The 56,263-nt window shown below is 65.5% G+C and carries 58 protein-coding genes (1 of these 58 cut by a window edge); 20 read left to right on the forward strand and 38 right to left on the reverse strand.

Annotation, left to right across the window (positions count from 1 at the left end):
* Positions 1-629: methyltransferase domain-containing protein (locus QQK25_RS05925; RefSeq protein ID WP_284187104.1), on the forward strand; the 629-nt coding region annotated here is incomplete at its 5' end.
* A 9-nt stretch (positions 630-638) separates the two neighbouring features.
* The gene (gene bioD, locus QQK25_RS05930) at positions 639-1,313 is read left to right on the forward strand and encodes a dethiobiotin synthase (RefSeq protein WP_284187105.1); all 675 of its coding nucleotides are present in this window, start codon (positions 639-641) and stop codon (positions 1,311-1,313) included.
* On the opposite strand, the gene QQK25_RS05935 is transcribed toward bioD, so the two are convergent.
* The 17 genes from QQK25_RS05935 to rpsB all read right to left on the reverse strand — a co-directional run bounded on the left by QQK25_RS05935 (position 1,302) and on the right by rpsB (position 16,677).
* Positions 1,302-2,090: a TrmH family RNA methyltransferase gene (locus QQK25_RS05935; RefSeq protein ID WP_284187106.1), complete on the reverse strand. Its 789-nt coding sequence runs from the start codon at positions 2,088-2,090 to the stop codon at positions 1,302-1,304. The genes bioD and QQK25_RS05935 overlap by 12 nt on opposite strands.
* A gap of 3 nt (positions 2,091-2,093) precedes the next feature.
* A complete protein-coding gene (locus QQK25_RS05940) occupies positions 2,094-2,549 on the reverse strand; it encodes a CopD family protein (protein ID WP_284187107.1) in 456 nt (151 codons plus the stop codon).
* Positions 2,546-3,142 (reverse strand): ribonuclease HII, encoded by a 597-nt coding sequence (gene rnhB / locus QQK25_RS05945; protein ID WP_284187108.1) that lies wholly within the window; start codon positions 3,140-3,142, stop codon positions 2,546-2,548. Before rnhB ends, QQK25_RS05940 begins: the two co-directional genes overlap by 4 nt.
* The gene (gene lpxB / locus QQK25_RS05950; protein WP_284187109.1) at positions 3,142-4,290 is read right to left on the reverse strand and encodes a lipid-A-disaccharide synthase; all 1,149 of its coding nucleotides are present in this window, start codon (positions 4,288-4,290) and stop codon (positions 3,142-3,144) included. The genes rnhB and lpxB overlap by 1 nt, the downstream gene beginning before the upstream one ends.
* Positions 4,291-4,293: 3 nt before the next feature.
* Positions 4,294-5,067, reverse strand: a complete 774-nt coding sequence (gene lpxA, locus QQK25_RS05955) for an acyl-ACP--UDP-N-acetylglucosamine O-acyltransferase (protein ID WP_284187110.1) — start codon at positions 5,065-5,067, stop codon at positions 4,294-4,296.
* A complete protein-coding gene (gene fabZ / locus QQK25_RS05960; RefSeq protein ID WP_153159875.1) occupies positions 5,064-5,495 on the reverse strand; it encodes a 3-hydroxyacyl-ACP dehydratase FabZ in 432 nt (143 codons plus the stop codon). Before fabZ ends, lpxA begins: the two co-directional genes overlap by 4 nt.
* 22 nt (positions 5,496-5,517) lie before the next feature.
* Complete coding sequence (gene lpxD / locus QQK25_RS05965) at positions 5,518-6,540, reverse strand: UDP-3-O-(3-hydroxymyristoyl)glucosamine N-acyltransferase (RefSeq protein ID WP_284187111.1); 1,023 nt, start codon at positions 6,538-6,540, stop codon at positions 5,518-5,520.
* A 10-nt stretch (positions 6,541-6,550) separates the two neighbouring features.
* Positions 6,551-7,045 (reverse strand): OmpH/Skp family outer membrane protein, encoded by a 495-nt coding sequence (locus QQK25_RS05970; protein ID WP_153159876.1) that lies wholly within the window; start codon positions 7,043-7,045, stop codon positions 6,551-6,553.
* A 43-nt stretch (positions 7,046-7,088) separates the two neighbouring features.
* Positions 7,089-9,380, reverse strand: a complete 2,292-nt coding sequence (gene bamA / locus QQK25_RS05975) for an outer membrane protein assembly factor BamA (protein ID WP_284187112.1) — start codon at positions 9,378-9,380, stop codon at positions 7,089-7,091.
* 6 nt (positions 9,381-9,386) lie between these two features.
* Positions 9,387-10,751: an RIP metalloprotease RseP gene (gene rseP, locus QQK25_RS05980; protein WP_284187113.1), complete on the reverse strand. Its 1,365-nt coding sequence runs from the start codon at positions 10,749-10,751 to the stop codon at positions 9,387-9,389.
* Between the two features lie 46 nt (positions 10,752-10,797).
* Entirely contained in the window at positions 10,798-11,991 is a 1,194-nt protein-coding gene (ispC, locus tag QQK25_RS05985) for a 1-deoxy-D-xylulose-5-phosphate reductoisomerase (RefSeq protein WP_284187114.1), read from the reverse strand.
* 3 nt (positions 11,992-11,994) lie between these two features.
* Entirely contained in the window at positions 11,995-12,822 is an 828-nt protein-coding gene (locus QQK25_RS05990; protein ID WP_284187115.1) for a phosphatidate cytidylyltransferase, read from the reverse strand.
* The gene (uppS, locus tag QQK25_RS05995; protein WP_284187116.1) at positions 12,815-13,603 is read right to left on the reverse strand and encodes a polyprenyl diphosphate synthase; all 789 of its coding nucleotides are present in this window, start codon (positions 13,601-13,603) and stop codon (positions 12,815-12,817) included. The genes QQK25_RS05990 and uppS overlap by 8 nt, the downstream gene beginning before the upstream one ends.
* Positions 13,604-13,651: 48 nt before the next feature.
* Entirely contained in the window at positions 13,652-14,209 is a 558-nt protein-coding gene (gene frr, locus QQK25_RS06000; RefSeq protein WP_153159521.1) for a ribosome recycling factor, read from the reverse strand.
* A gap of 10 nt (positions 14,210-14,219) precedes the next feature.
* Entirely contained in the window at positions 14,220-14,936 is a 717-nt protein-coding gene (gene pyrH / locus QQK25_RS06005) for a UMP kinase (protein WP_153159522.1), read from the reverse strand.
* A gap of 15 nt (positions 14,937-14,951) precedes the next feature.
* A complete protein-coding gene (gene tsf / locus QQK25_RS06010; protein WP_284187117.1) occupies positions 14,952-15,848 on the reverse strand; it encodes a translation elongation factor Ts in 897 nt (298 codons plus the stop codon).
* Between the two features lie 76 nt (positions 15,849-15,924).
* The gene (gene rpsB, locus QQK25_RS06015; protein ID WP_153159524.1) at positions 15,925-16,677 is read right to left on the reverse strand and encodes a 30S ribosomal protein S2; all 753 of its coding nucleotides are present in this window, start codon (positions 16,675-16,677) and stop codon (positions 15,925-15,927) included.
* Between the two features lie 298 nt (positions 16,678-16,975).
* Here rpsB and map point away from each other — a divergent pair, with 298 nt between their 5' ends.
* Positions 16,976-17,803: a type I methionyl aminopeptidase gene (gene map, locus QQK25_RS06020; protein WP_284187118.1), complete on the forward strand. Its 828-nt coding sequence runs from the start codon at positions 16,976-16,978 to the stop codon at positions 17,801-17,803.
* A gap of 10 nt (positions 17,804-17,813) precedes the next feature.
* Positions 17,814-20,411, forward strand: coding sequence for a [protein-PII] uridylyltransferase (locus tag QQK25_RS06025; protein WP_284187119.1), 2,598 nt, complete (start codon positions 17,814-17,816; stop codon positions 20,409-20,411).
* A gap of 3 nt (positions 20,412-20,414) precedes the next feature.
* Here the strand turns inward: QQK25_RS06025 and def are convergent, their stop codons facing one another.
* Complete coding sequence (gene def, locus QQK25_RS06030; RefSeq protein ID WP_284187120.1) at positions 20,415-20,948, reverse strand: peptide deformylase; 534 nt, start codon at positions 20,946-20,948, stop codon at positions 20,415-20,417.
* Positions 20,945-21,691, reverse strand: a complete 747-nt coding sequence (locus QQK25_RS06035) for an S-methyl-5'-thioinosine phosphorylase (RefSeq protein ID WP_284187121.1) — start codon at positions 21,689-21,691, stop codon at positions 20,945-20,947. Before QQK25_RS06035 ends, def begins: the two co-directional genes overlap by 4 nt.
* 139 nt (positions 21,692-21,830) lie before the next feature.
* Between QQK25_RS06035 and typA the strand changes: the two genes are divergently transcribed.
* Positions 21,831-23,645, forward strand: a complete 1,815-nt coding sequence (gene typA, locus QQK25_RS06040) for a translational GTPase TypA (protein ID WP_153159528.1) — start codon at positions 21,831-21,833, stop codon at positions 23,643-23,645.
* 96 nt (positions 23,646-23,741) lie between these two features.
* On the opposite strand, the gene galU is transcribed toward typA, so the two are convergent.
* Genes galU through smc form a run of 4 tightly spaced genes read right to left on the reverse strand, consistent with a single transcriptional unit; the run spans position 23,742 to position 31,379 of the window.
* Positions 23,742-24,629, reverse strand: coding sequence for a UTP--glucose-1-phosphate uridylyltransferase GalU (galU, locus tag QQK25_RS06045; protein ID WP_284187122.1), 888 nt, complete (start codon positions 24,627-24,629; stop codon positions 23,742-23,744).
* Positions 24,626-26,728 (reverse strand): NAD-dependent DNA ligase LigA, encoded by a 2,103-nt coding sequence (ligA, locus tag QQK25_RS06050; RefSeq protein ID WP_284187123.1) that lies wholly within the window; start codon positions 26,726-26,728, stop codon positions 24,626-24,628. The genes galU and ligA overlap by 4 nt, the downstream gene beginning before the upstream one ends.
* A gap of 13 nt (positions 26,729-26,741) precedes the next feature.
* The gene (locus tag QQK25_RS06055) at positions 26,742-27,833 is read right to left on the reverse strand and encodes a cell division protein ZipA C-terminal FtsZ-binding domain-containing protein (RefSeq protein ID WP_284187124.1); all 1,092 of its coding nucleotides are present in this window, start codon (positions 27,831-27,833) and stop codon (positions 26,742-26,744) included.
* A 21-nt stretch (positions 27,834-27,854) separates the two neighbouring features.
* Positions 27,855-31,379 carry a chromosome segregation protein SMC gene (smc, locus tag QQK25_RS06060; protein WP_284187125.1) on the reverse strand — a complete coding sequence of 1,175 codons (3,525 nt, stop codon included), beginning with the start codon at positions 31,377-31,379 and terminating at the stop codon, positions 27,855-27,857.
* 224 nt (positions 31,380-31,603) lie between these two features.
* Here smc and dapC point away from each other — a divergent pair, with 224 nt between their 5' ends.
* The 6 genes from dapC to QQK25_RS06090 all read left to right on the forward strand — a co-directional run bounded on the left by dapC (position 31,604) and on the right by QQK25_RS06090 (position 37,668).
* Positions 31,604-32,818, forward strand: a complete 1,215-nt coding sequence (dapC, locus tag QQK25_RS06065; RefSeq protein WP_284187126.1) for a succinyldiaminopimelate transaminase — start codon at positions 31,604-31,606, stop codon at positions 32,816-32,818.
* Between the two features lie 17 nt (positions 32,819-32,835).
* Positions 32,836-33,666 (forward strand): 2,3,4,5-tetrahydropyridine-2,6-dicarboxylate N-succinyltransferase, encoded by an 831-nt coding sequence (dapD, locus tag QQK25_RS06070; RefSeq protein WP_284187127.1) that lies wholly within the window; start codon positions 32,836-32,838, stop codon positions 33,664-33,666.
* A gap of 72 nt (positions 33,667-33,738) precedes the next feature.
* Positions 33,739-34,908 (forward strand): PilT/PilU family type 4a pilus ATPase, encoded by a 1,170-nt coding sequence (locus QQK25_RS06075; protein ID WP_284187128.1) that lies wholly within the window; start codon positions 33,739-33,741, stop codon positions 34,906-34,908.
* Between the two features lie 89 nt (positions 34,909-34,997).
* On the forward strand, positions 34,998-36,140 hold the full coding sequence (gene dapE / locus QQK25_RS06080) for a succinyl-diaminopimelate desuccinylase (RefSeq protein ID WP_284187129.1): 1,143 nt from the start codon (positions 34,998-35,000) through the stop codon (positions 36,138-36,140).
* Complete coding sequence (gene prmB, locus QQK25_RS06085) at positions 36,137-37,081, forward strand: 50S ribosomal protein L3 N(5)-glutamine methyltransferase (RefSeq protein ID WP_284187130.1); 945 nt, start codon at positions 36,137-36,139, stop codon at positions 37,079-37,081. Before dapE ends, prmB begins: the two co-directional genes overlap by 4 nt.
* Before the next feature lie 137 nt (positions 37,082-37,218).
* The gene (locus QQK25_RS06090; RefSeq protein ID WP_153159538.1) at positions 37,219-37,668 is read left to right on the forward strand and encodes a response regulator; all 450 of its coding nucleotides are present in this window, start codon (positions 37,219-37,221) and stop codon (positions 37,666-37,668) included.
* A gap of 9 nt (positions 37,669-37,677) precedes the next feature.
* Here the strand turns inward: QQK25_RS06090 and QQK25_RS06095 are convergent, their stop codons facing one another.
* The 12 genes from QQK25_RS06095 to QQK25_RS06150 all read right to left on the reverse strand — a co-directional run bounded on the left by QQK25_RS06095 (position 37,678) and on the right by QQK25_RS06150 (position 46,457).
* Complete coding sequence (locus tag QQK25_RS06095) at positions 37,678-38,157, reverse strand: glutathione peroxidase (RefSeq protein WP_284187131.1); 480 nt, start codon at positions 38,155-38,157, stop codon at positions 37,678-37,680.
* Positions 38,158-38,174: 17 nt separating this feature from the next.
* Positions 38,175-38,369, reverse strand: a complete 195-nt coding sequence (iscX, locus tag QQK25_RS06100) for a Fe-S cluster assembly protein IscX (RefSeq protein ID WP_284187132.1) — start codon at positions 38,367-38,369, stop codon at positions 38,175-38,177.
* Positions 38,369-38,710 (reverse strand): ISC system 2Fe-2S type ferredoxin, encoded by a 342-nt coding sequence (gene fdx, locus QQK25_RS06105; protein WP_153159541.1) that lies wholly within the window; start codon positions 38,708-38,710, stop codon positions 38,369-38,371. Before fdx ends, iscX begins: the two co-directional genes overlap by 1 nt.
* Positions 38,711-38,718: 8 nt before the next feature.
* On the reverse strand, positions 38,719-40,587 hold the full coding sequence (gene hscA, locus QQK25_RS06110) for a Fe-S protein assembly chaperone HscA (protein WP_284187133.1): 1,869 nt from the start codon (positions 40,585-40,587) through the stop codon (positions 38,719-38,721).
* Positions 40,587-41,117, reverse strand: a complete 531-nt coding sequence (gene hscB, locus QQK25_RS06115; protein ID WP_284187134.1) for a Fe-S protein assembly co-chaperone HscB — start codon at positions 41,115-41,117, stop codon at positions 40,587-40,589. The genes hscA and hscB overlap by 1 nt, the downstream gene beginning before the upstream one ends.
* Before the next feature lie 16 nt (positions 41,118-41,133).
* On the reverse strand, positions 41,134-41,457 hold the full coding sequence (gene iscA, locus QQK25_RS06120; RefSeq protein ID WP_153159544.1) for an iron-sulfur cluster assembly protein IscA: 324 nt from the start codon (positions 41,455-41,457) through the stop codon (positions 41,134-41,136).
* Between the two features lie 14 nt (positions 41,458-41,471).
* Complete coding sequence (gene iscU, locus QQK25_RS06125; protein ID WP_153159545.1) at positions 41,472-41,855, reverse strand: Fe-S cluster assembly scaffold IscU; 384 nt, start codon at positions 41,853-41,855, stop codon at positions 41,472-41,474.
* A gap of 13 nt (positions 41,856-41,868) precedes the next feature.
* Entirely contained in the window at positions 41,869-43,080 is a 1,212-nt protein-coding gene (locus QQK25_RS06130; protein ID WP_284187168.1) for an IscS subfamily cysteine desulfurase, read from the reverse strand.
* Positions 43,081-43,124: 44 nt separating this feature from the next.
* Complete coding sequence (locus QQK25_RS06135) at positions 43,125-44,273, reverse strand: cysteine desulfurase family protein (RefSeq protein ID WP_284187135.1); 1,149 nt, start codon at positions 44,271-44,273, stop codon at positions 43,125-43,127.
* A gap of 17 nt (positions 44,274-44,290) precedes the next feature.
* Positions 44,291-44,773 (reverse strand): Fe-S cluster assembly transcriptional regulator IscR, encoded by a 483-nt coding sequence (gene iscR / locus QQK25_RS06140; RefSeq protein WP_284187136.1) that lies wholly within the window; start codon positions 44,771-44,773, stop codon positions 44,291-44,293.
* A gap of 102 nt (positions 44,774-44,875) precedes the next feature.
* The gene (gene cysE, locus QQK25_RS06145; RefSeq protein WP_153159549.1) at positions 44,876-45,640 is read right to left on the reverse strand and encodes a serine O-acetyltransferase; all 765 of its coding nucleotides are present in this window, start codon (positions 45,638-45,640) and stop codon (positions 44,876-44,878) included.
* 94 nt (positions 45,641-45,734) lie between these two features.
* Complete coding sequence (locus QQK25_RS06150; protein WP_284187137.1) at positions 45,735-46,457, reverse strand: RNA methyltransferase; 723 nt, start codon at positions 46,455-46,457, stop codon at positions 45,735-45,737.
* A 79-nt stretch (positions 46,458-46,536) separates the two neighbouring features.
* Between QQK25_RS06150 and QQK25_RS06155 the strand changes: the two genes are divergently transcribed.
* Both QQK25_RS06155 and QQK25_RS06160 read left to right on the forward strand, forming a co-directional pair.
* Positions 46,537-47,343 carry an inositol monophosphatase family protein gene (locus QQK25_RS06155; RefSeq protein WP_153159551.1) on the forward strand — a complete coding sequence of 269 codons (807 nt, stop codon included), beginning with the start codon at positions 46,537-46,539 and terminating at the stop codon, positions 47,341-47,343.
* Positions 47,343-47,957 (forward strand): arylesterase, encoded by a 615-nt coding sequence (locus tag QQK25_RS06160; RefSeq protein WP_284187138.1) that lies wholly within the window; start codon positions 47,343-47,345, stop codon positions 47,955-47,957. Before QQK25_RS06155 ends, QQK25_RS06160 begins: the two co-directional genes overlap by 1 nt.
* A gap of 15 nt (positions 47,958-47,972) precedes the next feature.
* Here the strand turns inward: QQK25_RS06160 and QQK25_RS06165 are convergent, their stop codons facing one another.
* Positions 47,973-48,518, reverse strand: a complete 546-nt coding sequence (locus tag QQK25_RS06165) for a class I SAM-dependent methyltransferase (protein ID WP_284187139.1) — start codon at positions 48,516-48,518, stop codon at positions 47,973-47,975.
* 166 nt (positions 48,519-48,684) lie between these two features.
* Between QQK25_RS06165 and QQK25_RS06170 the strand changes: the two genes are divergently transcribed.
* Positions 48,685-49,284: a c-type cytochrome gene (locus QQK25_RS06170; RefSeq protein WP_284187140.1), complete on the forward strand. Its 600-nt coding sequence runs from the start codon at positions 48,685-48,687 to the stop codon at positions 49,282-49,284.
* 189 nt (positions 49,285-49,473) lie between these two features.
* The gene (locus QQK25_RS06175; RefSeq protein WP_284187141.1) at positions 49,474-50,595 is read left to right on the forward strand and encodes a rhodanese-like domain-containing protein; all 1,122 of its coding nucleotides are present in this window, start codon (positions 49,474-49,476) and stop codon (positions 50,593-50,595) included.
* A gap of 77 nt (positions 50,596-50,672) precedes the next feature.
* Here the strand turns inward: QQK25_RS06175 and QQK25_RS06180 are convergent, their stop codons facing one another.
* The gene (locus QQK25_RS06180; RefSeq protein ID WP_284187142.1) at positions 50,673-51,953 is read right to left on the reverse strand and encodes an NAD(P)/FAD-dependent oxidoreductase; all 1,281 of its coding nucleotides are present in this window, start codon (positions 51,951-51,953) and stop codon (positions 50,673-50,675) included.
* Positions 51,954-51,967: 14 nt separating this feature from the next.
* Positions 51,968-52,282: a c-type cytochrome gene (locus QQK25_RS06185; protein ID WP_284187143.1), complete on the reverse strand. Its 315-nt coding sequence runs from the start codon at positions 52,280-52,282 to the stop codon at positions 51,968-51,970.
* 282 nt (positions 52,283-52,564) lie between these two features.
* On the opposite strand from QQK25_RS06185, the gene soxC reads away from it, so the two are divergent.
* From soxC to soxA, 5 genes are all read left to right on the forward strand, one after another.
* On the forward strand, positions 52,565-53,911 hold the full coding sequence (gene soxC, locus QQK25_RS06190; protein ID WP_284187144.1) for a sulfite dehydrogenase: 1,347 nt from the start codon (positions 52,565-52,567) through the stop codon (positions 53,909-53,911).
* Positions 53,895-54,971 (forward strand): c-type cytochrome, encoded by a 1,077-nt coding sequence (locus QQK25_RS06195; protein WP_284187145.1) that lies wholly within the window; start codon positions 53,895-53,897, stop codon positions 54,969-54,971. Before soxC ends, QQK25_RS06195 begins: the two co-directional genes overlap by 17 nt.
* A gap of 27 nt (positions 54,972-54,998) precedes the next feature.
* Entirely contained in the window at positions 54,999-55,466 is a 468-nt protein-coding gene (gene soxY, locus QQK25_RS06200; protein ID WP_284187146.1) for a thiosulfate oxidation carrier protein SoxY, read from the forward strand.
* Between the two features lie 33 nt (positions 55,467-55,499).
* Entirely contained in the window at positions 55,500-55,811 is a 312-nt protein-coding gene (gene soxZ, locus QQK25_RS06205; RefSeq protein ID WP_284187147.1) for a thiosulfate oxidation carrier complex protein SoxZ, read from the forward strand.
* Between the two features lie 106 nt (positions 55,812-55,917).
* Positions 55,918-56,263, forward strand: partial view of a sulfur oxidation c-type cytochrome SoxA gene (gene soxA, locus QQK25_RS06210; protein WP_284187148.1) — the start only. It continues 461 nt past the right edge of the window; 346 of the gene's 807 nt are visible here — the first part of the coding sequence; the start codon lies at positions 55,918-55,920; the stop codon falls past the right edge of the window.

Genomic DNA, 56,263 nt, shown 5'->3' on the forward strand with positions numbered 1-56,263 from the left:
TCGACGCCGGCTGCGGCACCGGCTACGCCCTCGCCGGCCTTGCCCGCGCCTATCCGGCCGCCACGCTGTTCGCCCTCGACTTCGCCCCGGCCATGCTGCGCCGCCACCCGCCCGGCGCGGCCCTGCCGGTGTGCGCCGACATCGAACACCTGCCCGTCGCCGCCGAAAGCCTCGACGCCCTGTGGTCCAGCTACGCGCTGCAATGGTGTAACCCGCGCCGCGCCCTGCCCGAACTCGCCCGCGCCCTCGCCCCCGGCGGCCAGCTGTGGATCGCCACCCTCGGTCCAGGCACCCTCACCGAACTCCGCGACGCCTTCCGCCACGTGGACAACGACGAGCACGTGCTGCGCTTCCAGCCGCCCGAAGTCGTCATCGACGCCGCCGAATGTGCCGGCCTGCGCGTGCTCGACAGCGACCGCGACACCCTCCACGCCTGGGCGCCCGATCTGCGCAGCCTGCTCTCCGACATCAAGACCCTCGGCGCCCACCAGACCGGCGCCCCGCGCCGCCGAGCGCCCCTGGGCAAGACCGCCTGGGCCCGGCTCTCCGCCGCCTACGAAGCCCACCGGGGCCCGGACGGGCTGCCCGCGTCCTACGACACCTTCTGGCTCGTCGCCGAAAAGACCTGAAAACCTGAAATGAGCGCCTTCTTCATCACCGGCACCGACACCGAGATCGGCAAGACCTTCGTCACTTGCACCCTGCTCCACGCCGCCCGCGCCCGCGGCCTCACCGCCCTTGGCATGAAGCCCATCGCCGCCGGCGCCGAGATGGTGAACGGGGAATTCCTCAATGAAGACGCCGCCCGCATCCGCGCCGCCTGCAGCTTCGATCCGGGCCTCGCCCTGCTCAACCCCTACTGCCTCGCCAGCCCCATCGCGCCACACATTGCCGCGACCGAAGAAGGCGTGACGCTCGAAACGGGCCGCATCCTCGACGCGTTTGCCGCGCTCAAGGGCAAGGCTGATCTGGTGCTGGTGGAAGGCGTGGGCGGTTTTCGCGTGCCGCTGTCGGACGACTACGACACCGCCGATCTGGCGCGGGATCTGGCCCTGCCGGTGATCATCGTGGTGGGCATGCGCCTGGGCTGCATCAATCACGCCCTGCTCACCGCCGAGGCGGTGGCCGCCCGCGGCCTGAAGATTGTCGGCTGGGTGGCCAATCAGGTCGATCCGGCGATGCTGCGGTTTGACCAGAACCTCGAGGCACTCAAGGCTCGCATGCCGGCGCCACTGCTTGGGGTGGTGCGCTTCCAGGCAGACGGCAACGCCGCCGCAGCTGCGGCCGATCTGCGCCTGCCCTTACCGGCCTGAGGCGCGCCGCTGGCGCAGCTGCTCGAACAAGCACACGCCCGCCGCAACACCCACATTGAGGGATTCCATGCCGCCAGGCATCGGGATCAGCACCCGCTTGGTCGCCAGCGCAGCCACGGCTTTAGAGAGGCCCTGGCCTTCCGAACCGAACAGCCAGGCCACCGGCCCGCGCAGATCCAGGTCGTAGAGTTCAACCGAATCCCGAAGATCCGCCGCCAGAATCTCGCCCGGATATCCGGCAAGGGCAGCCGAGGCATCCACACCCTCGCGGATGCGCAGCCCGAAATGCGCCCCCATCGCCGCCCGCAAGACGCGCGGCGACCAGGCCTGTGCGCAGCCCGGCGTGAGCAGCACATCCGCCACGCCAGCCGCCGCCGATGTGCGCAGGATGGTGCCGAGGTTGCCCGGGTCCTGCACACCGTCGAGCACCACGCAGCTGCCCGTTGGCACCGCCATTGCCGGAGCGGCGGGCATCGCCACCACCGCCAGCACGCCACTCGGCGCATCCACCGGGCTAACGTGGGCAAACAGCCGGTCCGGCAGTTCGATGCAGATCTCCGACGGGCAACGCGCCAGCAGCGCTGCGATCTCCGGCAGGCGCCGGCCGCTTTCGCTTACCACCACCCGCAGCAGCTGAACGCCGCGCTCCAGCGCCACGCCAAGCAAGTGAGCGCCATCAAGCAGCGTCTCGCAGCTGGTGCGCCGATCCTTCGCCGATGTCGCCAGCGCGTGAAGGTGCTTGACGGTCGGGTTGTCGCGGGAAGTGAGCTGTTTCACGGTTCAGAACGCCAGGCCAAGGGTGGCGAGCGCCACGGTCAGCGCGCCCAGGACGAGATTGAAGGTGACCCGCTGGCGGATCGTATTCATCGCCTTGGCGCCCTGGGCCCAGCTGGCCTCGGCAACCGCCTGCTGCAACCCGCGCCACGGCCCGAACCAGATGCTGGCGAACACCGCCGCCATCACCAGCCCGACGCCCGCCATCACATGCCAGGATCGCGGCGCCTGGGCAAAACCGACCTCCAGCAGCATCGCAAAGCCGCTGACGACAATGGCGCCAATCGCCCCCCAGACGATACGGAAGAAACGCCCGAGCACCCTGCTCCACAGCCCGAGCCGATCCGCCGGCGATAGCTCGAGCGCAGCCGGGCGCAAACAGAAGTGCGCAAACGCCATTCCGCCGACCCACACGACCACGCCGGCCAGGTGGATGAAGAGCATCAGATGGTGGAGCTTCATGTGCAATCCTCGTCGGTCCAGAGCGGTGGGTTGGCAATCACATCATGAACCGGCCCGAAGCTCTTGCGGTAGATCTCGCAGGCGCCATGGGCCCGCAGCGCGGCCAGGTGGGCCGGCGTCGGGTAGCCCTTGTGGCCGGCGAGCCCATACTGGGGATACTTCCGGTCGAGTTCGAGCAGCTGCGCATCCCGGGCCGTCTTGGCGAGGATGGACGCCGCCGAGATCTCGGGCACCAGAGCGTCACCCTTCACGATGGCCTCGCAGGGCACGGCCAGCTGCGGGCAGCGGTTGCCGTCTACCTGGGCCCGGGTCGGCGCGGGTTTCAGCCCTGCCACCGCCCGCTGCATCGCCAGCATCGAGGCATGGAGAATGTTCAGCCGGTCGATCTCTTCAACGCTGGCCTCTGCCACGCACCAGGCCAGGGCCTTCTCGCGGATCTCGGCAGCCAGCGCGACGCGGCGCTTCTCGGAGAGCTTCTTGGAATCGGCCAGCCCGACGATCGGCCGGGCCGGATCGAGGATCACCGCCGCCGCCACCACCGGCCCGCACAGGGGGCCGCGGCCAGCTTCATCGACGCCGCACAGGCGGTCCATCAGGCGTGCCCGCGCAGGTAGGGCAGGATCGCCGCGGCGGCCTTGTCAGCGGTGTTCTGGCGCAGCTGCAGGTGCATGTCAGTGAACACCTCGACCAGCTCGGCGGCCCGCGCCTTGTCGGTGAGCCAGCCGTCGAGGGCATCGGCCAGCGCCTGGGGCGTGGCGGCGTCCTGCAGCACCTCGGGCACCACCTCGCGGTTGGCGAGCACATTGGGCAGCCCGACCCACGGCAGGTAGGCCATGCGCCGCATCAGGCGATACGACCACTTGCCGATCTTGTAGGTGATGACCATCGGCCGCTTGAGGAGCGCCGCTTCTAGGGTCGCGGTGCCGCTCGCTACCAGCACCACGTCGGCAGCGATCATCGCGTCAGTGGCGTGGCCGAACAGGATGCGGATGGGCAGATCCACGTGGGCGTGACGCCGCAGCGCGTCCTCGAACAGCATCCGAGTCTCGCGGGTTGCCAGGGGCACCAGAAAGCGCGCATCCGGATGACGCTCGTGGAGGATCGCCGCAGTGGCGATATAGGTGTCGGCGAGGTTGCGCAGCTCGGACTGGCGGCTGCCCGGCAGGAAGGCGAACACGGGGCCGTCGCCGGTGATCTGCAGCATCTCCCGGGCGCCGGCCTGATCCGGCTTGAGCGGGAAGACATCCGCCAGCGGATGGCCCACGTAGCTCACCGGCACGCCAGCGGTGCGGTACAGCTCAGGCTCAAACGGGAAAAGGCACAGCATGTGGCTGACCGAGCGGGCGATGCCCTTCAGCCGGCCACGGCGCCAGGCCCAGATGGACGGGCTGACGAAGTGGATCGCCGGGATACCCTTGTCCTTCAGGCGGCGCTCAAGCCACAGGCTGAAATCCGGCGCATCCACACCAATGAACGCAGCCGGCCGGTCGGCCAGCAGGCGGTTCAAAAGGCTGCGGCGGATGCCGGAGAGTTCGCGGTAATTCTTGAGGGCGTCCACATAGCCGTGGACCGACAGCTTCTCGGCCGGCCACCAGGCCTTGAAGCCTTCCGCCTGCATCTTGGGCCCGCCGATGCCGAAGAATTCGGCATCGGGGAGATGGCGCTTGAGCGCCCGGATCAGGTGGCTTGCGAGGAGGTCGCTGGAGGCCTCGCCCGCCACCATGGCGATGCGCACAACCATGGATCAGCGAACGATGCCACGCCCGGAGTCGGCGATGAAATCAGAGAACTGCTGCAACTCGGGTGCCGAGGCGGCCGCTTCGGCGATCTGCTTGCGGGCCTCGTCGAGGGTCAGGCCGTTGCGGTACAGCGTCTTGTAGGCCCGCTTGATGGCGGCGATGCCTTCGGCGCTGAAACCCCGACGCTTGAGGCCCTCGCTATTGATGCCGTGGGGTGAGGCCGGGTTGCCGGACACCGTGACAAACGGCGGCAGATCCTGCAGCAGCACTGTGCCGACGCCGCAGAAGCTGTGCGCGCCCACGCGGACGAACTGGTGCACGCCGGTGAAGCCACCGAGGATAGCCCAGTCACCCACCGTGACGTGGCCGGCCAGCGTCGCGTTGTTGGCGAAGATCGTGTTGTCGCCGACCATGCAGTCGTGGGCGACATGCACGTAGGCCATGATCCAGTTGTTGTTGCCAACGCGGGTCAGGCCGCCATCCTGCACCGTGCCGGTGGAAAAGCTGCAGAACTCGCGGATCGTGTTGCCGTCGCCGATCTCGAGGCGGGTCGGCTCGGCGGCGTACTTCTTGTCCTGGGGCTCGGAGCCGATGGAGCAGAACTGGAAGATCCGGTTGTCGCGACCGATCTTCGTGTGGCCCTCAACGACCACATGCGGACCGATCCACGAGCCTTCTCCGATCTCGACGTGCTCGCCGATGATCGAATAGGCACCGACCTGCACGCCGTCGGCCAGACGGGCACCGGGATGGACAATGGCAGTCGGATGGATGCTCATCGCTTGATCGCGCACATGAATTCAGCTTCGGTCGCCACTTCGCCGTCGACGCGGGCAACCCCCTTGAACTTCCAGATGTTGCGGATCGTCCGGACGATTTCCGCTTCGAGGATCAACTGGTCGCCAGGCACCACCGGGCGCTTGAAGCGCACGTTATCGACGGAGGCGAAATACACCATCGCATCTGGATCGGGCGTCGTGCCTTCGGTCTTGAAGGCCAGCACCGCGGCCGCCTGGGCCAGGGCTTCGATGATCAGCACGCCGGGCATCACCGGGCTGTGGGGAAAGTGGCCGGGGAAGAACGGCTCATTGACCGTGACGTTCTTCAGGCCGACCACGCGCTTGCCCTCTTCCAGCTCGAGAATGCGATCCACCAGCAGGAACGGATAACGGTGGGGAATGTATTTCTTGATCTCGTTGATGTCGATGATGCTCATTGTTCTTGCTCCCTCATGATTCCTTGGCGCCGAGCTTCTTCTCGAGTTCGCGCAGCCGCTCGGCCATCGCGTCGAGACGACGCAGATGGGAGAAATTCCTGACCCAGTCTGCATGGGCCTGCAGCGGGATCATCGACGTGTAGACGCCGGCCTTGTCGATGCTCTTGGTGACGTTGGTGTCGGCCGAAATGGTCACATCGTCGGCGACCTCCAGGTGACCCGAAAACCCGGCCTTGCCACCGGCCATCACACGCTTGCCGACGACGGTGCTGCCCGCCAGGCCCGCCATCGCCGCCATGATCGAATCGTCGCCGATCCGGCAGTTGTGGGCCACGTGGATGAGGTTGTCGAGCTTCACGCCGTTGCCGATCACCGTGTCGTCCAGGGCGCCACGGTCGATGGTCGTGTTGGCACCGATCTCCACGTCGTCACCGATGATGACGCGGCCGATCTGGGGAATCTTCACCCAGTGCTTGTCGGCATCCCGCGCGAAACCCAGGCCGTCGGCACCGATCACGGCGCCCGAATGGATGATGGCGCGGGCACCGATCTCGCAGTTGTCGTAAATCTTCACGCCCGCATGAAGCAGCGAGCCCGCGCCCAACCGGACGCCATCGCCCAGCACGCAGCCGGCGCCGATGATGCAGTCTTCGCCGATCTCGCAGCCCTCACCGATAACCGCCTGGGGCGCGACCGACACTGACGCGGGCAGCGCCGACGCGACTACCGCCGACGGATGGACACCAGCCGCGGGCCGCTTGGGCGGATTGAACAGCTGCGCCGCCCGGGCAAAGTAAAGGTAGGGATCCGGCGTGAGGATGCGGGCCCGTTCGGTGAGCCCGGCAGCCTTCGGCGACAGGATGAAAGCCGACGCCTCGCTCGATGCGAGGGCCGCGATCAGCTTCGGATTGGAGAGAAATGCGATTTCGCCGGGCCGCGCGGCTTCGAGTGACGCGATCTGGCGAACACGAATCGTCGCGTCGCCGACCAGTTCGCCACCCAGCCGGGCGACCAGTTCGCCAAGGGAGGTTTCCATCGGCGAACGCTTACTTGGCTTCGGTCAGCGCCTTGATCACCTTGTCGGTGATGTCGATACGCGGGCTGGCGTAGACGGCTTCCTGGAAGATGATGTCGTACTTCTCGGCCTCGGCGATCTGCTTGATCGTCTTGTTGGCGCGATCGAGAACGCTGGCGAGCTCTTCGTTGCGACGCTGGTTCAGGTCTTCACGGAACTCGCGCTGCTTGCGCTGAAAGTCGCGGTTGAGTTCGTTGAACTCACGCTCCTTGTTGCGGCGCTCGCCTTCGGCCATGGTCATGCCGTTTTTCTCGAGGGCTTCCTGCATGCCCTGGAGCTGCTTGGCGATCCGCTGCAGATCCTGGTCACGCTTCTCGAATTCCTTCTCGAGCTTCTGCTGGGCACGCTTTGCCGGCGGCGCTTCCTTCATCACCCGGTCCGAATTGACGAAGCCGACCTTCACCTCGGCTACCGCCGTCTGCGCAAAGGCGGCAAGCAGCAGCGCTGCGAGCGTGGATATACCGATACCTTTCACCTGAAACCTCCATCTGCACCCGATACGGCTGCAATCAGAAAACCGTACCCAACTGGAACTGGAATTTTTGCGTCTTGTCTCCGTCCTCTTTCTTGAGGGCCTGGCCAAGACTGAACTTGAGCGGACCGACCGGGGAGCTCCAGCTGAACGCCAACCCGGCACTGTACCGCAAATCCGAAGCCCGGACCTTGTCATCCGCGCCCCAGACATAACCCGCGTCACCAAACAGCGAAAGGCGCATGGACTTGTCCTTGCCACCGCCGGGCATCGGGAAATAATACTCCACGTTACCCACCACCCGACGGTTGCCGCCGAGGGCACGGACATAGCCGTTACTGTCGGTGTAGTGCGGGCCCAGCGTGCTCTGCTGGTAGCCCCGCACCGAACCGATGCCGCCGGCGTAGAAGTTCTTGTAGAACGGCAGTTCCTTGCCATCGTAGCCGTGGGCGTAGCCGAGATCGCCGTTCAGCATCAGCGCGTAGCCGCCGCCGAACGGGATCCAGTACTGGTGCTGGTAGCTGCCACGGACGTAGCGCATGTCGAGCGCTGGCGTTGCGACTTCCAGCGACGCGCGCTGATAGACGCCGGACGTCGGGTACAGGAAACTGTCACGCCGATCCCGCGCCCAGCCGGCCGTCGCCACCAGGCTGCGGGCCGTGTCGCCGAAGGTATTGACGAAGTTGACGTACGGCGCGGGGCTGGTGTCGAAGACCTTGATGGAGGTCTGGTCGATGGCCAGACCGAAGTTGATCCGGTCATCCTCGGCAATCGGGTAGCCGAAGCGCAGGCCTGCACCGATGGACGACGACTTGTAGGTTGCCACCGACAGCGAGGTGGGATCGACGTTACGCTGGTAGATGTCCCAGCCCATGCTGACGCCATCGATGGTCCAGTACGGATTGGTGAAGGACAGCGCAACCGTCTTGTTGATGCGGCCGGTGTTCACCTGCAGCGTCATCGCGTTGCCGGTGCCGAAGAGGTTCTGCTGGGCGATGGAGCCGGACAGGATCACCTTTTCGGCGCTGGAGAAACCTGCGCCGAGCATCAGGTTGCCGGTGGCGCGTTCCTTGACGCTGAAGTTGGCGTCCACCTGATCGGTCGAACCCGGCACCGCCGGCGTTTCGATCGTCACTTCCTCGAAGTAGCCGAGGCGGTCGAGACGGGCCTTGGAGCGGTTGATCGCCGCGCCGTCATACCAGGCGCCTTCCATCTGGCGGATCTCGCGGCGGATCACCTCGTCGCGGGTTCGGGCGTTGCCCGAGAAATTGATCTTGCGCACATAGACGCGCCGACCCGGATCGACAAAGAAGGTGAAGGCGACCTCGCGCTTGGCCTTGTCGACTTCGGGCGCGGCATTCACATTGGCGAAGGCGTAGCCGTCGTTGCCGAGCCGCTCGCTGATCGCCTTGGTGGTGGCAGTCACCGAATCCCGCACGAAGGTGTCGCCAGCCTTGAGCTTGACGAGCTTCTGCAACTCCGCCTCAGGCACTGCCATGTTGCCCGCAAGCTTGACATCGGAAACCGTGTACTTCTCCCCCTCGGAGATACTGAGGGTGATGTAGATATCTTTTTTATCGGGCGTGATCGAGACCTGGGTCGACTCGATGCTGAAATCCAGGTAGCCCCGATTCAGGTAGAAGGAACGCAGGTTTTCGATGTCGCCGGAGAGCTTGGGCTTGGAATACTGGTCGCTCTTCGAGAACCACGTGAACCAGCCCGGCGTGGTCAGGGAGAACAGCTCGACGAGCTCCTTCTCCTTGAAGGCCTTGTTGCCGATGATGCTGATCTGACGGATCTTGGCGGCTTCGCCTTCGACCACGTTGAAGTTCACGCCCACGCGGTTCCGCTCGAGCGGCGTGACCGTCGTGGTGATCTGCACGCCGTACAGGCCCTTGGCGAGGTACTGGCGCTTGAGTTCCTGCTCGGCACGTTCGAGCAGCGCACGGTCGAAGATGCGGGATTCGGCGAGGCCGACTTCCTTCAGACCCTTCTTGAGGGCATCCTTTTCGAATTCCTTGGTGCCGACGAAGTCGATCTGGGAGATCGCAGGCCGTTCGTCCACCAGAACGATGATCACATCGTTCTCGACTTCGATCCGCACGTCCTTGAAGAAGCCCGTCGCGAACAGCGACTTGATCGCCTGGGACGCCTTGTCTTCCGAGAAGCGCTCACCCACCTTCACCGGAAGATAGCTGAACACCGTCCCGGCTTCGGTCCGCTGGATCCCTTCAACACGAATGTCTTTGACAACGAAAGGCTCGAAAGCCAAGGCGGGCGAAGCAGCGAAAAGCGCGGCAATCACCCCGGAGAGGAGCGTGGATTTCATCCGATTTCAGCTAGCAACAAGGCGGTTGATGTCGTTGTAGAAGGCAAAAGCCATTAGCGCCGCCAGCAGAGCCATTCCAATCTGCTGTCCGATTTCCATGACGCGTTCGGAAACCGGGCCGCCCTTGATGATCTCGATCACATAATACAGCAAGTGTCCGCCGTCCAGCACGGGCACCGGCAGCAGATTGAGGACCCCAAGACTGATGCTGATGAGCGCCAGGAACTTGATGTAATGGGCCCAACCCATGCGGGCCGACTGGCCGGCAAAGTCGGCTATCGTCACCGGTCCGCTGAGATTCTTGACCGAAACCTCACCGACGATCATCCGTCCGAGCACCGACAGGCTCATCGTCGCGGTTTCCCAAGTCTGGTTGATGCCCTTGGTGAGCGCATCCAGTGCCCCGTAGCGTACGGTGACGAACATCAGGTCGTGCTGCCCCTCGGCGTCGGCCATCGCGACGCCGATCCGTCCGATTGTCCGACCATTCTCCTCGACGGCCTTCGGTACCAGTTGCACCACCCGCGTCTCGTTACCGCGCAGCACTTCCACCTCGAGCGTATGACCCGCAGCATCGCGCACGCTGGCGACGAGCTCCGACCAGGTCTCGACCGCCTTGTCACCAATCCGCACCACCCGGTCGCCAGATTGCAGACCGGCCGTTGCAGCGGCGCCGTCCGCGCTCAGCTGACCGAGCACCGCAGGCAGCCTCGGACGGTAAAGACGCAGACCGAGCTGGCTCGCAGCGTCGTTCTGGGTCTGATCCACATCGACCCCCGACAGATCCAGCTTGCGGAAGGCGATCTCGTTCTGCCCGTTGATGGTCTCGATGGTGACGCTGCGCTTGTCGAGGGCGTCGTTGAGCAGGTGCCAGCGGAAATCGGTCCACGTCCGCACCTCGTCGCCGTTCACGGAACGCACGAGTTCGCCGTCCTGGAAACCCGCCTGAGCCGCCAGGCTCTCCGCTGGCGGCTCGCCGATGCGGGCGCGAAGCTCCTCGACACCACCGGCGTAAAGCCCCCAGTAAAGCACGATGGCCAGCACGAAGTTGGCCAGCGGTCCGGCGGCGACGATGGCGATCCGTCGCCAGACGGACTGACGGTTGAACGCCCGGTGCAGCTCTTCGGCTGGCACTGGCGCTTCGCGTTCGTCGAGCATCTTTACGTAACCGCCAAGCGGAAACACCGACAGCGCCCACTCGGTCTGGTCGGCACCCAGGCGACGCACGAACAGCACTTTCCCGAATCCCAGGGAAAAGCGCAGCACCTTCACGCCGCACAGGCGCGCGATGATGTAGTGGCCAAACTCGTGAACGATGATCAGCACACCGAGTGCCGCGAGAAACGGCAGGACGTAATCGAGCAGGCTCATCGAGCACTCCCTGCAGACCGCCACCGCATGAACAGAGGCGCTCCGGTCACGAGCAATACTGGCGAACGAGACTCGCCGCGACCTGTCTGGCCTGACGATCCGCTTCGAACACAACCTCAAGGGAATCCGCGCTCTGCGCTTCGATCCTGTCGAGGGTCGCAGCGATCACCCCGGCGATGCGATCGAAACGCAGGCCACCGCCGAGGAACTCGCCAACAGCGATCTCGTTGGCCGCGTTGAGAACTGCCGGGGCGATGCCCCCCTCCTCCAGCGCCCGGTAAGCCAGGGCCAGACACGGAAAGCGCTGCAGATCGGGGCGTTCGAAATTGAGCTGACCGACGGCAAACAGATCGAGCGGCTTGACGCCCGCATCGACCCGCTCGGGAAAAGCCATCGCATGGGCGATGGGCGTGCGCATGTCGGGATTGCCAAGCTGGGCCAGCACCGACCCATCCACGTAGGCCACCATCGAGTGGATGACGCTCTCGGGATGGATCACCACCTCAATCCGCTCGGCGGGTGCACCGAACAGCCAGTGGGCCTCGATGACTTCCAGCCCCTTGTTCATCATGGTGGCCGAATCGACCGAAATCTTGCGGCCCATCACCCAGTTGGGGTGAGCGCAGGCCATGTCGGGCGTTACCGCGGCAAGCTCTTCAACCGGCTTGCGGCGGAACGGGCCACCCGACGCGGTAAGCAGGATACGCGTGACCTCGGTGCCATCAACCCCTTGGCGAAAACCGCTGGGCAGCGCCTGGAAGATCGCGTTGTGCTCGCTATCGATGGGCAGCAGGGTCGCGCCGTTGGCGGAGACTTCCTGCATGAAGAGCGCGCCGGACATCACCAGCGCCTCCTTGTTGGCCAGCAGGATGCGCTTGCCTGCGCGCGCTGCAGCGAGGGTCGGAACCAGACCCGCGGCGCCGACGATCGCAGCCATCACCATGTCGACTTCCGGCGCGGACGCAACAGCCACCAGCGAAGCTGCACCAGCCAGCACCTCCGTGCAGCAGCCGGCCGCATCCAGACGGGCCTGCAGCGCCTGCGCGTCTTCGGCACGATCCAGCACCGCATAGGCCGGCCGATGCTGCAGACACTGCTCGTAGAGCTTGTCCACCTGCCGATGGGCGGTCAGGGCGAAAACACCATAACGCTCCGGGTGGCGCGCGACGACATCAAGGGTGCTGACACCGATCGAGCCCGTCGCACCAAGTACGGTGATGAACTTTTTGTCGGAAACCATGGCTTACCGGGCGAACCAGAGGGCCAGCAGACCCGCCAGCGGAAGAGTCGAAGTGAGGCTGTCGATGCGATCGAGAACGCCGCCATGGCCGGGCAGCAGCGTGCCGCTGTCCTTGACGCCGGCCTGGCGCTTGAGCATCGACTCGAAGAGATCACCGATGATGCTGATCGCGGTGAAGGCGACGAGCCCGACGGCCGCGAACACCAACTGACCAATAGCCAGCCCGTGGGGCAGGAAGTAGGACAGGCAGACCAGGCCGTAAATCACGACACCCGCGACGGCACCATAGGCGCCTTCCCAGCTCTTGCCAGGACTGATCGCCGGGGCCAGCTTGCGCCGACCGAAGGCACGTCCGGTGAAGTAGGCCGCAATGTCGGCGATCCAGACCGACGCCATCACGCCCAGCAGCAGCCAGGGGCTGAGCAGGCGCAAGTGGATCATTGCGAGACTGGGCGGGATCAGCAGCACAAAGCCCACCAGCGCCGCGGCGCCAGCACCGGGCAACGCCCAGCGGGACCGCAACCAGAACGGCACGCACAGCACCCAGAACAGCGCACTCAGCCCATACGCAGGAACGAGATTGAAGGGCGCAACGGTGTCGTCCCGGTGCAAACCGGCCACGAGGCCGAAGGAGAGACACAACGCCCCCAGCAGCACAGCGTAGATCCAGCGCCGGGCGCCCTTGTAGCCAACGATGCCACCCCACTCGTGGGCGGCCGTCGCGCAGATGACGGACACGAAAGCGAGCCAGCCCCAGGACGGCAGCAGGAACAGCGCGCAGAGCAGACCTGCCAGCAGGAAAATCGCGGTGATGACCCGCGCTTTAAGCATGGCCTGAGCCGGAAGAATCCGCTCCGCCACCGACGACCTGCTCGCTGGTCCGGCCGAAGCGTCGCTCGCGCCCCTGATAGGACGCAATGGCGGCATCCAGTTCGGCCTCGCCGAACTCGGGCCACAGCTTGTCGGTGAAATACAGCTCGGAATAGGCGAGCTGCCAGAGCATGAAATTGCTGATGCGGGTTTCGCCGCCGGTGCGGATGAACAGATCTGGCTCCGGGCTGAAACTCAGCGCCAGATGGGGCGCCAGATCATCCTCGGCGTAGCCACCTTCGCGGGGGCCACAAGCGGCAATCATCTTGTCGACGGCCTGCATGATGTCCCAGCGACCACCGTAGTTGGCGCAGATCGTCAGGTTCATCTTGGTGTTGCCGGCCGTGAGCGCTTCGCCATCGCGGATCAGATCGACCAGCGTCTTGTCGAACGGCGCAAGATCGCCCACGACACGCAGGCGAATGTTATTGCGGTGGATGCGCTCGATCTCGGCCTTGAGCGACTTCACGAACAACTGCATCAGGAACGAGACCTCGTCCTTCGGACGACGCCAGTTCTCGGAGCTGAAGGCAAAGACGGTCAGATATTCGACGCCGCGATCGAGGCAGGTGCGGATGACTTCGCGCAGGGAATCGACGCCCTTGGCATGGCCTGCAACCCGTGGCATCAGGCGCTTTCGCGCCCAACGCCCGTTGCCGTCCATGATGATCGCGATATGCCGCGGAACCTGCGCAGCCTCAGGTACGCCCCGCGTGGAGCTGGTAAACGGCAATCGCACCATGTAATCTCCGCCTGAAAAGAACCGGGAAAGCAGACACTGACCGGATGGTCAGATCTGCATCAGCTCTTGTTCTTTCTGTGCGAGAAGCTTGTCGATTTCGACCACTGCCTTGTCGGTCAGCTTCTGGACGTCGTCCTGGGCACGACGCTCATCGTCTTCCGAGATCGTCTTGGCCTTCAGGGCATCCTTCAGGGAGGCGTTGGCGTCCCGGCGCAGATTGCGCACGGCCACCTTGGCCCCTTCACCTTCATGCTTGACGACCTTGATCAGTTCCTTGCGACGCTCTTCAGTCAGCGCCGGCATCGGAACGCGGATCACTTCGCCCTGGGACGACGGATTGAGACCCAGGTCGGAATCGCGGATGGCCTTCTCGACCTTGCCGATCATCGGTTTTTCCCAGGGCTGCACACCAATCGTGCGGGCGTCGATCAGGGTGATGTTGGCCACCTGATTGACTGGCACCGGGCTACCGTAATAATCGACCATCACGTGATCCAGAATGCCCGTGCTCGCGCGGCCGGTACGCACCTTCGCGAGATCCAGCTTGAGCGCCTCGATGGACTTCTGCATCTTGGCTTCGGTAGTTTTCTTGAGTTCCGGGATCATCGATTCATCCTCAGCAATAGACCAGCGTACCTTCGTCCTCGCCCATCACGACGCGCTTGAGCGCACCGCTCTTGAACAGGCTGAAGACGTTGATCGGAAGACGCTGGTCACGGCACAGCGCGAACGCGGTCGCATCCATCACGGCGAGGTTGCGCGCGATCGCTTCGTCAAAGGAAATTCGCTGGAAACGCGTGGCAGCCGGATCCTTCTTCGGGTCGGCGGTGTAGATGCCATCCACCTTGGTGGCCTTCAGCACGATGTCCGCACCAATTTCGGAACCACGCAGGGCCGCAGCGGTGTCGGTGGTGAAGAACGGATTGCCGGTACCGGCACCAAAGATGACGACGCGACCTTCCTCAAGGTAGCGGATGGCCTTGCCACGGATGTACGGCTCGACCACCTGGTCGATCCGCAGCGCGGACTGAACCCGCGCATTGACCCCGGCGGCGCGAAACGCATCCGCAAGGGCCATGGCGTTCATGACGGTGGCCAGCATCCCCATGTAGTCGGCGGTGGCGCGGTCCATGCCGGACGCAGCCCCCGCCATGCCACGGAAGATGTTCCCGCCGCCAATCACAATCCCGATCTCGACCCCAAGTCGGGTCACCTCGACCACATCGCGAACGATGCCGGAAACGACCTCCTGGTTGATGCCATAGGCGTCGTCGCCCATCAGGGCTTCGCCGGAGAGCTTGAGGAGAATGCGTTTGTAGGCGGGCTGGCTCATCGTCAGGCTACTCCCTTACTTCTGGGCAGCAGCAGCGGCCTGGGCGGCCACTTCGGCGGCGAAATCGGTCACCTTCTTCTCGATGCCTTCGCCGACGACGTACAGGGTGAAACCGGCAACCGAAGCGCCCTTGGCCTTCAGCAGCTGAGCCACGGTCTGCTTGCCGTCTTCAGCCTTCACGAAGACCTGATCCAGCAGGGTCACGTCCTTCAGGAACTTCTGGACGGTGCCTTCGGCGATCTTCTCGAGCATGGCTTCCGGCTTGCCGGCTTCGCGGGCCTTCTCGATGGCGATGCGACGCTCGACATCCAGCAGCTCGGCGGGAACGCCGGAGGCGTCGAGGGACTTCGGCTTGGAAGCGGCGATGTGCATGGCCAGATCCTTGGCCAGGGCTTCGTCACCACCCACGAGGTCGATCAGCACGCCGATCTTGGCGCCGCCGTGGATGTAGCTGGCAACGGCACCCTTGGCTTCGGTACGGACGAAGCGGCGGATGGACATGTTCTCGCCAATCTTGCCGACCAGCGCCTTGCGGACTTCTTCAACGGTCTGACCGTCGATTTCCAGCGCGGACAGGGCTTCGACGTCGGCCGGGTTCTTGGTGGCGACGAGTTCGGCAACGTTCTTGACCAGCGCCAGGAAGTCATCGTTCTTGGCAACGAAGTCGGTCTCGCAGTTCACTTCGACCATCGCGCCGAGCTTGGCGTCGGCGGAGATGTACACGCCAACGATCCCTTCAGCGGTCACGCGGGCGGCCGCCTTGGAGGCCTTGTTGCCCAGCTTGACGCGCAGGATTTCTTCAGCCTTGTCCATGTCGCCAGCGGCTTCGGACAGGGCCTTCTTGCATTCCATCATGGGCGCGTCGGTCTTTTCGCGCAGCTCCTTGACCATGCTTGCGGTGATTTCCGCCATGTTTGCTCCTGGATATCTAATTGAATGATGTTCAGTCGGATGCTGAATGGGCGCCCGAGGCGCCCATTGAGAGGGATCAGGCCTGCTCTTCGGTGCCGTCTTCCACTTCGACGAACTCGTCGGAGCCGGCAGCAACGATTTCCTGGATCACGGCATTCTTGCCTTCCAGCACGGCATCGGCGACGCCACGGGCGTACAGGCGGATGGCGCGGGAGGAGTCATCGTTACCCGGGATCACGAAATCCACACCTTCAGGGGAGTGGTTGGTATCGACCACGGCCACGACCGGGATGCCCAGCTTGTTGGCTTCGGTGATGGCAATCTTGTGGTAGCCGACGTCGATGACGAACAGGGCATCCGGCAGACCGCCCAGATCCTTGATGCCGCCCAGGCTCTTCTGCAGCTTCTCGAGTTCGCGGGAGGCCATCAGGGCTTCCTTCTTGGACAGGCGCTCGATGGAGCCATCTTCGACCATGGCTTCCATGTCCTTCAGGCGCTTGATCGAAACCTTGACGGTCTTGAAGTTGGTGAGCATGCCGCCCAGCCAGCGCTCGTCGACGAAAGGCATGCCGGCGCGCGCAGCTTCTTCAGCCACGATTTCGCGGGCCTGACGCTTGGTGCCGACAAACAGGATGGTGCCGCGGTTGGCAGCCAGCTTGCGCACGAAATCCATCGCCTCGTTGTACTTGACGAGGGTCTTTTCGAGGTTGACGATGTGGATCTTGTTGCGCTGACCGAAGATGAACGGGGCCATCTTCGGGTTCCAGAAACGGGTTTGATGGCCGAAGTGGACGCCCGCTTCGAGCATTTGACGCATGGTGACAGACATTGTGTAACTCCAGTTACTGAGGTTTGACCGCCGCCCGGCCTGCCGACCTCGCCATCGCGAAGCCACGCTTAGCCGCGAATGCCGCACCGTACCTGGTGGCAACATCCGCCGGACCCCAATGGGCCGGACGTGTGTATTTTGCCTGGCACCCTTGCCAGACAAGCCGCAGATTGTAGCAGGATACGGTTAAACCCCTCAAGGCCGGGATGTGCAGTGCAGCACCGGGGATAACCGGATTGCCCCGGAAGGCCGCATGAGCTAGCCTATCCGGCCGGAAAACCCCAGCAGATCAAGCCTCATGAGCGTCACTATAAAAACGCCGGAAGAAATCGAAAAAATGCGTATCGCGGGCCGACTCGGCTCGGAAGTGCTCGATTACATCACGCCGTTCGTCAAAGCCGGCATCAGCACCGGCGAGATCGACCGCCTGTGCCACGAGTACATGGTCAATGTGCAGGGCTGCATTCCCGCCCCGCTGAATTACGCCCCACCGGGCTACGTCCCCTACCCCAAGTCGATCTGCACCTCGGTGAACCACCAGGTCTGCCACGGCGTGCCGAGCGAGAGGGTGATCCTCAAGAAGGGCGACATCGTCAACCTGGACATCACCGTCATCAAGGATGGCTACCACGGCGACACCAGCCGGATGTTCGTCGTCGGCGAAACGTCGATCCGCGCCAAGCGCCTGTGCCAGATCACCTACGAGTGCATGTGGCTGGGCATCGCCCAGGTCAGGCCGGGCGCCCACCTGGGCGACATTGGCGCCGCCATCCAAAAGCACGCCGAAGGCAACGGCTTCTCGGTGGTGCGCGAGTTCTGCGGCCACGGCATCGGCGCCAACTTCCACGAAGAGCCCCAGGTGCTGCACTACGGCAAGCCGGGTACCGGCATCGAGCTCAAGCCCGGGATGATCTTCACCATCGAGCCGATGATCAACGCCGGCAAGGCCGCGATCTCCGAACTGCCCGACGGCTGGACCATCGTGACCCGCGACCGCAGCCTGTCCGCCCAGTGGGAGCACATGGTGCTGGTCACCGAAACCGGCGTCGAGGTGCTCACCCTGTCGGCTGGCAGCCCGCCCCGGCCCGACGTCGTTGCCCCCTACTCTGCCCAGATCAAGCCCTGATCCGTCCAAGATGTCCCAGACCGTGCCCGTCGCGCTTACCCCCGAGACTTCCCGGGAACTCATTACCCGCTTCAAGAGCCGCCTGAAAAGCGGCGGCGAGGCACTCCGCTCCGCCTACGAAGCTCACCCGCTGACCGAGCCCATCCTCAAGGGCCGCTCCCGGCTGGTGGACGGGGTGCTGGTGGACATCTGGAAGGAATTCGGCATCCCTGCCTCAGCGAGCCTGGTGGCGGTGGGCGGCTACGGGCGCGAGGAGCTGTTCCCCTTCTCCGACGTGGATCTGCTGTTCCTGCTCGACACCGAGCCGGATCACGATCTGAGCGAGCGCCTCACCCAGATGATCGGGCTGCTGTGGGACGTCGGCCTCGACATCGGCCACAGCGTGCGCACCATCGACGAATGCATCGAGGAAGCCGGCCTCGACGTGACGGTGATGACCAACCTCCTCGAAGCCCGGCTGATCGGCGGCAACACCCTGCTCTTCGAGCGCTTCAGCGACCAGCTGCGCGGCGCCCTCAACGTCGCCCAGTTCTTCAAGGCCAAGCGCCTCGAACAGGAGCAGCGCTACACCCGCCACAACGAGACCCCTTACTCGCTGGAGCCCAACTGCAAGGAAAGCCCGGGCGGCCTGCGCGACCTCCAGATCATCGGCTGGATCAGCCGGGCGGCGGGCTTTGGCACCCACTGGCGGGACCTCGCCAGCCACGGCCTCGTCACCGCCGAAGAGGCCACCGAACTGCGCGACCTCGAGCGCTTCCTGCAGCACGCACGCATCCGCCTGCACCACATCGCCGGGCGCCGGGAAGACCGCCTGCTCTTCGACCACCAGGAAAAGCTCGCCCACCGCTTCGGCTTTGAGGCCAACGAGCACCGCCGGGCGTCGGAAGTATTCATGCAGGAGTACTACCGAACGGCCAAGAAGGTCACCCAGCTCAACACCATCCTGCTGCAGAATTTCTGGGCTGAGTTCTTCCCCAACCGCTACCCGGCGGCGATCAACATCAACGAGCGCTTCCAGTGCGTGCGCGAGCTTCTCGACGTGCGCGACGAAGGCGTCTTCGACCGCCACCCGAGCGCATTGCTCGAATGCTTCCTGATCCTCCAGCAGCGCTCCGAGCTCAAGGGCATGACCGCCCGCACCCTGCGCGCCCTGTGGCGCGGCCGCAAGCTGATCAACGCCGAGTTCCGCCACGATCCGGCAAACCGGGCGCTGTTCCTGCGCCTGCTCCAGCAAAAGCGCGGCGTGGTGCAGGAGATGCGCCGGATGAACCAGTACGGCATCCTCAGCTTCTACCTGCCGGCCTGGCGGCGCATCGTCGGGCAGATGCAGCACGACCTGTTCCACGTCTACACCGTGGATCAGCACATCATGCAGGTGCTGCGCAACGTGCGCCGCTTCATGGTGTCGGAACACGCCCATGAATACCCGCTGCTCACGCGGCTGGCCACCAGCTTCGAGAAGCCCTGGCTGATCTACATCGCGGCACTCTTCCACGACATCGCCAAGGGCCGCGGCGGCGACCACTCCAAGCTCGGCATGAAGGACGCGCGGGAGTTCTGCTCCGCCCACGGGCTCGACGAGACCGACACCGCGCTCGTCGAATGGCTGGTGGAACACCACCTGTCCATGTCCAACGTGGCCCAGAAGCAGGACATGTCCGATCTCGACGTGATCCGCCGCTTCGGCGATCTGGTGAAGACCGAACGCCGCCTCACCGCCCTCTACATCCTCACCCATGCCGACATTCGCGGCACCAGCCCGAAGGTGTGGAACGGCTGGAAGGGCAAGCTGCTCGAAGACCTGTTCTTCGCCACCCAGCGCCTCCTGCGCGGCGCCACGCCCCACCAGGCCCTCGGCATGCCCCTGCGCCAGGACGACGCCCGCAACCTGCTGCGCTACTACGGCCTGCGCCCCGGCACCGAAGACAAGCTGTGGGCCCAGCTCGACACCGTCTACTTCATGCGCCACGACGCCGAGGAAGTCGCCTGGCACGCGCGGATGCTCTACTACCGGGTCGAATCCGATGTGCCCGTCGTCAAGGCCCGTCCCACCCACGGCGACGAGGGGCTGCAGGTGATGGTCTACATGAAGGACCAGAAGGACATCTTCGTGCGGCTGTGCGGCTTCTTTGCGCGCCTCGGCTTCACCATCGCCGACGCCAAGATCCACACCACCCGCCACGGCTATGCGCTCGACAGCTTCCTGCTGCTCGATCCGGGCCAGGAAACCCATTACCGGGACGTGATCAACCTTCTCGAACACGACCTGACCGAGCGCCTCAGCGACCCGGATTCGCCCATCGACCAGCCGGCCAGTGGCCGCCTGTCACGGGAGGTCAAGCACTTCCCGATCAGTCCGGGCGTGACCATCGAGCCCGACGAGCGCGGCCAGCACTACATCATGTCGGTAACCGCCGCCGACCGCCCGGGCCTGCTCTTCGGCGTGGCCGAAACCCTCGCCAGCAACGGGATCAACCTGCACACCGCCAAGATCGCCACCCTTGGCGAGCGGGTCGAGGACACTTTCCTGATCAGCGGCCCCAACCTCACCCAGGACACCCAGGTCCTCAAGATCGAGACCGAACTGCTCGAAAAGCTGGCGATCTGAGCGTCAGTCGTCGTCCGACGCCGGGATGCCCGGAAACAGCACCTCGGTGAACCCGAAGCGGGTGAAATCCCGCACCCGCATCGGGTACAGGATGCCGTCCAGGTGGTCGCACTCGTGCTGCACCACCCGGGCGTGAAAGCCCTCCGCAATCCGGTCGATGGGCGCGCCGTCGGTATCGAAGCCGGTATAGCGTAATGATGCCCAGCGGGGCACCCAGCCACGCAGCCCCGGCACCGACAGGCAACCTTCCCACCCCCCCTCCTCATCTTCCGACAAGGGCGACAGCACCGGGTTGATCAGCACCGTATCGGGCACCGCGGACGCATCCGGATAGCGCAGGCTCGGCCCGCCACCAAAGATCACCACCCGCAGATCGACGCCGATCTGCGGCGCTGCCAGCCCGGCACCGGAAAGCGCCGCCATCGTGTCGCGCATGTCGGCGATCAGGGCTGCGAGCTCCGGCGTGCCGAAGGCCGTCACCGGCTGCGCCCGCCGCAGCAGGCGCGGATCGCCCATCCGCAGCACCTCGCGAATCATTTGGCCGGCCCTTCGCAGATGTGCTCCAGCACCTCGCGCACCCGGCCCATCGCCTCGCGCAGCACCACGTCGATGCTGCCGAAGCAGATCTGCGCCGCGCTGTTGCCGCGGCCGGCCGCAAAGTTGGCCACCACGTTGATCGCCGCGTACGGAATGCCCAGCTCCCGCGCGAGGGCCGCCTCGGGCATGCCGGTCATGCCAACCACGTCAGCACCGTCCCGCTCCAGGCGGTTGATCTCGGCCGCGGTCTCGAGACGCGGGCCCTGGGTCGCCGCATAGACACCGCCATCCACAACCGGCTGGCCGGCCGCCACAGCCGCCGCGAGGATGCGCTGGCGCACCACCTCGTCGTAAGGCCGGGTGAAGTCGATATGCACCACCGGCTGCTCGGAGCTCTCGTGGAAGGTGCTCTTGCGTCCCCAGGTGTAGTCGATGATCTGGTCTGGCACCACCAGCACGCCCGGGCCAAGATCGCCGCGGATGCCGCCGACCGACGCCACCGAGATGATCGCGTCGGCCTTCGCCTCGCGCAGCGCCCACAGGTTGGCCTGGTAGTTCACCCGATGGGGCGGAATCGTGTGGCCGTAGCCGTGGCGGGCCAGAAAGACCACCGGATGCCCGCACAGCTGCCCGAAAGTCAGGGCGCCCGACGGCTCGCCGTAGGGGGTGCGCATCACCTCGCGGCGGATCACGTTCAGGTTGGCCAGTTGGGTAAGACCGCTACCGCCGATGATTGCCAGCATGCCGGACAACTCCTCATAAAACCGTGTGGGCCGGGGATCTTATCACGCAGCCAGGCCCCGACCGCTCCGCGCACCGATGCTGCGTTGCGCAAAAGCGTGGTAAAATTTCGGGTTTACAAGTACTTCGGTATCCAACCCCATGTCCCGCGCCATCCGCAACATTGCCATCATCGCCCACGTCGACCACGGGAAGACCACCCTCGTCGACCAGCTCCTGCGCCAGTCCGGCACCTTCCGTGAAAACCAGCAGGTCAGCGAACGGGTGATGGACAGCAACGATCTCGAAAAAGAGCGGGGCATCACCATCCTCGCCAAGAACTGTGCCGTGCAGTACGGCGACACCCACATCAACATCATCGACACCCCGGGCCACGCCGACTTCGGCGGCGAGGTCGAGCGCGTGCTGTCGATGGTCGATGGCGTGCTGCTGCTGGTCGATGCCGTCGAAGGCCCGATGCCCCAGACCCGCTTCGTGACCCGCAAGGCCCTGGCCCTCGGCCTCAAGCCGATCGTCGTGATCAACAAGATCGACCGTCCGGGCTCCCGCCCCGACTGGGTCATCAACCACACCTTCGACCTGTTCGACAAGCTCGGCGCCACCGACGAGCAGCTCGACTTCCCGGTCGTGTACGCCTCCGCGCTCAACGGCTACGCCATGCTCGACGCCGACAAGCCCGGCACCGACATGACCCCGCTGTACGAAGCCATCCTCGAACACGTGCCCCAGCCCGACGTGGACGCCGAAGCGCCCCTGCAGCTGCAGGTCTGCTCGCTCGACTACTCCACCTACATCGGCCAGCTGGGCATCGGCCGCATCAAGCGCGGCCGCATCAAGCCGAACCAGGAAGTCGTCGTGATGTACGGCGACGAGAACCGCGGCAAGGCCAAGATCAGCCAGATCCTCACCTTCAAGGGCCTCGAGCGCAGCCCCGCCGAATCCGCCGAAGCCGGCGACATCGTGCTGGTGTCGGGCATCGACCAGGTGAACATCGGCGTCACCCTGTGCGACCCGGACAACATCGAGCCGATGACCCCGATCGCGGTCGACGAGCCCACCCTGACCATGAACTTCATGGTCAACAACTCCCCGCTGGCCGGCCGTGAAGGCAAGTTCGTCACCAGCCGCCAGATCCGCGAGCGCCTCGACAAGGAACTCCTGAAGAACGTCGCCCTGCGCGTCGACTACACCGGCGACTCCGACACCTTCCAGGTGTCCGGCCGTGGCGAACTGCACCTCACCATCCTCCTCGAAAACATGCGCCGTGAAGGCTACGAGCTGGCCGTCGGCCGTCCGCGCGTGGTGTTCAAGGACATCGACGGCGTGAAGTGCGAGCCGTACGAAATGCTCACCATCGACGTGGAAGAAGGTCACCAGGGCGGCGTGATGGAAGAGCTCGGCCGCCGCCGTGGCGAAATGCAGGACATGCAGCCGGACGGCAAGGGTCGCGTGCGCCTCGAATACCGCATCCCGGCCCGCGGGCTGATCGGTTTCCAGGGTGAATTCCTGACCCTCACCCGCGGCACCGGCCTCGCCAGCCACGTGTTCGACGACTACGGCCCGATGGCCGGCACCATGAGCGAGCGTCGCAACGGCGTGCTGATCTCCCAGGACGACGGCGAAGCCGTGGCCTACGCCCTGTGGAAGCTGCAGGACCGCGGCCGCATGTTCGTGAGCCCGGGCGATGCGCTGTACGAAGGCATGATCATCGGCATCCACACCCGTGACAACGACCTCGTCGTGAACCCGATCAAGGGCAAGCAGCTCACCAACGTGCGCGCCTCGGGCACCGACGAAGCCGTGCGCCTGATCACCCCGATCCAGCTGACCCTCGAATCCGCCATCGAATTCATCGCCGATGACGAGATCGTCGAGATCACCCCGAAGAACATCCGCCTGCGCAAGCGTTACCTCAAGGAACACGAGCGCAAGCGCGCTGCCCGCGACGAGGCGTAAGCCTCTTCCACCCGGCCGGGGCAACCCGGCCCGGGCAGTGGTTCAAAAAAAAACGCGGCCAGATCGGCCGCGTTTTTTATCGTCTGTCACGGTGGCTCATCCGGCCATGTTGGCGCAACGGCTGGCGAGGAAGGCCGCAAATTCGGCGCCTACCTCGGGGTGCTTCAGCCCCAGCTCGACGGTCGCCTGCAGGTAGCCCAGCTTCGAGCCGCAGTCGTAGCGCACGCCCTTGAACTGGTAGGCCAGCACGGCCTCTTCCTGCAACAGCGAGGCGATCGCGTCGGTGAGCTGCAGCTCGCCACCGGCGCCCGGCTTGAGCTGGCGCAGGTGCTCGAAGATCCGCCCGGTGAGGATGTAGCGGCCGATCACCGCCTGGGTGGACGGCGCCTCCTCGGGCTTCGGCTTCTCGACGATGCCGGTCACACGCTGGATCTCGCCGTCGTCGCGCTGGGTGCTGACGATGCCGTACTGCTTGGTCTGCTCCCGCGACACGTTCATCACGCCGAGCACCGAACAGCGGTTGTAGTTGTACACATCCACCATCTGACGCATCACCGGCAGATCACCCTGGCCGTCGAGCAGATCGTCGGCGAGGAGCACCGCGAAGGGCTCGTCGCCCACCACCGGCGCCGCGCACAGCACCGCATGCCCCAGGCCCAGCGCTTCGGCCTGGCGGATGTAGATGCAGTTGACGTGGGACGGCACCGTATCGCGGACGATCTTCAGCAGCTCGGCCTTGCCGCGCATCTCGAGTTCGGTCTCGAGCTCGTAGGCCTTGTCGAAGTGATCCTCGATGGCGCGCTTCGAGCGGCCGGTGATGAACACCAGATCGGTCACACCGGCAGCCACGGCCTCCTCCACCGCGTACTGGATCAGCGGCTTGTCGACGATCGGCATCATTTCCTTGGGACTTGCCTTGGTCGCCGGCAGAAAACGGCTGCCGAGGCCTGCTACCGGAAACACCGCCTTCGTAACTTTTTTCATCGATCTTCCTCAAACAATCCAATCTGCCTATCGGCGGGCGCAGTATCCACCGGGGCGAGCAAGGCCTGCAAACCCGCTTCGTCAAGAATGGTCACGCCCAGGGCTTGCGCCTTCTCGAGCTTGCTGCCGGCATCTCTGCCAGCCACCACGTAATCAGTCTTCTTGGAGACGGAGCCGGCCACCTTGCCGCCCACCGCCTCGATCATTACCGCCGCCTCGTCGCGCCGGAGCGTCGGCAGTGTGCCAGTGAGCACGAAGGTCTTGCCGGTGAAAGCGCCCACCGCGGGCACCGCGGCGGGTTCGGATTCGGGCCAGTGCATGGCCTGGCGTAGCCGCTCGATGATCTCGCGGTTGTGGGCCTCCGCAAAGAACTCGACGATGGATTTCGCAACGATCGGCCCCACGTCCGGCACCAGCAGCAGCGCAGCTTCGTCGGCGGCCAGCAGGCCGTCGAGCTTGCCGAAGTGGCGGGCCAGATCCTTGGCCGTCGTCTCGCCCACGTTGCGGATGCCCAGCGCGAAGATGAAGCGGGCCAGCGTGGTGTCGCGGCTCTTGTCGATGGCGGCGACCAGATTGGTGGCGGATTTTTCGCCCATCCGCTCCAGCCCGGCCAGCACTTGGGCGTTCACCTTGGCGCCATCGTAGAGATCGGCCGGCGTCTTGACGATGCCGGCGCCCACCAGCTGATTGACGATCTGCTCGCCCAGCCCGTCGATATCCACCGCCCGGCGGCCGGCAAAGTGCAGCAGCGCCTGCTTGCACTGGGCCGGGCAGAACAGCCCGCCGGTGCAACGCGCCACAGCTTCGTCCTCGCCGCGCACCACGTGGGAACCGCACTCCGGGCACTTGTGCTCGATGGCGGCCAGCAGATCGAAACGCGGCAGCTCACCTTCGCGGCGCTCGGGGATCGGCCCGACCACCTCGGGAATCACGTCGCCGGCCCGCCGCACTACCACCCAGTCACCGATCCGCACGTCCTTGCGGTCGATCTCGCCCTGGTTGTGCAGCGTCGCGTTGGTCACCGTCACGCCGCCGACGAACACCGGCTCGAGCCGCGCTACCGGCGTGATCGCCCCGGTGCGGCCCACCTGCACGTCGATGCCCAGCAGGCGCGTGGCCACTTCCTGGGCCGGATACTTGTGGGCCACGGCCCAGCGCGGCTCGCGGGAGACGAAACCCAGCTCGCGCTGACGGGTGATCGAATCCACCTTGTACACCACACCGTCGATGTCGAAGGGCAGCGACTCGCGAAGCACCGCCATGTCGGCGTGGAACCGCGCGAGCCCTTCCGGCCCCTCTACGCGGCGTCGATGCTCGCACACCGGCAGGCCGAAGGCCGCAAGCGCGTCGAGGATGGCGCCATGGGTGTCGGGCATCGCCCAGCCGACGACCTCGCCCAGCCCATAGGCAAAGAAGGACAGCGGACGCTGGGCGGTGATGTTGGGATCGAGCTGGCGCAGGCTGCCGGCGGCGGCGTTTCGCGGATTGACGAAGACTTTCTGCCCCGCTGCTGCCTGGGCGGCGTTGAGGCGCTCGAAGTCATCGCGGCGCATGTAGATCTCGCCGCGCACTTCCAGCACCGCCGGCGCATCACCCCGGAGGCGCAGCGGCACCTTGCGCAGGGTGCGCACGTTGCGGGTCACGTCCTCGCCGGTGCTGCCGTCGCCGCGGGTGGCGGCCTGGACCAGCACGCCCTGCTCGTAGCGCAGGCTGATGGCAAGGCCGTCGAACTTCAGCTCGGCGGCGTAAGCCACCGGCGGCGCGGATTCATCCAGCCCCAGCGCCCGACGCACCCGGGCGTCGAAGGCCACGGCGCCCTGGTCGGTGGTGTCGGTCTCGGTGCGGATCGACAACATCGGCACCACATGCTGCACCGACGCCAGCTCGGGCGACGGCGCGCCGCCTACCCGCTGAGTGGGTGAATCGGGAGTGACGAGTTCGGGATGGGCGGACTCCAGCTCCTGGAGCTCGCGGAAGAGGCGGTCGTACTCTGCGTCCGGCACCGTGGGCTCGGCCAGCACGTAGTACGCGTGATCATGCGCGGCGATCTCTGCGCGCAGGGCCGCAACCCGCGCGCAGACTTCGGGACTTGCTACCACCCGGACGCTCCGCTCAGGAGAACAGGCGCAGGGCCAGCGGGGAGCCCGGTGCGATGCCCTGCTCGGCCATCTGCCCCTGGAACTGCTCGATCTGGGCGCGGATCAGGCCCACGGCCTTGTCGCCGAAGGGCGAGCGGTTGTCGTCGACCACCGCGCCGCCAAGGGCATCGGCGAGCTGCTGGGCAACGCCCATCATCCGCTCGAAGACGCGCACGCCGTCGGCAACCCGCGGCACGTCGAGGGTCAGGGTGACGCCCTGGGTGACGAGGCCGCGCATCTCTTCGGCTGCAAACAGGACAGGCTCAAGGTTGGACAGCACGAACTGGCTCACGCCCAGCTCGTCGCGGGCATGGAAGCTGCCGTCGCTCATCAGTTCAAGCCCGGCTGCCTCGGCCAGGCCGCGCAGCTTGGTGCCAGCGAAACCCTGGTCGCGGGCCACCACATTGACGCCGATCTGGATGTCCACACCGGCGCACAGGCGGTCGAGGTCGGCGGCACGGGTCAGCGCATCGGCCTTGGCCGGCAGCGACGGGATGGCCATGAACAGGTCGCACATGCGCTGCAGGCCGGCGCCCAGCCGGGTGAGGTCGCCATCACTGGCGGGGCCCCGGCGGTCCACCAGCTGCAGCGCGGCACACACCCAATGATAGCTGGCTGCCGTGTTGGCGCCGACGAGCTCCCAGCGATTGTCGGTATCCGAAAAACCGAACCAGCGCAGCGGCTTGGCCAGCCCGTCGAGCTGCTCGGTTGCGGCCTGCCACAGGCGGCCACCCACCACCGGCTCGATGGCCTCGATGCGGACCACCCAGTCGGCCCGCTCATCCACATCGACGGGCAGCAGGGGCGGCACGCGCCGGGCGCTGGCGTCCTTGACGTCCTGGGCGCTGGGCTGGGGCCGCGCTGGCGCCTCGCCGCCGATCACCGGCTCGAGCCGGTCGGCAGACGCCGGACGGGACGACGCCTCGCCGCCGAGGGGCTGGACATTGTCGAGCGCATCCATCTGCTTGCGGTGCTTGCGCTCCTGCCACTTGTTGAACGCAAAGATGCCGACGACGACAACGCCGCCAGCACCGACCAGACCCATCTGCAAGTCACTGATTGCCATCGAAATCCCTTGTTTCCCGCATCACGCCGCGGCAGCTTCCGCAAGACGCAGTGCTTCTTCAATATCCACTTCCACCACCCGCGACACACCCTGTTCCTGCATCGTGACGCCCACCAGCTGCTCCGCGATTTCCATCGTGATCTTGCTGTGGCTGATGAACACGAACTGGGTCTGCGACGACATGCGCTTGACCATCTGGCAGTAGCGCTCGGTGTTGGAATCGTCGAGTGGTGCATCCACCTCATCCAGCATGCAGAACGGCGCCGGGTTGAGCTGGAACATCGAAAATACCAGCGCAATCGCGGTCAGTGCCTTTTCCCCGCCCGAAAGCAGCTGGATGGAACTGTTCTTCTTGCCGGGCGGCTGGGCGACGATCGAGATGCCCGCATCGAGAATCTCGTCGCCAGTAAGCACCAGCCGCGCTTCACCCCCTCCGAAGAGCATCGGGAAGAGATTCCCGAAATGGTGATTAACCGTATTGTACGTCTCTTGAAGCTGCTCTCGCGTCTCCCGATCGATCCGTCGTATGGCATCTTCAAGGGTTTCGATCGCGCCTAACAGATCCTCTGTCTGCACGTCGAGGTAATTCTTCCGCTCCGCCGCCGCTTTCAGCTCATCGAGCGCCGCCAGATTGACCGGGCCCAGCTCGGCGATCTCACGGCCAAGGCGAGCGACCTCACGCTGCAGCGAACCTTCCTTCAGATCAGGCACCAGCAGCGGCGCCAGCGCCGCCTCGTCGGCCTGGGCCTCTTCGAGACGGGCGGCATGCTGGGCTTCGGCCATCTCGACGGCCTGGACGCGCAGGCGCAGGTCGGCGACGCGCTCGCGCTGGGGCGCAGCGGCGTGTTCGGTGCGCTGGCGATCCTCTTCCAGCCCGCGCAGCTGGCCGTTGGCGGCCTCCAGCGTGTTGCGGCTGGCGGCGAGCGCGGTCTCGCGGGTCGCGCGCAGGGCCACGGCCTCCTGCAATGCGGCCGACACCGAGACCTCGTCGATCTCCATCAGCGATTCGCGGCGCTCGGTCAGTTCGTCGGCGATGCGTTCAAGCTGCTCGCCGGCCAGCGCCCGGTTGCGGGCGATGTCGTCGAGCTTGCTCACGCATTCGCGCTCGGAATGGCGGGCCTCCTGCAGCTCGCGAGCCAGCGCGGATTCCAGCGCGCGAGTCTCGCGCAGGCTGCTTTCGCGCTCGCGGCGCACCGCCTCGGCGGCGTCGAGCCGGCCGCGCTGCAGCTCGGCCATCTCGCGGCTGCGCTCCAGTTCGGTCTCGGCGCGCATCAGGCGGTCGCGCTCAGCCTGTTCGGCGTGGGCGATCTCGCCCAGATCCCGCCCGATCTGGCCGCAGCGTTCTTCGTAGCGCTGGCGGGCCTGGTTGAGCTTGAGCACCTCGACCTGCTCGGCATGCACCCGCGCCTGCAGCGCCTGGGCGTCGCGACGCAGGTTGGCCAGCGCATCCTGCACGCGGGTGGCGAGCGCCTCGGCCTCGGCCATGGATTCCCGCGCCATCGCGGCGGCTTCCTGGGCGGCCTCGACCTCGGCACCCAACTGGTCGATCTCCCGCTGGCGCTCGATGACACCGTGGGTGCGCGAATCCGGCGCGTAGTGAATCAGCGCGTGACGGCTCAGCAGGCGGCCGTCCCGCGACACCAGCACCACACCGGCAGCGAGCGTCTCGCGCCGGTCGATCCAGGCGGCCAGATCGTCCGCGACGAACACGCGGGCAAGCCAGCTTTCCAGCACCGCGGCCAGCTCGCCGTCGGCGCCGACCTTCTGGACGAGCGGCCGGCAACCTTCCGGCGCCGGTGCGGCATCAGCCGCCGCCGGCGCACCGGCCAGCAGAAAGGCGAATGCGCCCGGCACCTTGTCGGCCAGCGCGGCCAGCGCCACCTTTCCGTCCTCGGCCGGCAAGGCGGCGAGGCGTTCGCGCAGCACCGCCTCGACGGCGAGTTCCCACCCGGCCTCGACGCGGATGCGCTGCCACAGGGGCTTGAGGCCGTCGAGCTTGTGGCGCTTGATCCAGTCGCCCAGCTGGCCCTGCACCTGCACCTTGTTCTGCAGCTGCACCAGCGCCTCGCGGCGTGCCCGCAACTCGGTGGCGTGGCGCTGGGCCTGACGCTCGGCCTCCAGGGCCTGCTTGAGGGCCTGCTGGGCGGCGGGCAGCTGGGTCTGGGCGTCGGCGATGTCGGACTGGCGCTGCTCCAGCGCTTCTTCGGCAGCCGCCAGCGCCGCCTCGCGCTCGGCGGCCTTACGCAGGTCAGGCGCCTGGACGGCGGATTCTTCCTGCTGCAGGCGCGCGCGACGCTGGGCGAGGGTATCGAGCGTGCGCTCGCTGCTCACCCGGTGGGCGTCCTCGACGCGGATCTGCTGTTCGGCGTGATTGAGCTCGCGGCGAATCGCGGCGGCGGCCGCATCGGCGGCATTGAGCGCCTCCTCGGCCTCCGGCAGACGGTCGCCCACCTCGGCGTGGCGGGCCTCGGCCTGTTCGGCGCGGATCGCGGCGTGGTCGAGCAGGCCCTGCCAGCGCTCGCTGTCGGCAGCGAGGCTTTCGAGCTGGCTGCGCCACTGGGCGTCGTCGCGCTCCAGCTGGGCGAGGCGGCTTTCGAGAATCCGCCGGCTGTCGCGCAGGCGGGCGAGCTCGCCTTCGAGGCGGGTGAGCTCGGAGCTCACCGCAAACAGCGCGGTCTGGGCGTGCTGCACGCCCTCGTTGGCTTCCAGCTGGGCTTCGCGGGCGGTCTCGAGCTGGCTCTCGAGTTCCTGCAGGCGCGACGAATCGGCCTCGATGCGCCGGGTGGCGTCGGCCAGCTCTTCGGCCAGCCGGGCGCGCTCGGCGCGGGCCTCGTTGCGCTTGAGCAGCCACAGGAGGTTCTGACGCTCCGACAGGCTGGCGTTGAGCTGGCGGTATTTTTCGGCGATCGCGGCCTGCTGCTCCAGCTTGCCGAGCTGCTGGCCGAGTTCGCTACGGATGTCGTCGAGACGGGTCAGGTTGTCGCGGGCGTCGCACAGGCGCCCCTCGGTTTCCTTGCGCCGCTCGCGGTATTTGGTGACGCCGGCGGCCTCCTCGAGAAAGCCGCGGACTTCTTCGGGCTTGGCCTCGATGATCCGCGAGATCATGCCCTGCTCGATGATCGCGTAGGCCCGCGGCCCGAGGCCGGTGCCCAGGAACAGATCAATCACGTCCTTCCGGCGCACCTGCATGCCGTTGATGAAGTAGGTCGATTCGCCGCTGCGATCGAGCACGCGCTTCACCGCCACTTCGGCGTAAGGCTTCCACTGGCCGGCGGCCTTGCCTTCGGCGTTGTCGAAGACGAGCTCGACGCTGGCGCGCGACACCGGCTTGCGGGTGGTCGAGCCGTTGAAGATGACGTCCATCATCGAGCCGCCCCGCAGCGCCGAGGCGCGCGATTCGCCCAGCACCCAGCGCACCGCGTCGATGATGTTGGATTTGCCACAGCCGTTCGGACCCACCACGCCCACCAGATTGCCGGGCGTGAGCACGGTCGTCGGATCGACGAAGGTCTTGAAACCGGCGAGCTTGAGTTTGGCGAGACGCACTGGAATTCGGAAAAAGGCTGGGGAAAACGGAGCTGCAAGCACTTGCGCAGCACGCTTGCTGCACTGCCACATAAACGGCGGACGCTATAATAGCATTCGTTAAAAATCAGGCCACAGGCTTTGTCTTGCCCTGTCCTGCACCACCGCAGCACGGCGTTTTATCCTCTGCGCCCCGCCATCCGCGCCGGGCCGCCCCCAGGACGAACACAGGAAATCCCCCGAACGTGAACCCGCACCTCCAGGATCTTCACCCCTATCCCTTCGAAAAACTGCGCGGCCTCTTCGAAGGCATCGTGCCGCCGGCCGGCTATTCGGCGATCCGCCTGTCCATCGGCGAACCGCAGCACGCCACGCCCGAGTTCATCAAGCAGGCGCTCGTCGACAACCTCGGCGGCCTCGCCAACTACCCGACCACCCAGGGCTCCGACGCCCTGCGCCAGTCGATCGCCGGCTGGCTGGAACGCCGCTATGGCCTGCCCAAGGTGAGCGCAGCCACCCAGGTGCTGCCGGTCAATGGCTCCCGCGAGGCGCTGTTCGCCTTCGCCCAGTGCGTGATCGACGGCAGCAAGCCCGATGCGCTTGTGCTCTCGCCCAACCCGTTCTATCAGATCTACGAAGGCGCGGCCTATCTGGCGGGCGTCAAGCCCTACTTCGTCAATAACCTGCCGGGCGACCGCTTCGCGTCGGATTTCGACGCCGTGCCCGAATCCGTGTGGCAGCGCGTCCAGCTGGTCTTCGTGTGCTCGCCGGGCAACCCCACCGGCAAGGTGCTCTCCCTCGACGAGTGGAAGCAGCTCTTTGAACTATCGGATCGCTACGGCTTCGTGATCGCCGCCGACGAGTGCTACTCCGAGATCTACTTCGACGACGCCCACCTGCCCATCGGCGGCCTTGAGGCGGCCCATCGCCTCGGCCGCACGGATTTCCGCAACGTGGTGATGTTCTCCAGCCTGTCCAAGCGCTCCAACGTGCCGGGCATGCGCTCTGGCTTCGTGGCCGGCGACGCGGAGATCCTCAAGCGCTTCCTGCTCTACCGCACCTACCACGGCTGCGCCATGAGCCCGTCGGTGCAGGCGGCCTCCGCCGCGGCCTGGAACGATGAGGCCCACGTGGCTGAAAACCGTCGTCAATATCGCGAGAAGTTCGCCGTTATCACCCCCATGCTGAAACCCTGGCTAGACGTGGACCTGCCCGACGCCGGCTTCTACCTGTGGGCCAACGTCACCCGCCTGGGGGTTTCCGACACCGAGTTCGCCCGCCGCCTGCAGGCTGAATATAATGTGACGGTTCTGCCTGGCAGTTTCCTCGCCCGCGAGGCTCACGGGGTCAATCCCGGTGCCGGCTTCGTCCGTATCGCGCTGGTTGCCGACCTGGCAGAGTGCGTCGAAGCGGCCAATCGAATCGTCGCCTTCGCCCAACAACTTTCGAACAATCCATGACCGTATTCGTACATATCATGCCCCATCACGAAAACCCCTTTGCCGCCCTCATTGAAGACCTCTGGGAGCGTCGCACCGAGCTGTCGCCCGCCACCGCCACCAGCGAACAGCTGCGCGCCATCGAGCACGTCATCGACGAACTCGACCAGGGCAAGCTGCGCGTTGCCGAGAAGATCAACGGCGAGTGGGTGACCCACCAGTGGATCAAGAAGGCCGTGCTGCTGTACTTCCGCACCCACGACAACAAGGTGCTGTCCGGCGGCGACACCCGCTACTACGACAAGGTGCCCACCAAGTTCGACAACTACACCGAGCACGATTTCCAGCACGGCGGCTTCCGCGTGGTGCCCAACGCCGTCGCGCGCAAGGGCAGCTTCATCAGCAAGGGCGTGGTGCTGATGCCCTCCTACGTGAACATCGGCGCCTACGTCGGTGAAGGCACGATGGTCGACACCTGGGCCACAGTCGGCTCCTGCGCCCAGATCGGCAAGAACGTGCACCTCTCCGGCGGCGTCGGCATCGGCGGCGTGCTCGAGCCCCTCCAGGCCAACCCGACCATCATCGGCGACAACTGCTTCATCGGCGCCCGCTCCGAAGTCGTCGAAGGCGTCATCGTCGAAGACAACTGCGTGATCTCGATGGGTGTCTACATCGGCCAGAGCACCAAGATCTACGACCGCGCCACCGGCGAAGTCATGTACGGTCGCGTGCCCGAAGGCTCGGTGGTGGTGAGCGGCAATCTGCCCTCCGCCGACGGGAAGTACAGCCTGTACTGCGCCGTGATCGTGAAGAAGGTCGATGCCCAGACCCGCGCCAAGACCAGCATCAACGAACTGCTGCGCGACTGACCCCGCCCCGGGCCGCCCTCAGGCACCCCCGGGTAACCCTGAGGCGGCCCAGCCTGCCGCCGGAGCTGACTGATGATCATCGACAAGCTGTTCGCCCTGATGGCCGAGAAGAAAGCCTCGGACATCTTCATTACCGTCGGCACGCCGATCCACATCAAGATCGACGGAAACACCCTGCCCATCAACCAGCAGGCCATGGACCCGACAATGGTCCACCGCATGGCCTACGAGATGATGTCGCCCGAGCAGGTCGAGCGCTTCGAACGCACCCGGGAGATGAACCTCTCCTTCGGCCGGCGCGACATGGGCAACTTCCGCGTCAATATCTTCTGGCAGCGCAACAGCGTCGCCATCGTCGTCCGCTACATCTCGGGCGACATCCCGCGCCTCGAAAGCCTCGGCCTGCCGCCGGTGCTGGCCGACATCATCATGGAGAAGCGCGGCCTCATCCTGGTCGTCGGCGCCACCGGCTCGGGCAAGTCCACCACCATCGCCTCGATGATCGACCACCGGAACGAGAACCGCTCCGGCCACATCCTGACCATCGAAGACCCGATCGAATATCTGTTCAAGCACAAGATGTCGATCGTGAACCAACGCGAGATCGGCCAGGACACCAACGACTGGCAGCAGGCCCTCAAGAACGCCATGCGCCAGGCGCCCGACTGCATCCTGATCGGCGAGATCCGTGACCGCGAGACGATGCAGGCCGCCCTGTCGTATTCCCAGACCGGCCACCTGTGCCTCGCCACGCTGCACGCCAACAACGCCTACCACGCCCTCAACCGCATCTTCAGCTTCTTCCCGATGGACGGCCGCGCGCTGCTGGCTCTCGACCTCGCCGCGACGCTCAAGTGCATCGCCTCCCAGCGCCTCGTCAAGAAACCCGACGGAGGGCGGATTCCGGCCGTCGAGATCCTGCTCAACTCCCGTCAGGTGGCCGAGCTCATCGAGCGCAGCGAGATCTCCGCGATCCGCGAGGCCATGGAACAAAGCCTCGCCCAGGGCTCTCGCACCTTCGAGCAGGATCTGTTCCGGCTCTACAAGGAAAAGGTCATCACCCTCGAGGAAGCCCTCACCAATTCCGATTCGCCGACCAACCTGTCCTGGCTCATCAACAACGCCCAGTTTGGCAACACCAACGAGAAGGCCAGCCGCAACCAGTCGGCCATCGACTTCGAAAGCACCCAGCCGGACGGCTCGTCCTTCCGCGAGTTCACCCTCGAACTCGACGACGACTGAGCCAGCGCACCACCCACCCCGCCGTCCATCCGCCCAGCCCAGGGCGACGGCGGGCGCATCGCCTGCCCCAACCAAATACAAGACAACGCATGAACCCCACGCTCGAACTCACCCGCAGCCTCATCGCGCGCCCGTCGGTCACGCCCGAAGACGCCGGCTGCCTCGACCTCATCGCCAGCCGCCTGGCGCCCCTCGGTTTCGTGTGCGAACGCATCGACGGCGGCGGCGTCAGCAACCTGTGGGCCCGTCGCGGCACCGCCCGTCCGCTGGTGGTGTTCGCCGGCCACACCGACGTCGTCCCCACCGGCCCGCTGGAAGCCTGGACGTCCCACCCCTTCGAGCCCACCGAGCGTGACGGCCTGCTGTTCGGCCGCGGCGCCGCCGACATGAAAGCGTCCCTCGCGGCCTTCGTCACCGGCATCGAAGCCTTCGTCGCCGCCCACCCGGACCACGCCGGCTCCATCGCCCTGCTGCTCACCTCGGACGAAGAAGGCGACGCCACCCACGGCACCACGCTGGTCGTCGAGACCCTGCGGGCCCGTGGCGAGGCCCTCGACTTCTGCATCGTCGGCGAGCCCACCTCCACCACCACCCTCGGCGACACCATCAAGAACGGCCGCCGCGGCAGCCTGTCGGGCAAGCTCACGGTCAAGGGCGTGCAGGGCCACATCGCCTACCCGCACCTGGCCAAAAACCCCATCCACCTCGCCGCGCCGGCGCTGGCCGAGCTCGCCGCCGAGACCTGGGACGAAGGCAACGAATACTTCCCGCCCACCTCCTGGCAGATGTCCAACATCAAGGCCGGCACCGGCGCCACCAACGTCATCCCGGGCACGCTGGAAGTCCTCTTCAACTTCCGCTTCGCCACGGTGCACACCGCCGACGATCTCAAGGCCCGCGTGCACGCGATCCTCGACCGTCACGGCCTTGATTACGACCTCGCCTGGACCCTCGGCGGCAAGCCCTTCCTCACGCCCCGCGGCAACCTCGTGGGCGCGATGGAAGCCGCCATCCGCGACACCGTGGCGATCAGCCCCGAGCTCTCCACCACCGGCGGCACCTCCGACGGCCGCTTCATCGCCGATATCTGCCCGCAGGTCGTCGAATTCGGCCCGGTGAACGCCACCATCCACAAGCTCAACGAATGCGTCGCGCTGGATGCCATCCAGCCCCTGTCGGACATCTACCGCCGCACCCTCGAAAACCTGCTCACCGCATCGGACAAGGCATGAACGACCACCACGACGACCATCACGAAGACGACGAGCACGACCACGAACACGAGCACGGCCCCCTGGCCGAGCTCGTCACCGTTCGCGACTGGCTGCGCTATGCCGTCACCCGCTTCAACCGGGCCGGCTGCTATTTCGGCCACGGCCTGCCGGATGCCTACGACGAAGCCGTCTACCTCGTCCTGCACACCCTCGCGCTGCCGCTGGATCGCCTCGAGCCCTTCCTCGACGCCTGCATCCCCGGCGACGAGCGGGAAGCCATCTTCGAAGTCATCGAGAAGCGCGCAGTGGACAAGCTCCCCGCCGCCTACATCACCGGCGAGGCGTGGCTGGGGGATTTCCGCTTTGAAGTGGACCCGCGAGTCATCATTCCCCGCTCGTACTTTGCCGAACTGCTCGAAAACGGCTTTGCGCCGTGGATCCAGGACGCGGAAGAAGTCACCGCAGCGATGGACATGTGCACAGGCTCCGGCTGCCTGGCCATCCTGATGGCCCACGCCTTCCCCAACGCCCACATCACGGCCGTGGACATCTCCCAGGACGCCCTCGACGTGGCCGCCGCCAACATCGCTGCTTACGGCCTGGAAGATCGCGTCACGCTGGTGAAGTCCGACGGCTTTGCGTCGGTGCCCGAGCAGCGCTTCGACTTCATCCTCAGCAACCCGCCCTACGTCACCCGAGAATCGATGGAATCGCTGCCGGCCGAATACCTCCACGAGCCCGGCATCGCCCTCGGCTCAGGAGAAGATGGCCTCGACCTGGTGCGCAAGCTGCTCGCCGACGCACCCCGTTTCCTGCAGCCGGAAGGCCTGCTGGCGATCGAAGTGGGGCACAACCGGCACATCGTCGACGAAGCCTTCCCGGCCCTCGCACCTACGTGGTTGTCGTCCCCCGGCGGCGACGATAAGGTATTTATCCTCCAAGCCGGTCAATTGTTGTAAAACCAAGCGCTTTTTGAGAATTAGGTCAACCCGGTCGCCTGCCTGCCGTACTTATCATCTTGCCTGAGAGGGAAAAGCGTCTTTCCCTCTCATACAAAAAATCTGGCAAAAACGATAAATAAGGTCAAGGAGTAGCCATGGCGACCGATCGCCCCATCCTTCTCGTCGAGGACAATCCCGACGATGAGGCACTTACGCTCCGCGCATTCAGCAAGAACAAGATTGCCAACCAGGTCGTCGTGGCGAGGGACGGCGTCGAGGCGCTGGACTACCTTTTCTGCACCGGTCAGTACAGTTCCCGCGATAGCCTGGTCATGCCGGCTTTCGTGCTCCTTGATCTGAAGCTGCCGCGTATCGACGGACTCGAAGTGCTCCGGCGCATCCGTGCCGACGAGCGCACCGCCCTCCTCCCGGTGGTCGTCCTGACCACCTCGAAGGAACACCAGGATATTTTTGAGGCCTACCGGCTGGGTGCCAACAGCTACATCCGCAAGCCGGTGGATTTCGAACGTTTTCTACAGGCTGTCGGCCAGCTCGGGCTTTACTGGTTGTCCCTCAACGAACCGTCCGACCCGACCGCCCGCTGAGGCTCGTCGCTAGAGCAAGGCCTCGATGTCCGCCGCCAGGGCTTCTGGCGTCGTCGTCGGGGCGTAGCGACGTACCGGCGCCCCGCTGCGGTCCACCAGGAATTTCGTGAAGTTCCATTTGATGGCGCGACTGCCGAGCACACCCGGCAGGGCCGCGGTGAGATACGCGAACACCGGATGGGCGTCCGGGCCATTCACATTCACCTTCTCGGTGAGCAGGAAATCCACGCCGTAGTTGCGTTCGCAGAACGCGGCGATCTCGTCTTCCGTACCCGGCTCCTGCGCGCCGAACTGATTGCACGGAAAACCCACCACCACCAGCCCGCGGGGCCCGAGCTGTCGGTGCAACTGCTCCAGGCCCTTGTACTGGGGCGTGAAGCCACAACGGCTGGCGGTATTCACCACCAGCAGCGCCTTGCCGGCGAAATCCGCAAAACGGATCACGCCGCCACCAAGACGGCCAACCTCGAAATCGTGGATGCCCGGCATGGCGCGCGTCAGCTTCTTCAGGCCACTTCGTCGATCCAGGCCTGCTGGATCGCCTCAAGCACCCGTTCGCCGCAGTGCTTGGGGTCGTCGTTGAACTCGGGCAGCGCCATCACCCAGCGCATCAGGTCAACAAAGTTGACCTTTTCAGGGTTCACATCGGGATGCGCTTCGGATAGCTGGATGCCGATTTCCTGAACGTCAGTCCACTTCATCAGTGCTTGCCCTCCCGGGCCATGTTGATCGAGTACTTGGGAATCTCGACGGTCAGCGGCGTGGTGCCGACCACCGCCTGACACGACAGGCGCGAGTTGGGCTCAAGGCCCCAGGCTTTGTCGAGGAGATCCTCTTCCAGCTCTTCCGCCGGCTCGAGGCTGTTGAAGCCTTCCCGCACGATCACGTGGCAGGTGGTGCACGCACAGGATTTCTCGCAGGCGTGCTCGATCTCGATGTCGTTGGCGAGCAGCGTGTCGCAGATCGTCTGGCCGGGTTCGGCCTCGAGTACCGCGCCTTCGGGGCACAACTCCACGTGGGGGAGCACAATCAGGGTCGTCATGTTCGGTCTTAAATCTTGATGTCGTCGATCTTGTGGCCGGCCAGGGCCTCGCGGATGCTCTTGTCCATCCGGCGCGATGCGAACTCGTTGGAGGCACGGTTGAAGGCTTCCAGCTGGATCTTGATCGCCCGCACGTCCTGCCCTTCGGCTGCGGTGCGCAGCGCGGCGATGGCCACATCCAGCGACGCCCGTTCGGCAGCGTTGAGCAGTCCGCCATCGATGGCCAGGGCCTTGTCGGTGGCTTCGACGACGCGGGCCGCCTCGACCTGCTGTTCCTTCAGGCCGCGCAGTTCCATGTCGCGCTGGGCGTGCTCGAAACCAGCCTTCAGCATCTCGGCGATCTCGTCGTCGGCAAGGCCGTAGGACGGCTTCACCTCGACCCGCGCCTCGACGCCGGTGGCCTGCTCCCGGGCGGTGACCGACAGCAGGCCGTCGGCATCGACCTGGAAGGTCACGCGGATGCGCGCGGCGCCCGCCACCATCGGCGGAATGCCACGCAACTCGAAACGGGCCAGCGAGCGGCAGTCGGAAACCAGCTCGCGCTCGCCCTGCACCACGTGGAAGGCCATGGCCGTCTGGCCATCCTTGAAGGTGGTGAAATCCTGGGCGCGAGCCGTGGGAATAGTGGAATTGCGGGGGATGATCTTCTCGACCAGCCCGCCCATCGTCTCGATGCCGAGGGACAGGGGAATCACGTCGAGGAGCAGCCATTCGTCCTCGCCAGCCCGGTTGCCGGCCAGCACGTTGGCCTGCATCGCGGCGCCCACGGCGACGACGGTGTCGGGATCGAGGTTGGTGAGGGGCGTCTGGCCAAAGAAGTCGCCGACGGCTTTCTGAACGTGGGGCATGCGCGTGGCGCCGCCCACCATCACCACACCCTTCACGTCGGAGGGGTCGAGGCCGGCGTCGCGCAGGGCTTTCTTGAGCGGACGAATGGTCTTGTCCACCAGTGGCCGGGTGATGTCCACGAACACGTCGCGGGAAATGACGAGGTCCACCTCGTCACCGCTGTCGAGGGTCATGCAGATCGGCACGGATTCGTCGAGGGTCAGGCGTTCCTTCACCTCGCGGGCCTTCATCAGCATGCGCCGGGAGTCCCGGTCGGACGGCAGCGAGATGCCGGCGTTGTCGAGCATCCAGCAGAACAGGCGATGGTCGAAGTCGTCGCCGCCCAGGGCCGCATCGCCGCTGGTGGCCACCACCTCGAACACCCCGCGGGAGAGCCGCAGGATGGAGATGTCGAAGGTGCCGCCACCCAGGTCGTACACCGCATAGACGCCTTCCGAGGCGTTCTCGAGACCATAGGCGATGGCCGCGGCGGTGGGCTCGTTGAGCAAGCGCAGCACATTGAGCCCGGCCAGCCGGGCCGCATCCTTGGTGGCCTGACGCTGAGCGTCGTCGAAGTAGGCGGGCACGGTGATGACCGCGCCGGTGAGCTCTCCGCCCAGGCTGCGTTCGGCGCGGATGCGCAGATCCTTGAGAATCTCGGCGGAGACTTCCACCGGGCTCTTCACGCCCTGGATGGTGCGCAGGCGGACCATGCCTTCGGTGTCGACGAAGTCGTAGGGCATGGTCTCGACGTGGGCGACGTCTTTCAGGCCACGGCCCATGAAGCGCTTGACCGACACGATGGTGTTGCGCGGATCGACCGCCTGGGTGGCCATCGCCTTGCGGCCGACGACGATCTGGCCGTCGGGCAGGTAATGCACGATGGACGGCAGCAGCATCTTGCCGTCTTCGTCCTGCAGGCACTGGGGGATGCCGTTGCGCACGGTGGCCACCAGGGAGTTGGTCGTACCCAGATCGATCCCCACCGCCAGCCGGTGCTGGTGCGGCAGGGTGGACAGGCCCGGTTCGGAGATTTGCAGCAGAGCCATCAGGATTCCAGCGCCGTCAAGGCGTCATTGATTTCATGTTGCAGCTTTTCGAGGAATTTCATGCGCCGGATGGTATCGGCGGCGGCCTCGAGATCGATGGTGTCGTCGAGCTGCCGGGCGAGCTCTTCCACCAGCGCCTTGCTGTTGTGGCGGACGCGGCGGGAGAGTTCGTCGAGCACGTCCTCGTCGGCGGCATCGCGGGCCTCGCCGAGGGCCTCGCGCCATTCCATCTGTTCCATCAGGAACTCGGCGGACATGGCGGTGTTGGTGTCGAACGCAGGATCGACACCGCGCAGCTCAAGCAGGTAATGCCCGCGGGTGAGCGGGCCCTTGAGGGTGCGGAAGGCTTCGTTGACGTGGGTCGCCCACTGCATCGACTGACGCTTCTCGGCGTCGGACAGGTGGGCGAAACGGTCGGGATGGACCCTGCCCTGCAGATCCAGGTAGGCCTGCTCCAGCCGCTCCTCGTCAATGCGGAAGGCCGGCGTCAGGCCGAAGAGCGCAAAGTAATCCTGCTTGAGATCGAGCATCGTGGACGTTCGCGCCTCAGACGGTGAAGCTTTCGCCGCAGCCGCACTGATCCTTCACGTTCGGGTTGTTGAACTTGAAGCCTTCGTTGAGGCCCTCGCGCACGAAGTCGAGTTCGGTGCCGTCCATGTAGGGCAGGCTCTTCGGGTCGATCAGCACCTTGAGACCGTGGCTTTCGAAGACGATGTCCTCGGGCAGCACCTCATCGGCAAACTCGAGCTTGTACGCCATGCCGGAACAGCCCGACGTGCGCACGCCGAGGCGGATGCCGACACCCTTGCCGCGCTTGGCGATGAAGTTGCCGATGTGGGTTGCTGCCTTGTCGGACAGGGTTACTGCCATGATCGAACTCCTTGTCAGCCGTTGTGCTTCTTCTTGTAATCCTCGACCGCCGCCTTGATGGCGTCTTCGGCCAGGATCGAGCAGTGGATCTTCACCGGCGGCAGGGCCAGCTCTTCGGCAATGGCGGTGTTCTTGATCTCCAGCGCCTGGTCGAGGGTCTTGCCCTTGACCCACTCGGTGACGAGGGAGCTGGAAGCGATCGCCGAGCCGCAGCCGTAGGTCTTGAACTTGGCATCTTCGATGATGCCGTCCTTGCCGACCTTGATCTGCAGCTTCATCACGTCGCCACACGCCGGGGCGCCGACCATGCCGGTGCCCACGCCGTCGTCTTCCTTGCCGAAAGCACCGACGTTACGGGGATTCTCGTAGTGGTCCAGAACCTTTTCGCTGTATGCCATTTTTGCTCTCCTGTCAGTGCGCTGCCCACTGCACGGTGTCAAGGTCGATGCCTTCCTTGAACATGTCCCACAGGGGCGACAGTTCGCGGAGCTTGCCGACCTTGCGCTGCAGCAAGTCGATTGTATAGTCGATTTCCTCGTCCGTCGTGAAGCGGCCGATGGTGAAACGGATGGAACTGTGGGCGAGCTCGTCGTTGCGGCCCAGGGCGCGCAGCACGTACGAGGGCTCGAGGCTCGCCGAGGTGCAGGCCGAACCGCTCGACACGGCGATGTCCTTGATCGCCATGATCAGGGATTCGCCTTCCACGTAGGCGAAGCTGATGTTCAGGTTGTGGGGCACGCGATGGACCATGTCGCCATTGACGAAGGTTTCCTCGATCTGGCTGAGGCCCTTCAGCAGGCGGTCACGCAGGGCGCCGACGCGCTTGTTCTCTTCGGCCATCTCGAGGCGGGCCAGGCGGAAGGCCTCACCCATGCCGACGATCTGGTGGGTGGCCAGGGTGCCGGAGCGCAAGCCACGCTCGTGGCCGCCGCCGTGCATCTGGGCTTCGAGGCGCACGCGCGGCTTGCGACGCACGTAAAGCGCGCCGATGCCCTTCGGGCCGTAGGTTTTGTGGGCCGAGAAGGACATCAGATCAACCTTCAGCTTGGAGAGGTCGATCTCGACCTTGCCGGTGGCCTGGGCCGCATCCACGTGGAAGATGATGCCCTTCTCGCGGCAGATCTCGCCGATCTCGGCGATGGGCTGGATCACCCCGACTTCGTTATTCACGAACATCACCGACACCAGGACGGTGTCCGGGCGGATCGCTGCCTTCAGCACGTCCAGGTCGATCAGGCCGTCTTCCTTCACGTCGAGGTAGGTGGCCTCGAAGCCGACGCGCTCAAGCTCGCGCACGGTGTCGAGCACGGCCTTGTGTTCGGTCTTGAGGGTGATGATGTGCTTGCCCTTGCCGGAATAGAAATGGGCTGCACCCTTGATCGCCAGGTTGTTGGATTCGGTGGCGCCGGAGGTCCAGATGATTTCCTTCGAGTCGGCACCCACCAGCGCCGCGACTTCCTCACGGGCCTCTTCAACGGCCTTCTCGGCGGTCCAGCCGAAGGCGTGGCTGCGGGATGCCGGGTTGCCGAACAGCTCGGTGAGGTAGGGGATCATCTTCTCCGCGACGCGGGGATCCACCGGCGTGGTCGCCGAGTAATCGAGGTAGATCGGAAACTTGAGCATCTTCATCTTCTCCGTACAGCAAAAATTTTAAACCGTTCAGAAACTTAGACCGCCATCGCGGCAAGCGTTCGGAGGCCGGCGAGCATCTCGCCCAGGGCCGTCAAAAAGTCATCCACGTCGCGCCCGGTGCTGCCGGCGCCAAAGCTCACGCGCACCGCCGAGCGGGCCAGGCCCGCCTCGACGCCCATCGCCATCAGCGTGTGGGACGGCTCGGGATTGGCGCTGGAGCAGGCCGAGCCGCTGGCCACCGCAAATCCGGCCCGGTCGAGCTTTCCGACCAGAGTCTCGCCATCCACACCGCCGATCGCGAAGAACGTGGTGTTGGGCAGGCGCTGGGCGTCTGCCGAGAAAATCTGCGCGCCCATGCTGGCAAGCCCGGCTTCGAGCCGCTGCTGGAGCACCGCCATCTGCACGGCGCGGGTTTCGACCGCCGCCGCGGCCAGCTCGCAGGCCTTGCCGAAGCCGACGATGGCCATCACGTTTTCGGTGCCGGAACGCAGGTTGCGCTCCTGGCCACCGCCGGCCACCAGCGGCGCGAGTTCGACACGTTTGTCGATCACCAGCGCCCCGGCGCCCAGCGGGCCGTAAATCTTGTGGGCCGACAGCGTCAGGCCCTGCACGCCCAGGGCGCGAAAATCCACCTTCACCTTGCCCAGCGCCTGCACCGCGTCGCAGTGCATCCAGCCACCGGCAGCGCGCACTGCCTTGGCGTGCGCGGCGACATCCTGGATTACGCCGGTTTCGTTGTTGGCAAGCATCACCGACACCAGCTTCGGCTTGCCGGCGAGACACGCCTCGAAAGCCGCCGGGTCGATCCGCCCTGCCCCATCCACCGCGATCTCGTCAAACTGCCAGCCCTGGCGCACCAGCTGCCGGGCGGGCTCGCGCACGCAGGGGTGCTCGATGGCACTCACCGCAATGCGGCCCGGCTTCATCAGCGCCGCAGCGCCCTTGATGAACAGATTGTTAGCCTCGGAGCCGCCGCTGGTGAACAACACCTCGGTGGGATGCGCACCCACGGCCGCGGCCACCTGGGCCCGCGCCTCGTCGATCGCCTTGCGCGCCGCGCGGCCGTATTCGTGGCGGCTCGACGCGTTGCCGAAGCGCTCGCCGAACCACGGCAGCATGGCCTCACGCACCGCCGGATCGAGGGGCGTGGTGGCATTGTGATCGAGATAAACCGGCGCAAACACCGATCGCTCCTGTGAAATCAGGCCGTTGCCTGGATGACGCCCTTGGCGGACGCACCCGAGCGCTCGTCGTGAAGCACCGACACCTGTGCCGCCTTGGCGCGCTGCTGCTCGACGAGGTTGGCCAGCGTCACCGAGTGCAGGTATTCATACATGCGACGGTTGAGGTTGGTCCACAGCTCGTGGGTCATGCAGCGGTGCTCGTCCTTGCAGTTTTCCTTGCCGCCGCAGGAGGTGGCATCCAGCGGCTCATCCACTGCCGCGATGATGTCGGCAACGGTGATCGACGCCATGTCCCGGGCCAGTGCGTAGCCGCCGCCGGGGCCGCGGACGCTGCTGACCAGCTCGAAACGACGGAGCTTGCCAAACAGCTGCTCGAGGTAGGAAAGGGAGATCTTCTGGCGATCGGCGATGCCCGCCAGCGTCACGGGGCCCTCGGCACAACGCAGCGCCAGATCAATCATTGCCGTGACGGCAAAACGACCTTTGGTGGTGAGTCTCATGGTGGCTCCTGGGGGCGGGCAATTAATAGTTGAACGTTTCAGTCAAGAATACCAAACCCGACAAAAACGATCAACTATTTTCACGCCAGCAACACAGGCCGCTCAATCCACCATCTTGCCGAGCCCTTGCGGGTCGAAGGCGTCTTCGGACTTGGCGGCTTCTTCCACCGAAATCCCCGCTTCGGCGAGCTTGTCGAGCAGCACGCGGATGCGCCGGTCGGTCTCGACGGCGTGGTCGAGCAGGCCGTGCAGCGCCTTGGAAACCGGGTCGTCCAGATCGCGGGTGACGCCGTAGGCGGTGAAGCCCATCTGCTCGGCCTTGGCCTCGCGGGCCCGGGCGGCGTCGTCCTTGCCGGCCTCGATGACACGGGCCGGATTGCCGACCGCGGTCGCCCCTGCCGGCACCGGCTTGACCACCACCGCGTTGGAACCCACCTTGGCCCCGTCGCCCACCTCGAAGCCACCCAGCACCTTGGCGCCGGCGCCGATCACGACGCCGCGCCCCAGCGTGGGATGACGCTTGGTGCCACGGTAGAGGGACGTGCCGCCGAGGGTCACACCCTGATAGATGGTGCAGTCGTCGCCGATCTCGGCAGTCTCGCCGATCACCACGCCCATGCCGTGGTCGATGAACACCCGCCGGCCGATGGTCGCGCCGGGGTGGATCTCGATGCCGGTGAGCATCCGCCCCACATGGCTGCTGAAACGCCCGACCCAGCGAAAACCGTTGGTCCACGCAAGATGGGCAAAACGATGCAGCCACAGGGCGTGCATCCCGGGATAGCAGGTGAGCACTTCCCACCTGGAGCGTGCGGCCGGATCTCGCTCAAGCACATTGGCGATGTCCTCACGCAGACGACTGAACATGAAAGGGAACTCCCGAAACGAATCGCGCTGTTTTCCGCCCCCGCCGGCCCGGGATGGAACCGGGCGGGAGATTTTTATTTCCGACTATTTTAGTCTACTTTTTTTCAAAGGCGGTCAGCATTCCACGCAGAATGTTGATTTCGTCCTTCTCGAGCTGGATCCGCCCGAACAGCCGGCGCAGGCGCGGCCACAGGCGCTTGGAGTTGCTCGGATGGAAGAAACCGCTGGCGGTGATCGCCCGGTCGAGGTGGCTGAAGAAGCCCTCCACCTGCTCGAAGGTCGCCAGCTCGGATTCGAGATTCGGCGGCTCGCCCGGATCGAGCGCCGCCATCCGCAGCTCGTAGCACAGCACCTGCACCGCCGCCCCCAGGTTGAGCGACGAGTATTCGGCGCTCACCGGGATCTTCACCGGCATGTGGCACAGGGACACGTCTTCGTTCGAGAGCCCGACCGTCTCGTTACCGAAGACCAGCGCCACGTCACCGAAGCTGGTGCGCGAGACGATGTCGCCGGCGGCGTCCCGCGCCCACTTCATGGGCACCGCGAGCTCGCGTCGGCGCGCGGTGAGCGCCGCAGCGAACACCGTGCCCTCCAGCGCCTCGGCGAGGCTGCCGACGACCCGCGCGTTGGCGAGGATGTCGTCGGCGCCCGCCGCACGGGCGGTGGCCACCGGATCGGGGAAAGAATGGGGTGAGACGAGCACCAGCTGCGACAGACCCATGGTTTTCATGGCCCTGGCCGCGGCTCCGATATTGCCCGGATGACTGGTACGGGAAAGTACGACTCGCACGCGCTCAAGCGCGCCATCGTGGTTCATATTAAAATGTGGGGTTTCCGAATTAGTGTCGACCGGTGGGGGCAATCCTGCCCGGGCCGGCCAACCTTGCCAGACACCCATGCATCCCACTCTGAACATCGCCATCAAGGCCGCACGCCGTGCCGCCGCCGTCATCAACCGGGCTTCGAACGACGTCGAACTCCTGCGGGTCGAATCCAAGTCGCCCAACGACTTCGTCACCGAAGTCGACCGGGCAGCCGAAGAAGCCATCATCCAGGTGCTGCGCGATGCTTATCCGACCCACGCCATTTTAGCAGAAGAGTCCGGCGAGACCGGCCCGGAGGCCGAGACCGAGTACCAGTGGATCATCGACCCCCTCGACGGCACCACCAACTTCATCCACGGTTTCCCGCAGTACGCGATCTCCATCGCCCTGGCCCGCCGCGGCGTGGTCGAGCAGGCGGTCGTCTATGATCCGAACCGCAACGAGATGTTCACCGCCTCCAAGGGCGCTGGCGCCTTCCTGAACGACCGCCGCATCCGCGTCTCCAAGCGCCTGCGCCTGCAGGAAGCCCTGGTCGGCACCGGATTCCCGTATCGCCAGTTCGGCAACGTCGATACCTACCTCGCCATCTTCAAGGAACTCACCCAGAAGACCGCCGGCCTGCGCCGTCCGGGCGCCGCGTCGCTGGATCTGGCCTACGTGGCCGCCGGCCGTCTCGACGCCTTCTGGGAATTCGGCCTGTCGCCGTGGGACATGGCTGCCGGCAGCCTGCTGATCAGCGAGGCAGGCGGTCTGGTGAGCGATCTGGCCGGTGAATCCGACTACCTCACCACCGGCAACATCGTGGCCGGCACCCCAAAGGTGTTCCCCCCGCTCATGCAGATCATCCAGGGCCACTGCGCCGACAAGATCTCCGCCTGATGCGCGCCGTCGCCCTCCTCCGCACCCTGCTGGCGAGCCTGCTGCTGATGGCAGCGCCCGCCTTTGCCGGCACGGTGCTGGTGTGGGGCGACAGCCTGTCGGCAGGCTACGGCCTGCGTCCCACCGAAGCCTGGCCGGCGCTGCTCGAGTTGCGTCTGCATGAATCGAAACTGCCCCTCAAGGTTGTAAACGCCAGCATCAGCGGCGAAACCACCGCCGGCGGGCGCAGCCGGCTGCCGGCCGCACTGCAGGCCCACCGGCCTTCGGTGGTGGTGATCGAACTGGGCGCCAACGACGGCCTGCGCGGTCTGCCCATCCCGGCCATGAACGCCAACCTGCAGGCAATGATCGACGCCAGCCGCCAAGCCGGCGCACGGGTGCTGCTGGTGGGCATGCAGATGCCGCCCAACTACGGCCCCGACTACACCGCGCGGTTCGCCAGGACGTATCAGGATCTCGCCCGGACCAACAAGGTCCGGCTCGTGCCTTTCATGATGGCCGGCTTCGCCGACAAGCCGGATCACTTCCAACAGGACGGCATCCACCCCACCGCCGAGGCGCAGCCGAAGATCCTCGACACCATCTGGCGCGAACTCAAGCCGCTGCTGCGCTAGATTCGCGCCGCCCGCTCAGGGCAGACGCAGCGACGGGTTGTGCCCCTTCACCGCGCAGATGCGCTGGATCACCGCCGGCTTAGGCTCGGCCACTTCGCCCTGCTCGTAAGCCAGCACCGTGCAGGTGTCGGCCACCCGCTCGAACAGCTCGTGACTGCGCAGCAGGAAATCCGGATTGCTCGGCTTGCCGAAACGCTCGTTGCCCACCATGAAGGTCTCGTAGATCAGCACCCCGCCATGATTGAGGGCCGTCAGCAGCAAGGGCAGCCGAGGGCGGAAGAGATAATTGGTGACGATGATCGCGTCGAAGTGGCGCCCGGCGTAAGGCCACGGCGCTTCCTCGATGTCGGCCTCGCGGGTGGTGAGGTGCGGCACTCCGGCCAGCAGCTCGAGCGCCACGGCGTCCCGATCCACCGCCTCGACCCGAAACCCCCGACCCGCCAGCCAGCGCGCGTGACGACCGCTCCCGCAGGCAAAGTCGAGCACTTCGCCGCCGGAGGTGATCAGTGAAGCAAAACGGGTGACCCACGGCGACGGGGTCAGAGAGGCAGCATGGCGCATCGGCAATCGGGCTCCCGGATCAGTATTGGATTGGCGTTCATTCTGTCAGATGGGCGCCGCGTCCGGCAGTTCCCGTGCGTTGCCGCCAGCCAGTCACGGGTAATTTAGTAAATCACCAGATTCTGATAGTCTTTCCCCGACCTAAAACCAGAACGAGGAGACACACATGAAAGGGAGATTCATCGCCGCCGGGCTGGGGCTTCTGCTTGCCGCCGGCGGTGCGCTGGCAGCCGACCTGAAACGTGCCGAAGAGATCGTCGGCGGGCGCTGCTTCATCTGCCACGGCATGGAAGGCGAAGCCGCTTCGGCGCTCTACCCGCGCCTCGCCAGCCAGCACGCCGACTACATCGCCCGCCAGCTCGCCGACTTCAAGAGCGGCAAGCGCAAGAGCGAGACCATGGCCGGCATGGCCGCCGACCTGACCCCGGAAGAGATGAAGGCGCTGGGCGAGTTCTTCCAGAAGAAGCCGGCCACCCACAGCCAGAGCGCCGACCCGGACCTCTCCGGCGTGGGCCGCTACATCTTCACCAAGGGCAACCAGTATTCGGGCGTGGCCGCCTGCGTGTCGTGCCATGGCCCCAAGGGTTACGGCACGCCGCAACTGCCGCGCCTCGCCGGCCAGCAGGCGCTGTACATCGAGAACCAGCTCAAGCAGTTCAACACCCGCGAGCGCAACAACGACAACGCGGTGATGCACTCGATCGCCTCCAAGCTCACCGAACTCGAAGTGAAGGCCGTCTCCAGCTTCATCTCGACGCTGGAATAGATGCCAAACGGTGGCCGGCCCGCCACGTGGGGAGCCTGCCACCACGGCAGCGTTTGACCTTGATCAGAACGCTGCCGATTAGTCCGATCACCCCCACGTATTCGCGCGAAAATCAATCGGGTATCTGCACCCAGGCCAGTCGGGGGCCATTTCAAGCCCGGCGCCCGAAGTTCACGATTGGAGACGTCCATGAAGCTCCACCGAACGCTTGCACTTGCTGCCGCCATCGCAACCCTTGGTCTTATCTCTGCCCTCCCCGCACACGCGACCGAAACACCCGTTGCAACGGCATCCAGGGAAGGCTGGTATCACCAGCTCGTGGATGCCGGCTTCGTCGCCGGCTATGCCGTCCTCCCAAAACCGGATGGCGTCCTGATCGTCGATTCACGCCCCACCGCGCGCAAGTACGATCCGGGGCACATCCCGACCGCCGTCAACATTCCGGACAGCCAGTTCGAGAAACTCATTGACAAGCTCCCGGCCGACAAACAAACCCTGCTGATCTTTTACTGCGACGGCTTCGAATGCCTGCTCAGTCACAACTCCGCCTTCAAGGCCGAGAAGCTCGGCTACACCCGGATTCACGTGTACGCCGCGGGCTACCCCGACTGGATCAAGCAGGGCCACATCGGTGCCGTCTCCGTCCCCTTCATCAAGAAGCTCCAGGACGAAGGCGCGCCCATGACGCTCATCGACTCTCGCCCCAAGGAGCGCAAGTACGACAAGGGGCACATCCCCGGCGCAATCAGCATCCCGGATCTGCAGTTCGACAAACTCATCGACCGACTGCCCACCGACAAGACCAGCCCCCTGTACTTCTACTGCGAAGGCCTCGCCTGCACGTTGAGTTCAGACTCGGCCGCACGAGCGGTGAAGCTGGGCTACACGCGAGTCAAGGTGGTGCCCGAAGGCTACCCCGAGTGGGTTCGCCTGTACGGCCCGGGCCCGACGTCCGAGACGCCCGCCAGGCCCGCGATCCAGGTCGGGCGTGACACCAGCACGATCACCGTTGCGTCCTTCGAGCGGATATACCGTCAGGCACCCGACACCATCCACCTGATCGACGTGCGTGATCCGGCGGAGTTCGCCAAAGGCAGCTTCAAGGGCGCCATCAACTTCCCGATCAAGACCCTCGAAAGCCGGATTGCCGAACTGCCGTCCGACAAACCCATCGTCTTCTTCTGCGGTGCCGGCGGGCGCAGCGGCGACGCCCACGATCTGGCCAAGCAGTTGCGGCCCCAGCTGCAAACCTACTTCATCGACGCCGAGATCAAATGGACCGCCGACGGCGGTTACACCATCACGGAGTGATCGTCAGCGACCCGGCGAAAAAAATCCGGCCACCTGGATCAGGTGGCCGGATTTTTCGTCGTGAGTACGGGTGAGGCTTACACCAGCATGTCGGCCCAGATGTTGCGGGCCCAGGCCATCGCGGCCTTGCCCTCGATCTCGTTGGCCGCCGCCGACACACCGCCGGAGCCCGGCACCGGCAGCACCGTCTTCTTCTCGGCGTCGTACTGATGCACCGAGGTCACGTGGATCACGTTCTTCGAATCCACGAAGCTGTAGCAGGTGTTCATCACCACGGGCGCCGGGTTGGGCGCCTCGCCAGACAGCAGGTTGAGGATCGCCGCGGCCGTCACCTTGGCGTGCTGGTTGGCCATGTGGCCAGACTTGGGCATGGTCGGCGCCGGGAAGATCGCGTCGCCGATCACATGCACGCCCGGGGTGTTCACCGACTCGAAAGTCTGCCAGTTGATGTCCACCCAGCGGCCGTTGATGAGCTTGACGCCCGACTTGGCGGCGATGTCGCCGGCACGCTGGGGCGGCACCACGTTGAGCACGTCGGCCTTCACCTTGTCGAACTCGAGGATCGCGGTGCGGTTGGCTGCATCAACCTCGCGCAGCTCGCTGTTCGGGCGGTATTCGAGGATGCCCGCGTACTTCTCGAAGGCCTTGGTGAACAGCCCCTTCTTGGAGGTGATCTCCTCGTTGGCGTCGAGCACCAGCACCTTGGATTTCGGCTTCTTCTGCTTGAGGTAGTTGGCCACCAGGCAGGCCCGCTCGTAGGGCCCGGGCGGGCAACGGTACGGCGCCTTGGGGATCGACAGCGCATACACGCCGCCGTCCGGCATGTCCTCGAGCTGCTTGCGCAGGGCCACCGTCTGGGCGCCCGCCTTCCAGGCGTGGAGCACCTGCGCCTGGGCCGCCTCGGTCTCGAGGCCCGGCACCTGGTCGAACATGAAATCCACCCCCGGCGACATCACCAGCCGGTCGTAGCTCAGCACGCCGCCCGAGGCCAGCGTCACCTTGCGGCCGGCGGCGTCGATGGCGGTGACGCTGTCCTGCAGCACCTTCACGCCCCAGGTGCTGCGCAGGCCGTCATAGCTCATCGTGATGTCGGCCATCGTCTTGTCGCCACCGATCACCAGGTTGGAGATCGGGCACGAGATGAACTGCGGGTTACGCTCGACGAGGGTCACATCCACGCCCCGCTCGCTCCACATGCGCAGGTATTTGGCCACCGTGGCGCCGCCGTAACCGCCGCCCACCACCACCACGTGGCCGCGGGGCCGGCTTCCGCCCAGGGCGCAGCCGCCCAGCATCGGCAAGGCCAGCGCGCCGCCAGCAAGGGCGGCCGTCTTCAGGAAATCGCGTCGATTCTGCATGGTTCCGGGCCCCCTCATTTCTGGGCGGCGAAGTACGCCGCGATCAGCTCGAGCTGGGCTTCGGTATAGCCCTTCGAGATCTGGTGCATGATCGTCGCGGGCTTGGCGCCGGACCGGAAGTCACGCAGCTTCTGCATGAGTTTGTCCTTGTCGACGCCGGCCAGCGCGTCATTGCCGGCGCCAGCCACCGCACGGCCGTTGGTGCCGTGGCAGTTGGCGCAGGTGGCGGCCAGATTGCGGGCCAGGTTCGGGTCGGGCTGGCCGGCGGCCTGGGCCGCACCGACCGCGCCGACCAGGCACAGGGCCGAAGTCCATCGAAGCAGTTTCATCACTTCTCCTCCTTGAAGCCGCGGGCGCGGCGAGCAGTTGAGCCAGCTTATTGTTCTCCGTGACAGCCTGCATCGGCAAGCTGCCATGACCGTCGTGGTGCGGCCTTTCGTCAAAGCTTGTATCGCCGTGCGCGCTTCTGCACTGCAACAATATTAGCAATTGACTATATTAGTTTATGGTTATAAATTGTTTGAGATCAAGGGAGAAAAAAACTTAATGGCGCACGCCCCGATGCCCGCCTCCCTCGACACCGACCACTGGAACAAGGGAGAGACACACCCATGGCAGACCAGCCAACCCAGCGCGGACGCGTGCGCCCGGCGCCCGAGCACTTCCTGACCGAAGCGGACATCGCCGAGGTCAAGGACGGGCGCCGCGACTTCCTGCGCAAAGCCTTCCTCACCGCCTCCGCCGCCATGGCCACCCCGGCCATCGTGCGCGCCGAGGACGGCGATCCCAACATCCTGACCCTGCCGCCCTGGACCACCAGCCTCGGCCAGCCTGTCGCCGCCCGCCCCTACGGCCTGCCCTCGCAGTACGAGAAAGGCCTTCAGCGTCGGGAATCGCCGGGCCTCACGCGGATGTCGCAGGTGTCGGTGGCCTTCACGCCGCTGCAGGGCCTGTTCGGCATCATCACCCCGTCGGGCCTGCACTTCGAGCGCCACCACCAGGGCTGGAGCGACATCGATCCGTCGAAGCATCGCCTGATGGTGCACGGCACCGACGACGGCTTCGTGAAGCAGCCCAAGGTCTACACCGTCGATGACATCCTGCGCCTGCCGCCGGTGTCGCGGATGCACTTCATCGAATGCGGCGCCAACACCGGCATGGAATGGGGCAACGTGGCGGTGCCCACCGTGCAGTACAGCCACGGCATGCTCAGCTGCTCCGAATTCACCGGCGTGCCCCTGCGGCTGATCCTCGAAGACTGCGGCATCGACTGGAAGAAGGCGAAGTACGTGCTCGCCGAGGGCGCCGACGGCTCGTCGATGACCCGCACCATCCCCATCGAGCTCGTGCAGTCCGACGAAGTGCTCGTCGCCTACGGCCAGAACGGCGAGATGCTGCGCCCCGAGAACGGCTACCCGCTGCGCCTCGTGGTGCCCGGCGTGCAGGGCGTGAGCTGGGTGAAGTGGCTGCGCCGCATCGAGGTGGGCGACAAGCCCTGGGCCACCAAGGACGAGGCGATCCACTACATCGACCTGATGCCCGACGGCCAGCACCGCCAGTACACCTCCACCCAGGAGTGCAAGTCGGTCATCACCACCCCGTCCGGCGGTCAGATCCTGCTGGATAAAGGCTTCTACAACATCTCGGGGCTGGCGTGGTCCGGGCGCGGAAAGGTCAAGCAGGTTGACGTATCCACCGACGGCGGCATCAACTGGCGCCGGGCGCGGATCGAAGGGCCGGTCAATTCCAAGTGCCTGACCCGCTTCAACATCGACTGGGTGTGGGACGGCAAGCCCGCCATCCTGCAATCCCGCGCGATGGACGAGACCGGCTATGTCCAGCCGTCGTACGGCCAGCTGCGCGCGGTGCGCGGCACCAAGTCGATCTACCACAACAACGCCATCCAGTCTTGGAAGGTGGCTGAAAGCGGGGAGGTGAGCAATGTCCAGGTTCTCTAAATCGCTCACCCGCGTTGCGATGATCGCCCTGGCCGCCTGCGCCACTGGCGCGCTGGCCGATGGCAAATACGCCGGCGTCGGCCGGGCTGCCAAACCGGCCGAGATCCACGCCTGGGACATCGACGTGCGCCCCGACTTCAAGGGCTTGCGCCCCGGCAGCGGCAGCGTCGATCAGGGCCAGGAAACCTGGGAGGCCAAGTGCGCGTCCTGCCACGGCAGCTTCGGCGAATCCAACGAGGTGCACACCCCGCTGATCGGCGGCACCACCAAGGACGACGTGAAGACCGGCCATGTGCTGTCGTTGGTCAAGGGCGACGCCCCCCAGCGCAGCGCGATCATGAAGGTCGCCACCGTCTCCACGTTGTTCGACTACATCAACCGGGCGATGCCCCTCACCACGCCCAAGTCGCTCACCAACGACGAGGTGTACGGGCTGGTGGCCTATCTGCTCAACCTGGCCGAGATCGTCCCGGGTGATTTCGTGCTGTCCGACAAGAACATCGCCGAAGCCCAGGCCCGCATGCCCAACCGCAATGGCATGACCACCAACCACGGCATGTGGCCCGGTGCGCCCGCCAGCAAGGGCGGCATCGGCAACGGCGGCAAGCCCGATGTGAAGAACACGGCCTGCATGAGCAACTGCAAGACCGAGGTGAAGGTGGGCTCCCTGCTTCCGGTGTATGCCGAGACCGCCCACGGCAACCTGGCCGAGCAGAACCGCCCGGTGGGCCCGGTGCGCGGCAAGGATACGTCGGGCAAGGCGCCGGCCGAGGTCAAGCCCGCAGCCCAGAGCGAAAACGCCGCCGCGACCAAGCTGGCCAGCGACAACGGCTGCATGGCCTGCCACGGGGTGGCGAACAAGATCGTCGGCCCCGGCTACAACGAGGTCGCGGCCCGCTACAAGGGCCAGGCCGACGCCGAGGCCAAACTGGCTGCGAAGGTGCGAGCGGGTGGCCAGGGCGCATGGGGGGCGATCCCCATGCCGCCCCAGAGCCAGCTCAAGGATGACGACATCCGGCGCCTCGTGAAGTGGATCATGTCTGGCGCCAAGGCGCAGTAACCCAGGATCAACCAAGGAGAGAGACCCATGAACAACCAACGCCGTGAAATCCTGAAGGCAGGCGGCGGGCTCGGCCTGTTCGGCCTGCTGGCCGCCGCCGGCCTGATCACCCCGGGCGAGGCCCGCGCCGAATGGAACAAGGCTGCCTTCGACGCCAAGACCATCGACGAGACCCTCAAGGCCCTCGGCGCCACCGCGCCGGCCAACTCGGCGGACGTGCAGCTCACCGCCCCGGACATCGCCGAAAACGGCGCCGTGGTCCCGGTGGGCGTGGTGTCGACGCTGGCCGGTGTCGAAGCCATCGCCATCCTCGTCGAGAAGAATCCCAACCCGCTCGCCGCGAGCTTCATGCTCCCCGCCGGCACCGAGCCTTCGGTGCAGACGCGCGTGAAGATGGGCCAGACTTCCGACGTGTACGCCCTCGTCAAGGCTGGCGGCAAGTTCTTCATCGCCAAGAAGGAAATCAAGGTCACCCTCGGCGGCTGCGGCGGCTGAGCCCTGCGCGCTTCATTACAGAAAGGAATCGAAATGGCAGATCCGATGAAGATTCGCGCGAGCGCGAAGGACGGCATCACCGAAGTGAAGGTGCTGATGAGCCACGAAATGGAAACCGGCCAGCGCAAGGATTCGTCCGGCAACCTGGTCCCGGCCCATTTCATCACCGAGATCACCGCCGAGCACAACGGCCGCCAGGTGCTGGCCGGCCAGTTTGGCACGGCGATCTCGAAGAACCCCTACCTCGCCTTCAAGTTCAAGGGCGGCGCCAAGGGCGACAAGCTCACCGTGAGCTGGGTGGATAGCAAGGGCGACAAGCGCACCGACGAAGTGCAGATCGCCTGAGGCGTCATTTCGCCCGCTGCCGCCGGCCACCCGGCGGCAGCGCCCCCGCAAGCCGACCACAGACCGCCCCAAGGCGGCAGGCCCCCCACCAGAAGGAGGAAGACACATGCAGCCCAACCTGCGCACCGCGCTGGCCACCGCCGCCCTCGCCCTCGCCGGCCCAGCCTTCGGCCAAGGCTCGACGATGGACGAGATCGCCCGATACCGGGAGATGCTGGCCGACGGCAACCCGGCCGAGCTCCTCGAAGCCAAGGGCGAGGAACTCTGGAAGAAACCGCGCGGCCCCAAGAACGCCAGCCTCGAGCAGTGCGACATGGGCCTCGGCCCTGGCAAGCTCGACGGTGCCTATGCCCAGCTCCCGCGCTACTTTGCCGACACCAAAAAGGTGATGGACGCCGAATCCCGCGTCGTCCATTGCATGATGAGCCTGCAGGGCTTCACCGAAGCCGAGG

Source organism: Zoogloea oryzae, assembly GCF_030161255.1.
Lineage (GTDB): Bacteria > Pseudomonadota > Gammaproteobacteria > Burkholderiales > Rhodocyclaceae > Zoogloea > Zoogloea oryzae.

Coding starts and splice junctions, on each gene's coding strand:
- bioD (WP_284187105.1), top strand. CDS start 639: ATGAGCGCCTTCTTCATCACCGGCACCGACACCGAGATCGGCAAGACC.
- QQK25_RS05940 (WP_284187107.1), bottom strand. CDS start 2,549: ATGAAGCTCCACCATCTGATGCTCTTCATCCACCTGGCCGGCGTGGTC.
- rnhB (WP_284187108.1), bottom strand. CDS start 3,142: ATGGACCGCCTGTGCGGCGTCGATGAAGCTGGCCGCGGCCCCCTGTGC.
- lpxB (WP_284187109.1), bottom strand. CDS start 4,290: ATGGTTGTGCGCATCGCCATGGTGGCGGGCGAGGCCTCCAGCGACCTC.
- lpxA (WP_284187110.1), bottom strand. CDS start 5,067: ATGAGCATCCATCCGACTGCCATTGTCCATCCCGGTGCCCGTCTGGCC.
- lpxD (WP_284187111.1), bottom strand. CDS start 6,540: ATGGAAACCTCCCTTGGCGAACTGGTCGCCCGGCTGGGTGGCGAACTG.
- bamA (WP_284187112.1), bottom strand. CDS start 9,380: ATGAAATCCACGCTCCTCTCCGGGGTGATTGCCGCGCTTTTCGCTGCT.
- rseP (WP_284187113.1), bottom strand. CDS start 10,751: ATGAGCCTGCTCGATTACGTCCTGCCGTTTCTCGCGGCACTCGGTGTG.
- ispC (WP_284187114.1), bottom strand. CDS start 11,991: ATGGTTTCCGACAAAAAGTTCATCACCGTACTTGGTGCGACGGGCTCG.
- QQK25_RS05990 (WP_284187115.1), bottom strand. CDS start 12,822: ATGCTTAAAGCGCGGGTCATCACCGCGATTTTCCTGCTGGCAGGTCTG.
- uppS (WP_284187116.1), bottom strand. CDS start 13,603: ATGGTGCGATTGCCGTTTACCAGCTCCACGCGGGGCGTACCTGAGGCT.
- frr (WP_153159521.1), bottom strand. CDS start 14,209: ATGATCCCGGAACTCAAGAAAACTACCGAAGCCAAGATGCAGAAGTCC.
- pyrH (WP_153159522.1), bottom strand. CDS start 14,936: ATGAGCCAGCCCGCCTACAAACGCATTCTCCTCAAGCTCTCCGGCGAA.
- tsf (WP_284187117.1), bottom strand. CDS start 15,848: ATGGCGGAAATCACCGCAAGCATGGTCAAGGAGCTGCGCGAAAAGACC.
- rpsB (WP_153159524.1), bottom strand. CDS start 16,677: ATGTCTGTCACCATGCGTCAAATGCTCGAAGCGGGCGTCCACTTCGGC.
- map (WP_284187118.1), top strand. CDS start 16,976: ATGAGCGTCACTATAAAAACGCCGGAAGAAATCGAAAAAATGCGTATC.
- QQK25_RS06025 (WP_284187119.1), top strand. CDS start 17,814: ATGTCCCAGACCGTGCCCGTCGCGCTTACCCCCGAGACTTCCCGGGAA.
- def (WP_284187120.1), bottom strand. CDS start 20,948: ATGATTCGCGAGGTGCTGCGGATGGGCGATCCGCGCCTGCTGCGGCGG.
- QQK25_RS06035 (WP_284187121.1), bottom strand. CDS start 21,691: ATGCTGGCAATCATCGGCGGTAGCGGTCTTACCCAACTGGCCAACCTG.
- typA (WP_153159528.1), top strand. CDS start 21,831: ATGTCCCGCGCCATCCGCAACATTGCCATCATCGCCCACGTCGACCAC.
- galU (WP_284187122.1), bottom strand. CDS start 24,629: ATGAAAAAAGTTACGAAGGCGGTGTTTCCGGTAGCAGGCCTCGGCAGC.
- QQK25_RS06055 (WP_284187124.1), bottom strand. CDS start 27,833: ATGGCAATCAGTGACTTGCAGATGGGTCTGGTCGGTGCTGGCGGCGTT.
- dapD (WP_284187127.1), top strand. CDS start 32,836: ATGCCCCATCACGAAAACCCCTTTGCCGCCCTCATTGAAGACCTCTGG.
- QQK25_RS06075 (WP_284187128.1), top strand. CDS start 33,739: ATGATCATCGACAAGCTGTTCGCCCTGATGGCCGAGAAGAAAGCCTCG.
- dapE (WP_284187129.1), top strand. CDS start 34,998: ATGAACCCCACGCTCGAACTCACCCGCAGCCTCATCGCGCGCCCGTCG.
- prmB (WP_284187130.1), top strand. CDS start 36,137: ATGAACGACCACCACGACGACCATCACGAAGACGACGAGCACGACCAC.
- QQK25_RS06090 (WP_153159538.1), top strand. CDS start 37,219: ATGGCGACCGATCGCCCCATCCTTCTCGTCGAGGACAATCCCGACGAT.
- QQK25_RS06095 (WP_284187131.1), bottom strand. CDS start 38,157: ATGCCGGGCATCCACGATTTCGAGGTTGGCCGTCTTGGTGGCGGCGTG.
- iscX (WP_284187132.1), bottom strand. CDS start 38,369: ATGAAGTGGACTGACGTTCAGGAAATCGGCATCCAGCTATCCGAAGCG.
- fdx (WP_153159541.1), bottom strand. CDS start 38,710: ATGACGACCCTGATTGTGCTCCCCCACGTGGAGTTGTGCCCCGAAGGC.
- hscA (WP_284187133.1), bottom strand. CDS start 40,587: ATGGCTCTGCTGCAAATCTCCGAACCGGGCCTGTCCACCCTGCCGCAC.
- hscB (WP_284187134.1), bottom strand. CDS start 41,117: ATGCTCGATCTCAAGCAGGATTACTTTGCGCTCTTCGGCCTGACGCCG.
- iscA (WP_153159544.1), bottom strand. CDS start 41,457: ATGGCAGTAACCCTGTCCGACAAGGCAGCAACCCACATCGGCAACTTC.
- iscU (WP_153159545.1), bottom strand. CDS start 41,855: ATGGCATACAGCGAAAAGGTTCTGGACCACTACGAGAATCCCCGTAAC.
- QQK25_RS06130 (WP_284187168.1), bottom strand. CDS start 43,080: ATGCTCAAGTTTCCGATCTACCTCGATTACTCGGCGACCACGCCGGTG.
- iscR (WP_284187136.1), bottom strand. CDS start 44,773: ATGAGACTCACCACCAAAGGTCGTTTTGCCGTCACGGCAATGATTGAT.
- cysE (WP_153159549.1), bottom strand. CDS start 45,640: ATGTTCAGTCGTCTGCGTGAGGACATCGCCAATGTGCTTGAGCGAGAT.
- QQK25_RS06150 (WP_284187137.1), bottom strand. CDS start 46,457: ATGAACCACGATGGCGCGCTTGAGCGCGTGCGAGTCGTACTTTCCCGT.
- QQK25_RS06155 (WP_153159551.1), top strand. CDS start 46,537: ATGCATCCCACTCTGAACATCGCCATCAAGGCCGCACGCCGTGCCGCC.
- QQK25_RS06160 (WP_284187138.1), top strand. CDS start 47,343: ATGCGCGCCGTCGCCCTCCTCCGCACCCTGCTGGCGAGCCTGCTGCTG.
- QQK25_RS06165 (WP_284187139.1), bottom strand. CDS start 48,518: ATGCGCCATGCTGCCTCTCTGACCCCGTCGCCGTGGGTCACCCGTTTT.
- QQK25_RS06170 (WP_284187140.1), top strand. CDS start 48,685: ATGAAAGGGAGATTCATCGCCGCCGGGCTGGGGCTTCTGCTTGCCGCC.
- QQK25_RS06175 (WP_284187141.1), top strand. CDS start 49,474: ATGAAGCTCCACCGAACGCTTGCACTTGCTGCCGCCATCGCAACCCTT.
- QQK25_RS06180 (WP_284187142.1), bottom strand. CDS start 51,953: ATGCAGAATCGACGCGATTTCCTGAAGACGGCCGCCCTTGCTGGCGGC.
- QQK25_RS06185 (WP_284187143.1), bottom strand. CDS start 52,282: ATGAAACTGCTTCGATGGACTTCGGCCCTGTGCCTGGTCGGCGCGGTC.
- soxC (WP_284187144.1), top strand. CDS start 52,565: ATGGCAGACCAGCCAACCCAGCGCGGACGCGTGCGCCCGGCGCCCGAG.
- QQK25_RS06195 (WP_284187145.1), top strand. CDS start 53,895: ATGTCCAGGTTCTCTAAATCGCTCACCCGCGTTGCGATGATCGCCCTG.
- soxY (WP_284187146.1), top strand. CDS start 54,999: ATGAACAACCAACGCCGTGAAATCCTGAAGGCAGGCGGCGGGCTCGGC.
- soxZ (WP_284187147.1), top strand. CDS start 55,500: ATGGCAGATCCGATGAAGATTCGCGCGAGCGCGAAGGACGGCATCACC.